We start from the raw sequence: 56394 nt of genomic DNA on the forward strand, positions 1-56394 counted from the left end.
GTGCCAAGGCGAGTAACACAACAAACACCAACAAACAATCACTGTTTGTTCGCGTCCACAACAACCAACCACACGGTGATACACGTGTGAACAACTGGTTGACCACAATAGTTCTTCAAACTGAATACACCCAAAGATTTTGCGGTGGTAAAAGCGTCAGGGAAACGCCCGGTCCCCATTCCGAACCCGGAAGCTAAGCCTGACAGCGCTGATGGTACTGCACACATGTGTGGGAGAGTAAGACACTGCCGCAATCACCTTTAACAGTGAAGGCCCTGACAGGTGGCCCCCGAGGGTTGAGCATTGATTTGCTCCCCGGGGCACCTGCAGGGCCTTCACCCATTTACAGAGACTTTTTCATGAGCGCCGCTGGCGCCTCTTCCTTTTGCACCCCGAGTATCCCAGCGTGCTTGGGGTGTTTTTGTCTGCACGCTCACATGACCCTCACCCGCGTCTTATTCGCCGCAGTAGGCTGGGAGCTGTGAAGTGAGGGGGCAGGAAATGCGCATCACCTTTCTAACCGGAGCCGGCCTGAGCACAGCTGCCGGCATACCCGACTTCCGCGGCCCACAGGGTGTGTGGACGCGTGATCCTCTTGCAGAGTGTATGTCGACCTTGTCGTGGTATCTGAAGAGTCCTGAAGTGCGGGAGCGTGCTTGGCAGATGCGCCTTGAATCGGGCATTTGGGCGGCATCGCCAACAGAAGCTCACCACCGCATTGCACAAGCTGAAGAACAGGCCGACGTCAAAGCCGTCGTCACCCAGAACACCGACGGTCTGCACGTCCTGGCTGGCTCCAGTCCGGACACAGTGCTCGAAGTCCACGGAAGCGCGCGCACCTGGCAATGCGAAGGCTGCGATGCCACCGGCCCCATGGAGGACATGATTCGCCGAGTCAAAGGCGGCGAACCCGACCCCGCCTGTCCGCACTGCGGCGGTATCACCCGTGCGACGACGATCCTGTTCGAAGAAATGCTGAAGGCCGATGTCATAGAAGCAGCATTCGAAGCCGCAGAGAACTGTGATTGGATTATCGCCATCGGGACCTCACTGTCAGTCACTCCCGTGGCGCACATGTTTCCCATGGCAATCGAGGCGGGCGCCCGCGGTTTGATCCTCAACGCTGAGCCGACTCCATTCGACCCATACGCAGAAGAGGTGGTCCGCGGTGACCTGCAGGAGACGGTGCCGCGGGTCTTGGATGAACTTCTCGGCTGACCTGGCACTATAGAGGCATGAAGCCAACGTCGTCATCTAAATCCGCTCTGTCTCACGTGGCGGCCATCGCCGATCCTCTGGGGGAGGGCGCCCCGGTCGCCGCGCCCCGCGAAGCTGTTTCTGCCCGTGTCTCCAAAGTGCAGCGATTCAGGGTTCTGGACATTCTCGGCCGTGTGGCCCAGCTGCGTGCTGAAGGGCGCGATGTCATTTCGCTGTGTGTGGGCGAACCGGGTCAGGGCGCTCCGAGTGCCGTCCGCAAGCGTGCCGCCGACGCTGTCCTCGACGGCACCGACCTGGGGTATTCGCCGGTCGAGGGCATCGCACCCCTGCGCGAAGCGCTGGCCGGCCACTACAAGCGCTGGTACGACATCGACATCGACCCCAGCCGGTTCATTGTCACGGCAGGCTCTTCCGGTGCCTTCCAGCTGTCGTTCCTTACCTGCTTCGACGTGGGCGACAGGGTTGCACTTGCCCGCCCCGGCTACGCCGCCTACAAAAACATTCTCAAGGCACTTGGCATCGACGTGGTCGAACTCGACTGCGGTGAAGAAGTCCGCTTCCAGCCAACTGTCGAAATGCTGGAAGAAGAACACGAAAAAGCGCCCCTGTCCGGCGTCATGGTGGCTTCACCGGCCAACCCGACCGGCACCATGATCGATGCCGAGCACATGTCAGAACTCGCCGACTGGTGCGATCGTGAAGGGGTGCGCCTGATCTCGGATGAGATCTACCACGGCATCACATTCGGCGATTCCGTCGGCACAACAGCGGTCGAATGCTCTGACCAGGCGATTGTCATCAGCTCGTTCTCGAAGTACTGGGGCATGACGGGCTGGCGTCTGGGCTGGATGATCGTTCCGGAAGAACTCGTGGAACCCATCAAGGCACTCGCTGGCAACCTCACCCTGTGTGCCCCCGTGCCGTCCCAGTTCGCTGCTGTCGAAGCGTTTTCAGAGTCAGCCTACGAAGAGGGTGCGAAGGCCGTTGAGGGCTTCGCTGCCGCCCGCCAGGCCGTGCTCGATGCCGTTGACGAACTCGGCTGGACGGGGCTGGCTCCGGCTGACGGGGCGTTCTACATGTACGCGACGATCACCCCGGTGCTCGGTGAATTCGCCAACGCGATCGACTGGTGCGCAGCACTTCTGGAAGAAGAGGGCGTGGCCGTGTCTCCCGGCAGCGACTTCGACAGCGTCCACGGCGACCAGGCCGTGCGCATCTCACTCGCCGCGGGTCACGAGGCCGTCGTCGAAGCCCTCGAGCGCATCAAGCGCTTCCAGGCCCGCCACCGGGCCTGACCGCAGCCCAGACCAGGTGAGAAAAAGGACGAGGTGGAACTCCACCTCGTCCTTTTTCGTGCCGGTTCTGGGGGTCACCAGAACCGGTACAGCGTTCAGTCCTGGCGCAGTGAGGGGCGGATTGCGTCGAGAACGGCAACGTCCTCAATTGTCGAAGGGACAGCCGCGTCCGCCTTGCCCTCGGCGATTTCGCGCATCGTCTTGCGCAGGATCTTGCCGGAGCGGGTCTTCGGCAGAGCTTCGACGACAGTCGCCGACTTCAATGCCGCCACCGGCCCGACTTCAACGCGCACCTGAGCGACAAGCTCCTTTTCCAGTGCTGCGTGATCAACGTCTTCGTGCCCTGCCTTGAGCACCACCAGGGCTCGTGGAATCTGACCCTTCACCGGGTCGGACAGGCCGATGACAGCACATTCGGCAACCGCCGGGTGGGATGCCACAGCTGCTTCCAGAGCGCCCGCGGACAGGCGGTGGCCGGCAACGTTGATGACGTCGTCGGTGCGGCCCATGACGTAGACGTAGCCGTCTTCGTCGACACATCCGCCGTCACCGGTCAGGTAGGCGCCCTCAATCGACGACAGGTACGAATCGACGTAGCGTTCGTCGTCGCCCCACACGGTTGCGAGTGTTCCGGGCGGAAGCGGCAGGCTGACGATGATGAGGCCTTCTTCACCCGGTTCCATTTCGTTTCCGGCGGCGTCGACGACCCGCACGTCGTAGCCGGGAACCGCCATGGCGGGCGAGCCCGCTTTGATGGGGTATTCGTGCAGGCCGATGGGGTTGGCCGCAATCGGCCACCCGGTTTCGGTCTGCCACCAGTTGTCGAACACCGGAATGTCCCGGCCAGTGGCCTCGGCGAGCTTTTCGGTCGTCCACTTGTAGGTTTCGGGGTCGAGGCGCTCTCCGGCTTGGATCCACGCGCGCAGGTGGCGCATGGGGTACTTGGCCATGAGTTCGCCTTCGGGGTCTTCCTTGCGGATGACGCGCATGGCTGTCGGGGCGCCGTAGAACAGGCGCACGTCGTATTCGTCGACCACCCGGAAGAACGTGCCGGCATCCGGCACTCCGACGGGCTTGCCTTCGAACACGATGGTGGTGACACCTGACAGCAGCGGCGCGTAGACGATGTAGGAGTGGCCGACCACCCAGCCGACATCGGATGCACAGAAGATCGTGTGGCCGGGGTGCAGGTCGTAGAGGTTCTTCATCGACCATGTCAGCGCCACTGCGTAGCCGCCGGCGTCGCGCACAATGCCCTTCGGCTTGCCCGTGGTGCCGGACGTGTAGAGCACGTACAGTTCGTCCGTCGCTTTGATGGCCACGGGTGCCGCACCGGTGGGGGTCTGCTCCATGAGCTCGTCAAAGGAGTATTCGCTGTACTGGGCTCCCGAGGCGGTGGTCGCGTTTTCGCCCTTGACCTCGGCTGGGATCAGGTCGCGCTGGTAGACGATGCTGAGTGCCGGAACGTGCTCGACTTCGTCAAGAGCGGCATCGACCATGGGCTTGTATTCGACCTTCCGCGACGGTTCGATGCCGCCGGATGCCGACACGATGGCCTTCGGCTTGAGGTCGTTGATGCGCACTGCGAGTTCGCGGGCGGAGAACCCGCCGAAGACAACCGAGTGGACCGCACCAATGCGCGCACAGGCGAGCATTGCGACAACCGCCTGCGGGATCATCGGCATGTAGATGATGACGCGGTCGCCCTTTTCGACGCCCTTGTCCTGCAGCACTTTGGCGAGCCGGGCCGTGGTGTCCGTCAGTTCGCGGTAGCTGATCTTCTGCTTGGAGTCGGTGACGGGGGAGTCGTAGATGAGTGCGGTGTCCTCACCCCGGCCGGCTTCGACGTGGCGGTCAAGCGCGTTGTAGCAGACGTTGAGTTCGCCGTCGGGGAACCAGCGGTACAGCGGTGCGCGCGAATCGTCGAGTGCGCGGGTGGGCTTGGTGTCCCAGTCGATTCCCTCTGCCGCTTCGAGCCAAAAGGCTTCGCGGTCCTCCACTGCGCGGCGCGCGGCGGTTTCGTAGGCGTTTTCTTTGTGTGCGGTGGTCATGATGCCCCCTGTGTGTGGTGCGCCTCACGTTGAGTGCGGTGATGTAAACCACCATACTCCTGAGGTTTTCGGACCGTGCCTCCGGCTGGGCAGGCCAGTGGAGAGGGGCAGTCAGTCGCAGAGTTCGGCCGAGTGGGCCAGGGCGTCCTGAATGATGTGGGTGACGTGGTGGTCGGTCACTTCGTAGTGGGCTTCGCGGCCGGAGCGCTTGACGCTGACCAGGCGCTGATTGCGCAGCGTGCGCAGGTGCTGTGACACCAGCGGCTGCGACAGGTTGGTCAGCAGCACGAGTTCTGACACCGTCAGCGGAGAGTGGGACAGCGCAAGCAGGATCCGCAGGCGCGACGGGGTGGCGAGGACTTTGAAGATATCGGCCGTGAGCTCAATGGCCTGAGCGTCCGTCAGGTCGTCTGGAATGCGGAGTTCGCCGTCGTCATCGAACTTCAGGTGCGGGTATGCGTCACGTGCCATGCGCACCAGTGTATTCCAGGCCTGCCTGCAGTTTTCATTTCGGCGCGGCCGCGAGGATGTCGGCGGCCAGCGGTTCCCACTTCGCGTAGGCCTCAGGGTGGGCGGAGCGCTGCACCGCCTGGGCGGCGTCGTTTTTGCTCATCTTCTGCCAGCCGGAGATCTGCGTGAGTCCGGCGTTCTTCACCTTCGGGTTGACGCCGTAGAACGCGGTCGTGGCGTGGTGGACGCTGAGCACCTGACTGTCGGTTCCCCAGCCCTGGGAGGGGCGCTGCTGGAAAACCCCGAGCGAGTCTCGGTCCCCGTAGGGTAGGTTGCGCAATGACGATTCCTGCATTGCGGTCATGAGTGCGATCTCGATCCCCGCGTCGGGTATCGAATGTTCGCGCCCGATGTCGATGATGGTCTGCGCGATTTCCATCTGGCCGGAATCCAAGGCCGAGGCCGAGGTGGGGGCCAGTTTCTCTGACACCTTCTCTTTGGCTGCCTGCCGCTGGTCGGGGTCTGAGAGGGCCCCCGTTATTGCGGTGCCCGCGGCGAAGAGCCCGAGGACGCACAGTCCGGCGGCCACGCCCATGACAGTGCTGCGGAGGTGTCGGCGCCCTTCCCCTGTGCGGCGCCGAACCTTGCGGCCAGTTGGCCGTCTGCGTCGTGTCTTTCTGCGTGTCACGTCCTCACTTTAGGCGTTTGGGCACCAGTTGCCGAACTGCTTCCCCAAGCGGCGGCCAGTGCCCAGCGCACGTGTCAGCTGATTGCCGGTGCGTCCTTGTTGGCCTTCAGCAGTGCGGTGGCCAGGCCTTCCCACTGCGCGTAGCGGTGCGGGTAGCCAGAGCGCTGGACAGCCTGGGCGGCGTCGTTCTTGCTCATCTTCTGCCAGCCGGAAATCTGCTTGAGCCCGGGGTTCTTCACCTTCGGGTTGACGCCGTAGAAGGCTTTTGCGGAGTACACGCGGTCCATGATCTGCGACTTCGATCCCCACGCGTACTTGGGGCGCTGCTGGAACAGGCCGATGGAGTCCCTGTCGCCGTAGTTAATGTTGTACAGGTCTGATTCCTGCTTGGCGGTCATGAGCGCGATGATGATCGCGTCGTCACTCATGCCTGCGCCTTTGCCGACGCCGATGATGATGCGTGCGTTCTCGGCCTGGTCGCGGTCGATTCCCTTGGGCTGCGGGCCGGGCTTCGCCGCCTTCTTGGCGGGAGCCTTCTTTTCGGCCGGCTTGGGCGCGGGCTTCGGGGCCTTCTTCTGCTGGGCCTTGCGCGCCTTGTCGGCTTCTTCCGGGGTCACGTGCTGGGTGGCCGGGCCGCCGACCGAGGTGTACTCGCCGCTGTCTTCCGAGCCGCCGCTCTGGGCGCTGCTGCCGGCTTGCGGGGCGTTGTGGTCAATGACATTGCCGCTCAGAGCGCTGGCCGGTCCTGCAAAGAGGAGGGAGCTTGCCGCTGCACAGCCGAGTGCGGTGGCGGTGGTGTAGATGATTCGCATGATCCTCGTTTCGGGAAGTGGAAGATTCGAGCTCCCGAAACTGTAGCGAAAAATCTGTCAAGTTTCACACGCCGGAAAATCAGAAGCGTTACATCTATGTAAGTAAATCTGTGACCTGCGAAAACACACTCATGTAGTTCAGCGTCCAAAATTGCCCTGCGCAAAGTTCCGAAATCCCGGATGTGTCGAGGTTGGTGAGACAGGGCGGTGCCGAGTGCCGCGCAGTCCCGTTCTCCACCTCGTGTCCGGGCATGGAAAAGGGGCCCGGCATAAGTGCCGAGCCCCTCCGCGCAGACAGGATCTACGCGGTTCCGCCGTAGTGGGCGGCGACCCTGCTCAGGCCCTCTTCAATCGATACCGCGGGCGTCCAGTTCAGAACACTGTGCGTGGTCCGCTGATCAAACCAGTGCGCAGTGGACAGCTGTTCGGCGAGGAACTCGGTGATCGGCGGTTCGTCGTCGAAATCACCGGCCGTCCACACCTTCTCAATGACCTTGCCGGCGACCTTCGCAGCACCCACGGGGACCCTCAGGGTCGGTTCGGCCGAACCTCCGGCAACGGCAATCCGGCGCATGAGTTCGCCAATCGGGCGCGGCTGGCCGTTCGTCACCACGAGAGCCATCCCGTGCGTGTGCTCGACTGCAGACAGCGCGGCGACGATTGCATCGACCGCGTTGTCAATGTAGAGGGTGTCGACCATCGCCAAACCCGAGCCCAGCAGCGGCAGCCTGCCCTGGGCAGCGCGTTCGATGATCCGTTCGGTCAGCTGCGGTTCACCTGGGCCCCACATGAGGTGGGGGCGCAGGGCGAGCACCCGGAACTCATCGTGCGATGCGGCAAGGGCCAGGCGTTCGCCGGCGGCCTTTGTGCGGGCGTACTCGCCGCGGGCGGCCTCGGGATCGGCAGGCCCCGCACCGTCGCCGACGAGGGAATCACCCGAGTGGGCAACCGACGGCGATGAAATGTGCACCATGCGGCCGATGCCGGCCTGCTGGGCGCGGGCCACAATGTTCGCGGTGCCTTCGATGTTGACCTTTTCGAATTCTTCGGGAGCCCCAACCATCGACACTTTCGCGGCCATGTGGATGAGAGCATCCTGTCCCGCAACTGCACGGTCAACAGTCTCAATGTCCGTGACGGAGCCCTGAATGTCACGCGCGCCCTCAACTCCGGAGGGGCGGCGCTGCAGCGTGGTGACCTCGTGGCCCTGCGCGATGAGCGCACGCGCCGTGGAACTGCCCAGAAGACCGGATGCACCGGTGATGAGAACCTTCATCAGACGCTCCTTCCCACCGGCGCACCGGAAAGCACGCGGGATGCCCACGCGCCCAACGCAGAGCGGCCGACTTTGGAATTGTGGCGAATATCAGTGGGGAATTCGGGCGCGACGAGAACCGCCGCAACATCGAGGCCCATGCGGTCAAGAACTGCCGCGCGGATGTCATCGATGATCGGCTGCGGGGCAAGACCCGGCTGCAGGTCCTGCGGACCACCCGGTTCAAGCACCACGACGAGAGCCTGTGTGCCCACCGGGCCCACGCCGACTGCCGCGCAGCGGGTCACCCCGTCGGTGCGTTCGGCAATGGACTCCACGGCACCCGGGCCGATGGGGCCGGCGGGACCGGCGATTACGTGCTGGACGCGCCCTTCCAGCCACAGGCGGCCCTTGGCGTCAAAACGGCCGATATCGCCCGTGCGGTGCCATGCCTTCGCACCGCCGTGCTCATCACGACGAGCATCGGCGTCGGTCTTCCACAGACGGTCGTAGCCGTCCTTGAGGTGGGCGGCGGACACGACGAACTCGCTGAGCACGCCGATGCCGTCCTCCAGGGCAATCGTGTGTTCGCTGGGTTTGCCCTCGGCATCGAGCGGGGCGAGCTTGAAGTCGACCGGGCCGATCGGCCTTCCCACACAGACCCCGCCGACAACTGAGGATTCGGGGTCAGCCGCATCCGCCTCGGCCTCGACGGCGCCGGGGAAGTCGATGTTGGTCAGCAGCAGACTCTCCGTCATGCCGTAGGGCGAATTGATCTGCGCGTTCGGGAAGACTTCCGCGATCTGCTCCATGAGCGCAGTCGGTACGGGAGCCCCGGCGGACAGTGCCAGTTCAATTCCGGCACAGGCCTCCCGCTGCTTATCACTCAGCGCCGCGGCGGTCTTCACGACGTTTGTGTAGGCGGCAGGGGAGGCGAACACCATGGTGCAGCCGGCCTCGATGATGGCATCGGCCAGAGCGGAAGCCGTAAGCGTGGCGGGCTTCGTCACCGACATGTTCGGCGTGACGCTCACCGCGCCCAGACCCGGTCCCAGCAGAGCAAACGGTGCGAAACCGGCGACCAGCCCCGTGCCGGGGCGCACATCGAATTCAGCGCCGAGGATGCGCATCAGCTCACCAAGGCCGCGGTGGGTGTAGCGCACGCCCTTCGCCGGGCCGGTGGAGCCGGAGGTGAAGAGAATCGCCGCATCGTCATCGAGTTCCGGCACGGCAATCGCGTCACGGTCGCGCACAACCGTCCGCGACAGCGCCGTGATCGAGGTTTCGACCTTCAGCGCCCGTGCGCGCAGCTTCGGCAGAGGCAACACGGAGATGCGGCGGCCGGGCCACCCTCCGGCCCGTGCCAGGGTCAGCCCCGGAGTTTCGCCGATGATCCACTGCGGGTCGGCAGCCTTGACTGCCCGGGTCATGCCGGCCGGTCCCAGGCCCGCGTCGGCGACGACGACAACCCCGCCCACCTTGAGGACCGCGTAGGCGGCAGCCGTGAGGTTATTGCCCGGCTCAATCAGGAGGCTGACCCGGTCGCCCTTGCGCAGACCCATCGCCTTCAGCCCTGCAGCAATGTTGTCGACAACACCTGCCAGCTGTGCCCAGGACACTGCCTGGGCTGGTTTGGCTGACATGTCGACGCTCGCGATTGAGCGTTCGTGCCGCTTGGCATCGAGTGCTGAGAACACGAAGTCCGGTTCGGGGCCCTCTTCTTGGGCCGGACCGCTTTCTTCTGCCGAGGTGGAGGGAGCTTCAGTCTGTCCGCTCACGTTGGCGTCAAGCCACTGGAAGATGGTTTCCCAGTACGGGACGTCTTCGACGAACAGGTGGGAGGTCTTCTCAAAGCGGTGGATGTCCGCCTGCGGCAGGCGCTCGCGAAGATCGCGCAGATAACGCTCCAAGAAGACGGGGTCTTTCGGACCCCACATGAGAAGCGCGGGATTGGTCATGCGGGCGATGTCAGCGCCGACGCGCTGCAGTTCGGCGTGGGACGGGTGGTTTTCGTCCACCGGAATGTCTGCGACGAAGCCGCCCACACCGCCGCGGCGCTGCGCTGACGCGTAGGGCCTGCGATAGGCGCGGCGAAGAGGATCCGAGATGTCTTTCGACAAGCGCAGGGTGGTGCGGATGAACGCGTCGGTGTACACGGTCGAACCGGCCAGCAGGGGGCCTGCCAGCGCCGCCCGCAGAGGTGCCGGGATGGATGCGTCCTCCGGCTGGTGCACGGCGGTGTTGAGGCTCATGGCCGCGCTGATGCGGTCGGTGTTGCGGGCTGCCCAACCCAGCGAAATGACCCCACCCCAGTCGTGGCCGAGTGTGACCAGCGGGAGGCTGTCGTCGACAAGCTCAGAGATGAGCGCGTCAAGCTGATTGATGCGGTCGGCCAGACGGAAATAGCCGGTGCCGTGCGGTGTGGGAACCGGGTGCGCGACGCGCTCTGAATAGCCCATGTCCAGGTGGTCGGGAGCGATGATCCGCCACGCGGTGCCGCCTGCCTGCGCCAGATCGATGGATGCCTGTGCGAGCCTGCGCCACATGTAGGACCACGTGGGATTGCCGTGTACGGCGACGATCGTGCCGGCGGGTTCTGCACCGATGTCCCTGAGTGCATCGGCGGTGTCGAGAACGTGGAAGGTGTGCTCGCCGACCGTGACCAGGCGGGACCACCGGGGGTCCCATTCGGGAAGATTCGGCGGCAGCTGCGCGGCAGCGGCTGGAAGAGGGCTGTTTTCAGTCGGCAATGAGCTTCTCTCCTCTTAGTGTGCCGGTGGTGTTTACCAGATGATCTCCGTCATGGACGTGTTGAGGCCTGAGCCCACGCCCATTGCCAGAACACGGTCACCGGACTTGAGCGACTCGACTTCGCGGGCAAGTGTGATCGGCAGAGAGGCGGGGCCCACATTGCCCAGCTCGGGGTAGGTCTTCGGAACCCGGTCCATGGGGATCTTCGCGGCCTTCGTGATCGCGTTGACGTGGACATCGGACACCTGGTGCATGATGTAGCGGTCCATGTCGGTCCAGTCCCACCCGTTTTCGTGGGCTTCTTCCCACGCCGAGGTGACCAGCTGCATGCCGTTGGACAGCAGGCCCGCGGTGTCGGTGAACATGCCGTCGTGGTCGCCCACGCACAGTTTGTGATTCCACGTGGCCGCACGCGTCACACTGCCGAGGATCCGGTGGCCCTCAGGGTGCTTGTCTGAACGTCCGAGAACGGCGGCGGAAGCGCCGGAGCCCAGGGTCAGGGAGGCGAATTCCTCGAGGTATTCGGCGCGGGTGATTCCTTCGCGCTGCAGGCGGTTGAGGGTGGCCCGCTGCACTTTCGAGGCATCTTCGGAGGCCACGACGAGCGCGTATTCGATGGCGCCGGATTCGATCATGGTTGCGGCGACTGCCATGGCGTTGACGAAGCCAAGGCACGCATTGGCGATGTCGAAGTTCATGGCCGACGACGGAAGTCCGATGCCGTCGTGAATGGACACCGCCACAGACGGTTCGAGGTTGGCACGCGTGACCGACGCGTTGATCATCAGCCCGATCTGCTGGGCTTCGATGCCGGCTTCAGCGAGGGCCTTCTTGCCGGCCGCAACGCCGCCTTCGACGAACCCGCCGGAGTCCTCTGCCCAGTTGCGACGCGAATTGACACCCGCGACCCGCTGCAGGAGACCTTCGGGCAGCCCTAAGCGGTCAAGTGTGGACTTCAGCTGTTCGTCGTAGAAAGCAGACGTCACTTCGATGGGTGCAGTCACTTCCGAGACACTCAGAAGCGATGTGTTCTCGTGCCGAAGTGTCGTGTTTCCGTTCAACAGCGTCCAGTCCCTGGTTCCCAGAACCGGACGATAAGTGCGCGCGGCTCCGTTGGATGAATGAATAGTGCCCTAACAATCCTAATGGGTGGCTGCTGAGCGTGTATTCAGGGTCCGCTATCCGACAGTGGGCGTCAGCGGATGGCCGCCAGGATGGTGTTCCACATCTTCTGTGCCAGTTCCGGACTGTATTCCGGTGCGGTTGGGTCGCCGAAAAGGTGCGCGCTGCCGGGGTAGACGTGCGCGGAAGCCTGCGCACCGGCGGCCCGGGCGGACTCGATGAGCGTCTCAGCCTGCTGGGCATCAACCCATTCGTCGCCTTCCGTGTAGTGCATCTGCAGCCAGCAGTCGCCGTTCCACGACGTGGGCTTCGGTACGCCGCCGGCGTGGCACAGAAATGCGCCGGCGGCCTGCGGGTGGCGCTTGCCGAAGGACTGCGCCATGGCAGCCCCAAGGGAGAATCCGCCGAAGTAGACGGGGCCTTCAAGCCCCAGTCCGTCAATCGCGCCGGAGGCCCGCTGGGCGAGTGCCGGAAAACCGATCTCGTCGCGGTAGGCGATGCCGTCGGGAACGTTGTCGAAGACATTGCCGTCGTAGAAGTCCGGCATGTGCACCGTGTGGCCGGCTTCGGAGAACACACCGGCAATGCGGTGCATGCCGTCGTTCAGGCCGAGTGCTGAGTGGAAGAGAACGATCTGTGCCATGGTGCCGAGTCTAAACGTGAGCTGTGACATAATCACGCCGGCAGGGCGCCAGCCGCCCAGCCCAGCACACACGAACAGAGGATCATGACCCAGACGATTTCCACCTCGGCCCCGGAGAAGATGACTCCCGGAGCCCGCAGGGCAGTGACAGCATCCGTCCTCGGCACCATCATCGAGTGGTACGACTACGCGCTCTACGGCGCGGTCGCCGGCATGATCATCGGTCCGCTGTTCTTCCCGTCCGATGCCAGCAGCGCAGAAACCTTCGCCGCCCTGGCAACCTTTGGCGTCGGCTTCCTCGCCCGACCCCTGGGCGGAATCGTCATCGGACATTTGGGCGATACGCGCGGCCGCAAGACCGCCATGATCCTCACGATCGTGCTCATGGCCGGCGCGACTGTCGGCATGGGCCTGCTGCCCACCGCCGCGCAGGTTGGGATGCTCGCCCCGATCCTGCTGATCCTCCTGCGCTTTGTGCAGGGCTTCGGCGCCGGTGCCGAACTGTCCGGTGCCGTAACGCTCGTGGCCGAATACGTGCCGGTGCGCCGGCGTGGACTCTTCACCGGCATTGTGCTTGCCGCCCCGCCGGCCGGCATTTCCCTGGCGACTGCCGCGTTCTTCATCGTCAGCGGACTGAGCGAAGAGCAGCTGTTCGGCTGGGGCTGGCGCGTGCCCTTCCTTGTTTCCGCCGTCCTGTTCCTCGTGGCGTTCTACATTCGCCGCCGCCTGGAGGAAACACCGGAATACGTAGCCGCGCAGGAACTGGCAGAACAGAAGAAGCGCGACACCACGATGCCGCTGAAGTACGTTCTGAAGAACTTTCCCAAGCAGATTGTGGTGGGCTTCCTGTCGATCGTCGGCCACAACGCCATGCAGTACACGCTCGCCACGTTCTCGCTCGGCTTCATGCTCAGCATTGAAGGCGGCCTTGACCGGCCCCAGGCGCTGCTGGCGGTTGTCATCGGCTCAGCGGTCGCAGTGGTGACCACCCCGTTCGGCGGGATGCTTGCCGACAGGATCGGCGCATCGAAGGTCATGGCGGCGGCCAGCCTCATGATGGTCGTCCTCAGCTGGCCCATCTTCCTGCTGCTCAAGACCGGCGAATTCGGTCCGTCCGCTCTGGCGATCGCCCTGGGCTACGGACTCATCATCACCGGGACCTCGGGCGGGCAGGGAGCCCTGCTTGCCAACCTGTTCCCCGCGCACGTGCGCCTGTCCGGCATGTCCTTTGTGCGCGAACTCAACGGGGCGTTGATTGCGGGCTTTTCGCCGATGATCGTGGCCATGCTCATCAGTACCGCCGGCGGCGGTCTGTGGCTGGCAGTCGGCTACCTCATGCTGTGCGGACTGATCTCGGCTGTCGCAATCCTGCTGTCCGGGCGGATGGGCGACAACGAAAACTCGACCCTGGTCTGAGTTCGCCGGAGCACACCCGAAGCGCCGGTTGGGCCGTGGGTACTATTCGACTATGGCTGTTACGCGACGTATTCCCCGGTGGTCTGACCTTGCTCCGCTCCTGCAGTTCGACGTTGAATTCAATCGACGTCGGGCCCGCTTGTCCCGCGTGGGCGACATCTACGATCTGCGGAAGATCGCCAAGCGGCGCACACCCACGGCCGCTTTCGACTACGTTGACGGAGCCGCGCAGGCTGAACTGACCTACGACGGCAACCGCAAAGCTTTCGATGACATCGAACTGACGCCGGCAATCCTGGCCGGCTCAGCCGATGTCGACCTCAGCGCGGAGGTTGCAGGACGCACTTTCGACCTGCCCGTCGGAATTGCGCCGACCGGTTTTACCCGCATGATGCACACCGAGGGCGAAGTCGCCGGTGTGCGGGCCGCGGAGCGCTTCGGCGTTCCGTTCACCCTGTCGACCATGGGCACGCGCTCAATCGAAGACGTCGCCGCGGCAGCGCCGGCAGCGGCCAAGTGGTTCCAGCTGTATCTGTTTGCTGACCGCGCAGTGTCCCAGGATCTGCTGAAGCGCGCGGCCGCAAACGGCTTCGACACGCTGCTCGTCACCGTCGACACAACGGTTGCCGGGCAGCGTCTGCGCGATGTCCGCAACGGCATGACCGTCCCGCCGAAGCTCACAGCCGGCACGGTTTTCGACGCGTCCTACCGTCCGGAATGGTGGTTCAACTTCCTCACGTCCGACCCGCTGTCCTTTGCCACCCTGTCGGACAAGACCAGCGACCTGCCCAGCCTCATCAACTCGATGTTCGACCCCACGCTGTCGATGGACGACCTGCGCTGGATCCGCGAACAGTGGCCGGGCAAGCTGTTCGTCAAGGGTGTCCTGACAGAAGACGACGCGCGTCGTTCGCTCGACGCCGGCGCTGACGGCCTCGTCGTGTCCAACCACGGCGGACGGCAGCTGGACAAGGCGCCCATCAGCCTGGATGCGCTCCCGCGGGTGCGCGAAGCCGCCGGTGACGATGTCGACATCATCCTGGACTCCGGTGTCATGCGCGGTTCGGACATTGTGACCGCCCTGGCGCTCGGCGCTGACTTCACGCTCATCGGCAGGGCCTACCTGTACGGCCTCATGGCAGCCGGCGAGGCGGGTGTCAACAAGGTGCTCGACCTGCTGCGCCAGGAGATCATCGTGTCGATGCAGCTCATGGGCGCACAGTCACTGCGCGACCTCAACCCCGACATGGTCAGCAGGATCACCCGCGGCTGATGACAACGGCAGCGATCGTCATCGGCCTCATCGCCGTTTTCTGCGGAGCCGCTCTTCAGCGGATCTCCGGAATCGGCGTCGGCCTGGTCGCTGCCCCTGTCTTCACCTTGCTGGCCGGCCCGCAGCTGGGAGTCTTCGTCACGAATACGGCGACGATCATCTCCGGACTGCTGATCGGCCTGGCGGTTCTCAGCGAAGTCGACTGGAAGCGCTTCGGGTTCCTTGTCGGTTTCGCCGTGCTCGGAGCGTGGCCGGCCGCGCTGCTGGTCCGCGACGCCAACCCGGCGATTCTCACGATCTTCATCGGCGGCATCGTGCTCATTGCTCTCATGACGACCTTCAGCGCACCGCGCTTGCCCCAGGTGTCATCGAGCGCACTGACCGCGGCCACCGGCATCACGGCCAGCTTCCTCAACACGACGGCGGGTGTTTCCGCCCCCGCGATGGTCATCTACGCCCGGGTGTCCCGCTGGCCCCAGCGCAGCTTCGCCGCGACCATGCAGCCAACCTTCATGGTGCTGGCCATCCTGTCGGTCACCACGAAGCTCATCGCGGGAGTCGGCGTTGTCGGCAGCCTCCCGCCCTGGTGGTTTTTCGTCGCACTCATCGTTGCCGTCATCGCGGGCATCACCGTGGGCAGTGCGGCAGCCCGACGAGTGTCAGCCGCGGGAATGCGCCGAGTGGCGGTTGTGCTCGTGACCCTCGGTGCGCTCGCCACCGTGGTCCGCGGCGTCGTGCTGCTGTAGTCGACAGCCTCGCCGCACAGACGGCCGTGGCGCAGAGCCGCGCGAAACTACAGTCCGTACTTCCGGTGGTGTTCATCATCTGCTGTGCTGCTGGCCGGCCGGTCCGGCACAATGTCCCGCCCCGCGCTGATTTCAGATGGATCACCAAGTTCGTGAACTGAGCACAGCAGCGAATACGTGGGCCGCCACAGGCGGATGTCACCGGCGTAGAACTGCTCCAGAAGATCCCCCGTGTAGGCCCACCGGCCAACAGAGGCTTCCGTCGTTGTGTTCACCAAGTGCAGATCAGATGCGTCGAGCGCATAGAAGAACGTGTCAAAACGACGCGGATAACCCGGGGGAGTGGTCCACACGTCCCACGGCACACACGCCTCGGGCGCTGCCACAGCACCCGTTTCCTCTTCGAGCTCTCGCAGTGCGGCCGCCAGCAGAACCGCCGCCGGCACAGCCGCATCCTGCCCGGGCTGGTGGCCCGCCGAACCGGGACCGAAACTCAAATCCACCGCGTCACCCCACAGGCGCGCGTGCTCCCCGGCAACAGGGCAGCGGAAGTCGGCGGCGCCTCGCGAAAAGTCAATCGGATCAACCCTGCCACCCGGATAGGCGACAACCCCGGCAGCGAAGTCCATACTGGTGCGGCGGTGCTGAACAAACACCTCAACCCCACCGGCAGTGCGGCCGCGCAGCGCAAGCACGCTCACAGCGGGCCGAATCGGCACGGGACCACCGGTCCCAGTCACGGGTGTGCCAGCCATAAGACCTCCTTGTCGCTGAAACTTGATCATAATTCGCCGGTGCGCTCAGCCGCCCGCGGTCCTAGGATGGGAACGTGCGCCACACAGGGGTGACGCACAGACAAGAAGGAGGAGCGGTGCTCGAAATCCACGGCCTGAAAGGCCTTCAGGGCAACGTCGGCAAGGTTCTCGGATCAAGCGGCTGGATCACAGTCGACCAACAGCGCATCAACGCCTTCGCCGATGCAACCGGCGACCACCAGTGGATCCACGTTGACGTCGACCGCGCCGCGGCAGGCCCTTTCGGCGCGCCGATCGCCCACGGCTTCCTGACGCTGTCACTCATTCCGCTGCTGTCCTCCGAAGCTGTCAGCGTCACCGGCATGAAGGCGAAAATCAACTACGGGTGCAACAAAGTGCGGTTCCCCAGCCCGGTCCGCGTCGGCGCGCGCCTGCGCGATACCGTGGAACTGACCGAAGTGAACGTCAAAAGCTCCGGCATCCAGGTGGTCATGACCCACACGATCGAAATCGAAGGTGAAGAGCGCCCCGCCTGCATCGCCGAGGCCGTCACCATCATGATCCCGGAGGACTGACCCGCTTCGGCTTGGTGCAGCCGCTGCCGGCGGCCACGCCGGCACCAGCTGTGTCTACACGACGCACCGCACACAGGAAGTGATACTCGGGCCCTATGGACTGGCTGTTCTCGATCGACTCGTCGTGGCCCCTGTGGCGCGTTCTGCTGGTCCTCATTCCCGACCTCATCATCCGCCTGGCGGTGCTCGGCTGGGTGCCGTACAGGCGCAAACCGTCCTCAGCGCTCGGGTGGCTGCTGGCCATCTACCTGATCCCGTACGTCGGCATTGCCGTCTACCTGATGCTGGGGCGGGCCCAACTGCCCAAGCGCAGACGCCGTCGACAGCAGACAGTGTCCGACCTCATCCGGGAGACCACCGACAATCAAGCGGTCATCGGAACGGAAGAGGGCCTGCGCCGAGCGCACCTGACAGCCGCCCGGCTCAACTCTTCGCTGGGCGCACTGCCGCTGGTGTACGGCAACGAAATCGACCTCATGCCGGAAACCCGTGAGGCGATAAAGCAGATGGCCCAGGCGGTTGATGAAGCCGAAGACTACGTCCACTTCGAGTTCTACATCGTCGCCTACGACCAAACCTCCGCACCGCTGTTCGACGCTCTTCTTCGCGCCCACGAACGCGGTGTGACGGTGCGGGTGCTCATCGACCACATCGGCTCGCTCGGCTTCCCCGGCTATTCGAAGCTTGTGAAGATGCTCGATGAAGCCGGAATCGACTGGCACCGCAGCCTGCCCATCCGCCCGTGGCGAGGTGAATACCAGCGGCCCGACCTGCGCAACCACCGCAAACTGCTGGTTGTCGATGGCACGCTCGGCTTCACGGGATCGCTCAACATCATCGATCCTTCCTACAACAAGCGCTCGAATCTGCGGCGCGGTTATCAGTGGAAAGACCAGTTCATTGCCTGCCGCGGCCCCGTGGTGCGGGAACTCGACGCAGTGTTCGGAACCGACTGGTACGCCGAAACCGGTGTCATCCTGTCCGAAGAGCTCACACTCGAACTGCACGCGCCGGAATCCGGCGGGCTTGCCGCCCAGGTTGTGCCCAGCGGCCCGGGCTTTGAACTGGAGAACAACCTCAAGCTGTTCAACCACCTCATCTACAACGCAGCCGAACAGCTGGTCATCTGTTCGCCGTACTTTGTGCCGGACGAGTCCCTCAAACAGGCACTCGTCTCGATTGGGCATTCCGGGGTGGACGTGCGGATCTACGTGTCTGAACAGTCCAACCACTACATTGCGCAGAAAGCGCAGGAATCCTATTACGACGAACTCATTGAGGCCGGTGTGCGGATTTTCCGCTATCCCGCGCCGACGGTTCTGCACTCGAAGTTCATCATCGTTGATGACGACATCACCGTCATCGGATCATCGAACATGGACGAGCGCTCCTTCACCATGAACATGGAGCTCTCAGTGCTCATCGTGTCGGAAGACTTCGCGTCGCGGATGTACGAACTCGAACGGGCCGAATACGCATCGACGTCGGAAGAACTTGAACTTGAGGTGTGGCGTCAGCGTCCCCTGGGTGTTAAGTACATGGAAAACGTGTGCCGGTTGACCTCTTCGCTGCTGTAAACCGCTATCGTCCGAGTATGGAGCTCTTCACCGGCAGCAATCCCGTTCCCACCCGTTCCGGCAGCCACCCGCGCTTTGCCGAGGCAGCTCCCGATGACTTCTTCGACCCGTCGGTGCACGGGGGTCCTTTTGAAAACGGTCCCGGGCTGGATGCCCTGCGCAAGCTCGAAGAGTGGTACGACGCCGGGGGTTCTGACGCGCAGATCCTCGACCTGCTCAATGAGCTTCCCGCCGTGGGTGTGCTCGATCCCGATGTGTGGCTGCGCGAACCTGTCCTGCTCAAGCAGCAGATCGAATCCGGCGAGGTCGACCGCGACGCCTTTCTGGCCGAAGCGCAGACCCGCACAGCGGTGGGTCTGGGCCAGTTCAAAATCCGCGGCGGAATGACCGACGACGCGCTGGCCCTGGCGAAGTCCGGGGTGGGGGCACAGCTGGTGATCGCCATGGTCGATGCCGCTGATCCGGGCACCGGCGAAAACCTCGATCCCGCCCTCATTTCGACTCTCGGCTCGGTGAACACGGTGGTGCAGGCCGCCGAACACCTCGAAGACTGACGAGGCGCCGCTCGCCTGGGCTGAACTGCTCGGCTGCGTGCGGGCACAGAAAAGCGGGCCGGAGGCGGCCGATGGCCGCGCTCCGCGCCCGCTGGGGGAGAAAGTCAGCTGTTGCGGACCTTCTCAACGCCTTCGCGTACGGTTTCCTGAACCTTTTCGGCAACTTCCGGGCCCTGTTCGCGAACCGTTTCCGTGACCTGCTGAACTCCCGCCTGAACGTCGGGGCTGTTCCACACCTTTTCGGCTTCGGACTTGAGTTTGTCGTATGTCTGGCGTCCGCTGCGGGAACCGAGGACGAATCCGACAGCCAGGCCGGCCAGAAGTACGTAGCGCTTCTTCATTTTCACTCCTGTTGTTGTGGGTGATCGCTTTCAGTCTACGGCAGAAACCGGCCGCCGCCGGGGTTAATCTCGGCTTCGCCCAGAGCCGAAGCGCAGACGCAGCTTTTTGAGTCTGCGCAGCGTCGGATCAGCCAGGAACGACGCGTATTCGACTTTGCCCACGGTCCGGCCTTCAGAGCGGCGCAGCTGTGCGCCCAGGTAGGACAGCATGAACTCACGCCGCTCCACCCCGATGATCCTGCCGGTGGCCTTCGGCGGCAGGAGGATGTCAGATTCGGCGGGGATGCCCGACTGCAGGCGGCGGGCTCGCAGCATTTCGCAGTCGAACTGGATGCCGAAGACAAGTGCGAGGTTCGTCAGCCACAGCCACGTGAGCAGAACAAACGGAATCGACAGAGCGCCGTAGGCCGATGCGAAGCCGACCGTGATGACGAAGAAATATACACCCGCGGTCAGCAGAAGCCACGCGACAAGAGCCACACCGGCGCCGACCGTGAGCGGATTGCGCTGCGGCCGCTTCACATTGGACGTCCACGCGCCGAGCACCGCGATCGTGAAGAACATGAACAGGACGATCAGCGGGAACCGGGCGACCTTCCACGCAAGAAGCGCAGAATCGGGCGGGTTGAAGAACTCCAGCCAGTCCGTCCGGCCCGTCAGCAGACCGAAAATCGCGATGATGAGCGGAATCAGCAGCAGGGTCACCAGGAACGACTGGAACCGCAGCACCCACCAGGTGCGGCCCTCGGCCACCTCGAACACCTCGTTGACCATGAGCCCGAAAGTGCGCACATAGCGGCCAGCCGACCACAGGGACAGAATGATGCCGCCGATGAAAACAGGAAGGTTCGCCGACGACCGTGCCATCGACATGAGCGGATCGTACAGACTCTGCAGGCGTGACCAGCCGGTGGCCTGCTCGAACACATTGAGGATCGCCTCGACCGTCTCAGGCCCCTGGCCGAACACCGTCAGCATGGAAATCCCGGCGCCGAGGGCCGGGATGACAGACAGAAGAAAGTAGTAGCTGAGTGTCGCCGCCGAATCCATCCGCCGGTCGTCACTGAAGCGCTGGATCGTGCGCGCCCAGGCGTAGGCCCACGAGGTGCGGGTCAGCTTCGCCTTTTGTCGGTGGGGAAACAGATCACTGCGGTCAGACACACGCCCCACTCTACCCGCGCCCCCGGCGCGGGGGCAGAAACGGCGACGGGCGCCTCGTCAGAGAAGACGAGGCGCCCGTCGGCGAGGATCAGTCACATCACTTGCGTGCGTTCACTGCTTCCGTAGCCTGCGGCAGAACGGTGAAGAGGTCACCGACAACGCCGTAGTCCGACAGTTCGAAGATGGGAGCTTCGTCGTCCTTGTTGATGGCGACGATGTTCTTCGAGGTCTGCATACCTGCGCGGTGCTGAATAGCACCGGAAATGCCGGCTGCCACGTACAGCTGCGGGGAGACGACCTTACCGGTCTGACCCACCTGTGAGGAGTGCGGGTACCAGCCGGCGTCAACAGCAGCGCGCGAAGCACCGACGGCCGCGCCGATGGCGTCAGCGAACTGTTCGACCGGACCGAAGTCACCACCGGTGCCGCGGCCACCCGAAACAACAGCTGCTGCTTCGGTCAGGCTGGGACGGCCGGAGGCTGCCTTTTCTTCGACAGCGGTGATCTTGGCGGTCTTGGCAGCGTCCGAGGCGGCGAAGTCAACAGCTTCGACCTCGCCCGCGCCGGCAGCTTCAGCAGCTTCGACCGAGTTGGGCTTGACCAGGATGTGCGGCACACCCTTGGTGACCTTGCCCTTGACGGTGTAGGCACCGGCGAACACCGACTGGGTGGCCTGGCCTTCAGCGTCGAGGTCCGAAGCGTAGGCCATGACACCGGAGCCGGTCTTCGCAGCCGAACGGGCCAGGACTTCCGTGTTGTCGGTCGAAGCCGAAGCGAGAACGGCAGCCGGCTGACGCGACTCGACGAGCGAAGCGACGAGCTCACCCTGCGGGGCGATGAGGTATTCGGTCAGCGAAGCGTCAGATGCGACGAGGACCTTCGCTGCGCCGTACTTGCCGAGGTCAGCGGCAGCGGTCTGGGCGTCAGCGTCCGAGCCGACGAAAACGGCGACGGGCTCGCCCAGCTGAGCTGCTGCGGTGAGGAGTTCGAACGTGGACTTCTGAACGGTTCCGCCCACGTGGTCAACGAGTACGAGTACTTCAGACATAAATCTTCCTTAGAGATTCGGTATGGGCAGGGATCAGACGAGCTTCTTCGAGGCGAGCCACTCGACGAGCTGGTTTCCGCCTTCGCCTTCGTCGGTGACGATTTCGCCGGCCTGGCGCGGCGGAGCGGCAGCGATCTCAACAACTTCGGTGTAGGAGCCGGCAGCGCCGACTTCGCCTTCGTCGAGGCCGAGTTCGGAGAGATCGTACTCTTCCAGCGGCTTCTTCTTGGCGGCCATGATGCCCTTGAAGGACGGGTAGCGCGGGTCGTTGGTCTGGTCGGTGACCGAAACCAGAGCCGGCAGCTGCACTTCGATGGTGCGCGATGAGGAGTCGCCGTCACGGCGGGCCTTGATGGTCTGGCCGTCGAGCTCAGCGGCCGAAACGACCGTGGCGGCGGGCAAGCCGAGCAGTTCGGCAACCTGGGTCGGAACAACCGAGGTGTTGCCGTCGGTCGATGCGAAGCCGGTGAGGATCAGGTCGACCGGACCCTCTTCTTCTTCGACCTTCTTGACTGCGGCGGCGAGAACCTTCGCGGTGGCCAGAGCGTCCGAGCCTGCGATGGCGTCGTCGACAATGTGAACACCGGAGTCTGCACCCATCTGGAGGGCCTTGCGGACAGCGTCGACAGCGTCGTCCGGACCGACGGTCAGGGCGATGACTTCGGCATCGTCTGCTTCTTCGGCGAGGGTCAGTGCGAGTTCGACGGGGTATTCGTCGAGCTCCGACAGCAGGCCGTCGCTTTCGCGGTCGACGGTGTTGTCATCGAGGAATTCGGGATCGCCGGCGGCGTCCGGAACGTACTTCACAAAAGTAACAATCCGCATGGGGTTGTCATCCTTCCTGAGGATTCGCGGTTTCCCGCGATCTTCGGTTGTTCGAAGGTGCTGTTCTTCGATCGTATCAATCAAAAAACAAGGTTTTTCTTACCGTTTTCTCTGGTTTGGCTGCGCCGAGATCCTGTGGCGTGTTCCACATGGTCCCCGGCTGCCGCCTCAGATCCGCTCAAACACAGCGGCCAGTCCCTGTCCGCCGCCGATGCACATGGTTTCGAGCCCGTACCTGGCGTCGCGACGGTGCATTTCGTGCGCCAGGGTTGCTAGAATCCGCCCTCCTGTCGCACCGACCGGGTGGCCGAGCGAAATCCCGGATCCGTTGACGTTCATGCGTGAGAAGTCGCTGGATTCGGGTATTTCGCCGTCTGCGGGGAACTCTCCGAAGCCCCACTCGCGGGTGACCGCGAGTGCCTGGGCGGCGAAGGCCTCGTTGAGTTCTATGAGGTCGATATCGGCAAGTCTGAGGTCGGCCCGGGCGAGGGCCGAGGCTGTTGCGGGGACGGGGCCGATGCCCATCCGGGTGGGATCAACCCCGGCCTGTGCCCACGACACCAGGCGCACCATGGGGGTCAGGCCGAGTTCGTGTGCCCTGTCCAGGGTGGTGACGATGCACGCTGCCGCACCGTCGTTCTGGCCGGACGCGTTGCCGGCGGTCACGGTCGCGTTCGGGTCCTGCCTGCCCATGATGGGACGCAGTTTTCCGAGTTTTTCTGCCGAGGTGCCGGGCCGGATGTGTTCGTCGGCCGTCACCTGATGTTCGGGGGTCTTGCGGTCCGCTGGAATTGTGATCGGCACGATTTCGTCGGCAAAGCGCCCGCCCTCAACGGCGGCTGCCGCCCGGCGGTGGGATTCGACGGCCAGGGCGTCCTGTTCTTCCCGGCCGATGCCGTAGTCGGCGCGGAGGTTTTCGGCGGTTTCGATCATGCCGCCGGGAACGGGGTGGTTTTTGCCGCCGGCGGTGGTGCGGCCGCGCGTGAGTCCGTCCTTGAGGTTGATTCCGGGGGTCTTCACGCCGAAGCGGATCTCTTCCGTGTAGAACGGTGCGCGGCTCATGGATTCAGCGCCGCCGGCGATGACGACCGTGGCTGCTCCCGTGGCGATTTCGCCGGCCGCCAGGAGAACCGAGTAGAGCCCGGAGCCGCAGCGGCGGTCAACCTGCGAACCGCCGGCGTTCAGCGGCAGTCCCGCGTTGAGTGCTGCCACGCGGCCGAGCGCGGGGGCTTCCGTCGTGGGATAGCAATGGCCGAGGATGACGTCGTCGACGGCGTCACCGGGCAGACCGGAAGTCTTCATGAGTCCCGCGATGACCTCAGAGGCGAGGTCTTCGACGGGCACGTCCCTGAACTGCCCGCCGAAAGCACCGACCGCGGAGCGGACGGGTGAGCAGATCACGATGTCGGTCAATGTATCCCCTTGGGTTCTGTTCTGTGTCGCTCCCCACAATAGAGGGCTGGGGCACTCTGCGCGACACTGGGTAGAACGATCGTTTGAAATTCTGCGGCAACGTTATAAGCGCACCCCGCCTGATCTGCGGATTTGCTGTTGTCTCCGTTGTGTATCGAGTGCCAAGAATCTTTCGCAGAGCTGTTCCGCTCGGCCAGGTTGTCTGAGAGGATGACTCAAGTTTCCGTTGACCGCAATGAAGGGGTCTGCGCATGCAACAGCTGTCAAAGCTGCTCGGCAGAGTGCTGAGTGTCATCACTGCGCTCGTCATCATCGTCATGATGCTGCACGTCGTCATCAACGCGCTTTCGCGCTTTTTCTTCTCCACACCCATCTACGGCACAAACGAGATCGCGGGATTCTGGTATCTGCCGATCATTGCCCTTCTGGGCATACCGGTCGCTCAACTGCAGCGCGAGCACATTGTCGTGGCACTTCTGCTGGACCGCATGAGTGCTCGTGCCGCCGGCTGGTGCATGCTCTTGGCGAGTCTGGCCACAGCGGCAGTGTGTGCGGGCTTTGCGTGGTTCGGCCTGCACCGCGCGGTCGAGCAGATGGAGCTCGGGGCGACAGCCGGGGTGACCACGATCATTACGTGGCCGGTGTTCTTCCTCCTGCCCGTTGTGTTCGGACTGATGACGCTCATCTGCGTCCTTGAGGCCATTACCTATTTCCGCGCCGTGCTGTCAGACGAACCTGAACAGGTCTACGTTTCTGAAGTCGAAAAGGAAATCGCGGAAGTCGAAGAGAACACCGCGCCCGGCGGCGGCGAAGCCGAGCAGCGAAGCGGGGAGGTCCGGTCATGACCATGACAACACCCCTGCCCGAAAAAGCCGGCCGACCGCGCATCAGCGCCGGTCCCGGCACCTCGTTCCTTCCGCGCAACACGCGTTTCAGGCCGCGCAGCATGGGAGTCATGCTCGTCGGCACGGCGCTGCTGATAGGCACGATCGTCGGGTTCTTCCTTTCGCCGACCGCGCCGATTGCCGGCGCGTGGTGCATCGGAATGATGCTGGTGCTCATGTTCCTCGGGGTTCCCGTGGCAGCAGCGCTTGCCATCCCGTCGATCATCGGTGTCTACGGTCTTTCCGGGATTCCCGCGACCGTCAACATCCTCGCCACGACGCCGTATACGGCCACCGCAAAGTGGACCTACTCGGTGCTTCCGCTGTTCATCTTCATGGGCATGCTCCTGTCCCAATCGGGGCTGACGCAGAAGATCTACCGGGCTACCGACCGCTGGTTCTCATGGCTGCCCGGCGGTCTGGCAATCGGCACAACCGCGGCCGGTGCTGGACTGTCGTCAGTGTCAGGTTCGACAATCGGCATGACCTACGCCCTGGGACGGGCCGCGATTCCGGAAATGCTGCGCGCCGGCTACGACAAGCGGGTAGCGCTCGGTTCGGTCATCGTTGCGGGTCTGCCCGGCAACCTCATTCCGCCGTCCATCCTTCTGGTGGTCTACGCCGGCATCGCCTCGGTGCCGGTGGGCCCACAGCTGGTGGCCGGTGCGGTGCCCGGCCTGCTGGTCGCGGTGTTCGTCGCCCTGTTCATCCTTCTGCTCGGCATCGTGTCGCCAAAGCTCGTGGGCAGGGGTGGCGATCGTGGTCCCTCCGCCACATGGGCGCAGCGGCTCAGTTCACTCGGCGAAGTGTGGGGCTTCCCCGTCATCCTCGTGGTGCTGTTCGGCGGAATGTTCTCCGGTGCTTTCACCCCGACGGAAGCCGGCGCCGCAGCGGCACTCACGGCTCTCATCATCACCCTCATCGAGCAGCGTGGGAGCAAGCCCTTTGCCTGTGTGGCCCGCGCGGCACTTGCCACGGTCAGCGCGTCCGCCGCGATCTTCTTCATCATGATCGGGGCGGAAATGCTCACCCGCCTGCTGGCGATTACGGGCCTGGCGGAGATCCTCACCGGCTTCGTCACCGGTCTGGGTCTGTCACGAGTGGGCTTCCTCGTGGTTCTCATCGGGGTCTACCTGGTGATGGGCATGTTCTTCGACACCCTGGCGATGATGCTGCTGACCGTGCCGATCCTGCTTCCGGCTGTTGAGGCGATGGGTGTGAACGCGCTGTGGTTCGGGGTGTTCGTGGTGCTGCTCGGTGAAATCGGCATGCTCACCCCGCCGGTGGGCATTCTGTCCTACATCGTGCACACGATTGCGAAGAAACCGGACGTCAACCTCGGCACTGAGATCACCCTGGGCGATGTTTTCCGTTCGCTCGTGTGGTTCCTGCCGATCCCGCTGCTGTTCTTGGTTTTCATGATCGCGTTTCCGCAGGTCGCCGAATGGCTGCCCGGCCTGCTTGAGTCCGCAGGAGGACGATGATGACACGCTCCCTCACGATGAGGATGCTCGCCGCGGTCTGCACCGCCGGGGCTGTGGTCCTGACCGGGTGCGCCGGTTCGGTAGCCGGAGGCGCGCTGTCAGGGGAGGGGTCGGGCACCGGCTATGCCTACGGGGCTTCCCAGGACGAGGTGCTCGAGGCGATTGCAGACCTCCCTCCCGTCACACTGACCTACCAGCCGTCGGAAGCCTCCCCGAAGCTCAAAGAGATTGAGTCAGCCCCGCAGTGGGCGCAGGAGATCAGCGAACGCTCCGGCGGCAAGATCACAATCAAAATCGTCTACGGCCAGGCGATTGCCGGCTACGGCGAAGTGTTCGACGCACTGGCGGACGGCCGCCTCGATTTGGCGTACACGCTGCCGGCCTATCTGCCGCAGGAATTCCCGGCTGCCGGAGCGGTCGGCGATCTGCTGTCGGAAGCCGACCCGTCGCCGTTCGTCGGCGAAATGGTCGCCAATGCCGCCTCCACCGAGATCGGCTGGGGCTCGCAGAAAGTCCTGGAGCAGTACGAAAAGAAAGGCGTCTACCCGCTCAACCCGGTTTCCGCCTCGGGAAGCTACTCCAGCCAGTGCAACACGGACGGCTTCGGTGCGGACGACTATGGCGGACGGCAGATCCGCGTGGGTTCGCGCTCGCAGGTCGGCTATGTGAAAGCTCTCGGGGGCACACCGCTGTCCCTGGACTACACGGAGACCTACGAAGCTCTGCAGCGCAAGACAATCGACTGCACCTTAGGCCAGATGGTGCCGTCGGCAGAGGCCGGGCTATTCGAAGTGGCGCCCTACACGGGATACCTGACAGACACCTCGGCGCCCCGAGCAGTTGGTGCGGTCATCGCCGGACAGCGGTTCGGCACCCTGCCGCTGGCGTACAAGCAGATCATCTTCGACAGCTACAGCGGGTCCTTCCAGGGGCAGATGGACCGTTCGATCGGCGGTAATCACTTGGCCGTCAAGACGATTCACGCCCAGGGCGGGAAGATCGAACCGCTGGAAAAGCCGCTGCAGGCGAAGCTCAAAGCATTCAACCGGGAGCTTGCCGGGGGCGTGGAAGAACAGGGTCTGCTCGAAGAGGGAACCGAAAAGCGCTTCGCGGAAGTGCTCGAAAAGTGGCAGAAGAAAGCCGAAGAGCTCGGCTACTCCGACGGGGGAGACTTCGGCACGATGGATGAGTGGTACGACCGGGACACGGACTATGTGCCCTTCGGTGAAGCCGTGTACGAAGAGGTCATCCTGCCGCACCGACCCGGCGGCATCAGCGGAAAAGAAGGCGCGAAGTCATAGAGCGCGGACTGTAAGGGGCGGCGTGCTGAGTGCACGCCGCCCCTTATCGTCGCGTTGGGCCATTCTGCTGCGGGCTGCTTGGTTCAGAGGGTGGGGACGTCTTCCAAGAGCGCCTTCGTGTAGGCGTGCGAAGGTGAGCGGAGCACCTCGTCGACGGGACCGAAGTCGACGATTTCGCCCTTGTTGAGCACCGCAATGTCGTCGGCAATGTGCCGGGCGAGTGTGATGTTGTGGGTGACGAACAGCATTGCCAGACCGCGTTCCACCTTGAGCCGGCGCAACAGGCCGATGATCGAAGCCTGAACCGACACGTCGAGGGCGCTCGTGACCTCGTCGCACACCAGCACATTCGGCGCGTTGACGAGCGCCCGGGCAATGGCTGCGCGCTGACGCTCACCACCGGAAAGGTCGCCGGGCCGGCGGTCGTAGAACGTCCGGCCCAGCCGCACCGCGTCAAGTGCCTCCTCGACAAAGCCGCGACGCTGCGCCGGTGTCAGGTCGCGGTTCATCTCAAGCGGAACCGTCAGCGATTCGCCGATTGTGCGGCGCGGGTTGAGCGACGAATACGGCGACTGGAACACGTACTGCAGGCCCTGGAGCTGTTTGACGGAGCGTTTGCGGGTGCTGTTCGGCAGGACGTCACCATCCAGACTCACCGAACCCGTGTAGTGGTCGATAAGACCGGCAATCGAACGCGACAGCGTGGTCTTGCCCGACCCGGATTCGCCCAGGAGCATGGTGCATCGACCGGGCTGAAGCTCCATGTTGATGCCGCGCAGAACGGTGTTTGCGCCATAGGCGAGTTTCAGATCGCGAACCTCGAGGGCTGGAACCTCGGCAGCGTCGGCTTCCGCCGCGGTGGGGATGCCGCCGCTTGCGGTGCTCGCATCTGTCCCGCCGATTGTCTTGCGGCCGGCAAGGTCTGGAACCGATGCCAGCAGTCGCTGCGTGTAGGGGTGCTGGGGGTCGTGCAGAACCTGCTCGACCGGGCCCTCCTCGACGATGTCGCCGCGCAGCATGACGGCCACGCGGTCGGTGACATCGGCGACGACGGCGAGGTCGTGGGTGATGTAGATGCCGGCAACCCCGTGTCGCTTGGTCATCTGCTGAATCGTGTCGAGCACGTGAGCCTGCGTGGATACGTCCAAGCCGGTGGTCGGCTCATCGAGGATGAGGACGTCGGGGAACATGGCGAACGCCATCGCAATGCCGATGCGCTGCTGCTGACCGCCGGACAGCTGGTGCGGCCATCGTTTCTGGTATTCCCGGTCCGAGGGTAGGCCGACGTCTTCGAGCACTTCGGCAACACGGGCAGCGCGCTCCCGTTCGGAATCCCCGTAGCCGTGGATGTCGAGCACTTCTCGGATCTGGTCGCCCACGCGGATCGCGGGGTTGAGCGAAAGCGCGGGGTCCTGGGGAATGTAGGCGATGCGCTCGCCGCGCAGGAACCGGGTTTCGTCATCGTTCAGCTCTTCGACCACGATCTTCTCGCGGCCTTCGCTGGGCGTGTTCGGGTAGATCGTGGACGTTCCGCCGGTCTGCAGCAGACCTGCCCGGAAATGCCCCATGGCAGCAAGACCCGCTGTGGTTTTGCCCGAACCGGACTCGCCGACGAGTCCGAGCATTTCACCTCGGCGAACCGTCAGGTCGATGCCGTGGAGGATCTCCTTGCCGCCGACGGCTTCGACGCGCAGGCCGCGCATTTCGAGAACATTGGGATGTTTCGTCATCACTGCTCCACATTCGTCGAGGCCGTGGCGCGGGCAATCGCGTCCGCCAGCAGGTTGGTGCCGATCGTCAGAACCGCAATGGCGATGACGGAGAGCAGAACTCCCCACGGCTGGACGGTCAGGGCGATCCGGTTTTCGTTGATCATCAGGCCCCAGTCGGCCTGCGGCGGCTGCATGCCCAGCCCCAGGAAGGACAGCGAGGCGATTGCGCCGATCGAATAGGTCAGGCGCAGGCCTGCTTCGACGGACATGGGACCGGTGATGTTCGGCAGGATTTCGCGCCCGATGATCTTCCAGCGCGGAACCGCGTACATTTCCGCCGCCCGAATGTAGTCCTCGCTGATGACGCTCAGAGTGGCTGAACGGGCTACGCGGGCAATGCGGGGAGCGTGGGTCAGGCCGATGACGAGCACGAGCACCCAGCCCTTCGGCCCGGCGATCGTCACGGCCAGCAGGGCGAAGACCAGCTGCGGTACGGCGAGGAACACGTCGTTGATGCGCATGATGAGCGAATCGACGGCCCCGCCGGCGTAGGCGGCGAGCATGCCGAACACGGCGCCGACGACCATGCCGAGCGCCGTTGCCAGAACGGAGTAGACGAGCAGCAGCAGGCCGCCCGCAAGGAAGCGCGATCCGACCGAGCGGCCGAGGTTGTCAGTGCCGAACAGGCCGTGGTTCGAGAAGGGCTTGCCGACGAACTCGTACGGGGTCACGCCCGTGATGGGCGCTGCCAGCAGCGGTCCGAGGAGTGCCAGCGCCACGACGGTGACGGTGATGATCACGCCGATCTTGCCCTCGCGCTGCGCCCAGATGCGCTTGAGGACGTGCGGGGGACGGCTGAGGGATTCTTTGATGCCTTCGTCTGCCGGCGTGAGGCTCTGCTGATCTGACATGATCACTTCCTCAGCTTCGGGTTGGTGACGATGCCGACGATGTCAGCCAACAGGTTGACCACGATGTACACGATTGCCACGAGCAGGGTGATGGCCTGAACCACTTGGACGTCGCGGTAGGTGACCGCGTCGATGAGCGCCTGTCCGATGCCGGGGTAGCGGAAGAGGAACTCCACGACCACAACGCCGCCGGCCAGCCAGGCCAGCTGGATGGCGATGACCTGCGCGACCGGGCCGATGGCGTGGGGTACCGCGTGGCGCAGGATGACGGTGCGTTCGGGAACGCCCTTGAGCCTGGCCATTTCGACGTAGCCGGAGTCAAGCACCTCCGCCATCGTCGTTCGCATCATGCGGGCGATATACGGTGCGACGACTAGGGCCAGGGTGAGTGTGGGCAGGATCAGCTGCGGCGGCAGCTTCCAGACCGGTGTTCCCGGCGGAGACATCGTCACTGCCGGCAGAATGGGGAAGACTGTCGTTGCAAAAATGGTGATGAGGCCGACACCGACAACGAACTCCGGCATGGCCGCGAGGATGAGCGTGACCCACGTGATGGCCGAATCGCGGCGCTTGCCGCGGTGAATGGCCGACACAATGCCGAAGAACAGGCCGACCGGGACGGACACGACGGCTGCCAGCAGCATGAGGATGATCGAATTGCCGATGCGCGGAGCCAGCAGCTGTGAAACCGGACCGCCGGTGGCCGCTGACGTGCCGAAGTCTCCGGTGAAGAGGCCTCCCAGCCACAGGAAGTACCGGACGACGGCCGGCTTGTCGAGGTCCATCTGCTCGCGCAGCGCGGCGAGCCTTTCCGGTGTGGCCTGCTGGCCGAGGATGGCCCGGGCGGGGTCACCCGGCAGGAGCAGGGTGGCTGCGAAGATGATGACGGAGATCGCCAGCAGCACGAAAATGCTGATGAGCAGTCGTTTGAAGATGAGCTGTGCCATGGTGTCGCCTATGCCTGCGCAATCCACACGTCGCGGAACCGGAAGCCGGAAAGCGGGATGCCGGTGGCGTCTTCCTTCAGGCCGCCGACGTATTTCTGGTAGGCGTCGACCTGGTTGGCGAAGCCCCAGATGATGTATCCGCCTTCGTCGTACTGCTGCTTCTGGCCCTCCTGGATGATCTTCTTGCGCTTTTCGGGATTGGTTTCGGCTTGGATTCGCTTGACGATGTCGTTTGTCTTTTCGCTGGCCCAGTTGGTTTCGTTGAACGGCGAATTGTCCATGAGGCACTGATCCGCCTGCGGGGCGAAGTTGCGGGTGTACCAGAACGACTGCGCGAAATCCCACTTCAGGTAGTTGTCGCCGAAGAATGTGGTGGTGTCCACCCGGCGGATTTTGATGTCGATGCCGGCGTCGCGGGCCTGCTGAGCGAAGACCTGGGCGGCTTCGACAGTGCCGGACTGGATGGGCGCGGTGACCAGCTCAACCGTGAGACCGTCGGGATGCCCGGCCTCAGCAAGCAGCTTCTTGGCCTTCTCGACGTCGCGGCGCCGCTGAGGGAACTGCTTGGGGTAGTCGGGGTCGTAGACGCCGAACATGTCGTTGCCCACCTGGCCGTAGCCGGAGAGCACCTGGTTGACCATCTGCTCGCGGTCAATAGCCAAGCGGAAGGCTTGGCGAACGCGCTTGTCGTCAAACGGCGCCTTGTCCACCCGCATGGTGAAGGGAAGCCACATGCCGGTCTCGGAGTTGAGGATCTTCATGCGCTCGTCAGCTTCGATGACCTCGACCAGCGACACGGGAATCTGCGCGACGCAGTCCACCTGGTTGGACAGCAGGGCGTTGATAACGGCGTCAGTGTCGTTGAAGTTCAGCAGTTCGATTTCGTCCAGGTGGGGTGTTCCGTCCCAGTAGTGCGGATTCCGCTCCAGCACGGTCGACAGTGCCGGTTCGAAGGACTTGAGCATGAACGGACCCGTGCCCACGGGGTTCTTCGGGTCGTAGTCGGCTGGGACGATCGATGTGGCGTAGTGCGACATGGGGTCGTCGAAGACGCTGTTGGGTGCGCTGAAGCGGAACTCGACTTCGTATTTGCCCTTGGCGTGCATCGTGTCGAGCGTTGAGAGCACGGCCGCGTTCGTCTTCGGGTCGTCGGGGTCGCGAATGCGGTCATAGGAGGCGATGACGTCTTCGGCAGTCATTTCGCGACCGTCGGAGAACTTCACGCCCTCGCGCAGCTTGGCCGTCCACACGGTTGCGTCTTCGTTGGGCTCTACCGATGTGGCCAGGCGGTATTCGACTTCGTAGTCGTGGCCGCGGGCGATGAGGCCCTCGTACATATTCTGCTGGCGGCAGATGTCGGTGGTGTTGACAGAGATGTGCGCATCGACGGTGTCGGCTGATGTTCCGCCGGTCAGGCCCACTCGCAGCTTTCCGCCCTTGACGGGTTTGGTCAGGTCGAACTCAGGAGTCGTATTCACGCCGCAGGCACTGAGCATGCCGGCCGCACCGACGGCTGTTGCTGTTCCGAGTAGGCGGCGACGGCTGATACGACGGCCAAAGAGCTCTGTGCCGTTTTTGGTCGCCATCATTCGCCTGCTTTCACATTATCTGAGTTACCTTGGCGAAAATCACGGTAACACGATAGGCGGCTTCGCGGGTGAGGCTTCCGGCCATTCGGAAGTCACTGCACGAAAAGCGCCCGCCGGCCGTTTCCGTCCGACGGGCGCTGCTTTCAGGCGCGATGTGCGTATCAAAGATCAGCGCTGGAGGCTCACATCGAGATTGAACGGCCCAGCCAGGCGGGCGATTCTTCGATCAGCGGCTGCAGGCGCTTCAGCACCTCGTCGGGGAAGTCGGCAGCGCGTCCGGCCTTCTGGTCGACGTGCAGGCACATGACTTCCTCTGTGAACAGGAGGTCATCGCCGTGGAACATTTCGTAGGCGATGTGCAGCTTCTTGCCGGCGGCGCCGACCACGCGCGGACGTACCTCGACTTCAGCACCCAGGCCGATTTCCCGCAGATACCGCAGGTGGGTCTCAACCGTGTAGAGCGAACATCCCGTGCTCTTGCGGTACTCCTCATCCAACCCGATGTCGATCATGAGCTGATCCGTGGCAAAACCGCAGATGAGCACGTAGTAGGCCTCTGACAGGTGCCCGTTGTAGTCGATCCATTCCTGCTTGATCTCAGTGCGGTACGGGGTGATCGCGGTCATGCGTCCTCCTGGGTGCAGGTCGGGTGGGTCTGCTGGAAATCACGAGGTGCCAGCTGCCCGGGTCTGCTCAGGCTACTTCACGGAAGGTCAGGCAGGGTTCGTCGGCGACCTTCGGCAGGAGGGTTTCCATCATGTCGGTCACGGACTGCGGGGTTTCCGTACCGTGCTCCCACACCTGGAAGCCTGCGCGGTGGAAGAAGGTGGCTCGCTCCTGGGGGGTCTGCGTGATCAGACGGCAGCGGGTGGGCAGGCCCGCCTGTTTGAGGATCTGCGGGGCCATGCCCAGAAGAACGGTGCCCAGGCCTTTGCCCCGGAAGTCCGGATCGGTTGCCAGGCCGCGGATGAAAAGCGCTGTGGGGGTCTGCTCCTGCTGGTTGCCAGAGCTGAAGTCAACGGCTGTGACAACAAGAGCGGCGACGATCTCACCGGCGTCGTTGAGGGCTACGAGACCTGCGTCCTGCTCTCCTACGTGGAACGGCACGAGCGTCTTCGAGTCCGGGTCGGGCGTTGGCGCAAGACCCGTGATGAGTGCTTCGACGTCGTCGCTGAGTTCGGGTGTGAGCAGCTCGAAGGTGAAGCTGGCCGCCATGAGCGCCTCCGCGTAGCGGCGGTGTCGCGCGGCGGCCTTATCTGCCTGCAGTCCGGGGTACAGCATGCTTCGAGATTACGGCGTGAGCCGCGTGCACTGAGGCGGGGCCTGCCCCTCAGGTTCTGAGCGCCCAGTGGTATAAGCAGCGCCAGTGCACACGTAGACTGTGCGGCATGGGAAAGAAGTCCAGGAAGTCATCAAAAGACGTCATTGCCAAGCGCCTCGCAAAAGCCCAGGCCGCAGCCTTTGTTCCTCGCCCCTATGAGGGTCTGCCGTTTGAGGTCGACATCGTCAGCCTCAAGGAGCTCGTGCCGGCGGCAACCGCCACGGCCAAGCTGAAAGACGAATTCGGCGGCGACGAAGTCGTCATCGCCTCACTCCTTCCTTCCGCCTGGCAGGCGCACAAGCGCCACGACGGTGTCATCTTCGGCGGCCTCCAGGTGGCAGTGTCCAGCCCCGACCCCTCGCGTGACCTTGCAGCGGCACTGCTGGAAGTCAAAGACATGGAACCCGGCAGCTTCGTCGCCGCGACCAGCAGCCCCGGCGAGGGCCCGCGCCTGCAGGACATTCTCGACCTTGACGCTCCGTTCAAGGTTCGCGTCCACGAAACCTTCGACTATTGGCTTCCGCAGGACGGTTCGCTTGACGGTGACGAAGACACCCAGGCGGCCATCGAACAGGCCAACAACCTCATCAGCCCCACCGACAAGCTCGTCGAAGCCGAGGGCGCCTACTGGACCGAAATGGGTGACGGCCGCTACGTCCGCTGGGCAATCGGCGAAAACGAAGACACCGTCATGGACGCCCTGGCTCGCCTGCACGCCGACGGTAAGAACACCCTCGGCGGCATCGGCCGCTACCTGGGCACCTTCCGCACACAGGGCATCGTCATCCCGGTGTGGGAAGTCGGCGCCGATGTCACGGCTGACGACGTCGACGCTGTCCTCGGCGAATTCGCCGAAATCCTGGCCCAGGCGCTGAAGAACACGGAACCGCTCAGCGCTGATGAGCGCCGTGCGCGTGCCGGAGTCGTGTCGCGTCAGCTGACCATCCGATGACAGACACCCTGCGCTTCGGGTTCCTGGGCCCAGCGGCAACCTTCACGGAAGCCGCGCTCCTGCGCCTGATCGCCGATCGCGGTTTTGCCGACGCGCAGCGCATCCCCGCACACAGTGTGGACGAAGCGCTCGCGGCGGTGGCCGCCGGCGATCTTTCGGGGGCAGTTGTGCCCATGGAGAACTCGGTCGAAGGCGGGGTGCCCGCAACGCTCGATGCGCTCACCCGGCACGGCGAGCTGCAGATTGTTGCGGAAACCCTCATCGACGTCCGCTTTGTTCTCGCGGCACGCCCCGGAACGCAGCTGAGCGACATCACCGCCTTCGGCACGCACCCCCACGCGGAAGCACAGACACGCGGCTGGGTGGCTGGGCACCTGCCCGGTGCAACCTACGTGCCGGCTTCAAGCACCGCTGCCGCCGCACAGACCGCCGCCGAAGACGGCAGTGACTATCAAGCGGCCGTATGCCCGGCTCTTGCCGCCCAGCGGTACGGGCTCGAAGTCCTCGCCGATGACATCGGCGACCGTCACGACACCGTCACCCGCTTCGTTCTGGTGCGCAAGCCCGCCGCTATGCCTCCGGCAACGGGAGCAGACAAGACCACGATCGTCGCAGCACTGGCATCAGACCGTGCGGGATCGCTGCTCGAACTGCTCGAACAGTTCTCCACTCGCGGAGTCAACCTCGCCCGCATTGAATCGCGGCCGACCGGCGACGGACTGGGCCTCTACCAGTTCTCCCTCGACCTTGTCGGCCACGTGGCTGAACCGCGGATCTCCGAGGCGCTCGCCGGTGTGCACAGGCTTGCCCGGCGTGTGCAGTTCCTTGGGTCCTATCCAGCGGCGGAGTCCTCGGTCGAGCCGGTGGATCCGCGAATGACCGCAGACTGCTTCGAGGCGGCCGACGCGTGGGTTGAAGGAATCCGCTCCTACCTCAGCTGAGCAGGCCAAACACGCGCGTGTAATATCCGCCACAGCGCTGTCTTAAACCGTCACATGATTTCATGAGGCCTCATCCGGTGGCCCACAATCGTCGCCGGAGGTTTCATGATCACAATCGACGGTGTCAGTCGCACCTATGGCAGCGGGGAATCCGCGGTCCACGCGCTGCGCGATGTTTCCCTGCACGTTGAGCAGGGCAGCATTTTCGGTGTTGTCGGCCAGTCCGGCGCAGGCAAGTCCACTCTTCTGCGCTGCGTCAATGCGCTTGAACGTCCCGACAGCGGGACCGTGACAGTGGGGGATCACCCCATCAGCTCCCTGCGCGGGCGCAGGCTTTCGGAAGCGCGCCACGACATCGGAATGGTCTTCCAGCACTTCAACCTCGTGGGCAACCGCACCGTGGCCGACAACGTCGACTTCGCGCTCGAAGCTGTCGGCCAGCCGCGCGCCAAGCGCCGCCAGCGAGTCGGGGAGGTCCTCGAGCTCGTGGGCCTGTCTCACCGCGCAGACCACCACCCACGCCAGCTGTCCGGCGGACAGCGCCAGCGCGTCGGCATCGCCCGGGCGCTGGCAGCTCAGCCCAAAGTTCTGCTCAGCGACGAGGCCACCAGCGCGCTCGACCCGGAAACCACCCGGTCGATCCTCGACCTCATCAAAAAGCTCAGCGTCGAACTCGACCTGACCGTCCTCCTCATCACCCATCAGATGGACGTCGTCAAGCGCATCTGCGATTCCGCAGCACTCATGGAAGACGGTGCTGTACAGGAAACCGGAACTCTGCCGGAGCTCATCAGCTCGCCCGGCAGCCGGATCGCAGACGAGCTGTTCCCCGTTGGTGCCTACGCGCCGGTCCCGGGACACGAAATCGTCGACGTAACCTACTTCGGCAGCGAAGCCACCGACGGCGCGGTCGTCAAACTCGCCCGCGAACTCGACATCGACGTATCGATCCTCGGGGCGGCTCTGGAAACCGTTGACGGCAAGCAAGTGGGCCGCACCCGCCTGGCGGTGCCCGGTGATGTTCGGCAGGCCCAGGCGGTCGTCGAGAACTTCCGTTCGCGCGGAGTCGTGGCCTGGCGTGCGCAGGAACAGGGAGGAGCAGTATGACCGACATCAACAACCCCGACTTCTGGCCTCAGCTGTTCAGCGTCCTGTGGAAGGGCACCCAGGAAACCCTGTTCATGGGGTCGGTGGCAATGTTCTTCACCCTCCTGGTGGGGCTGCCGTTGGGCATTGTGCTCGTCGCAACCGAAAAGGACGGCTTCCTCGCTGCACCGTTCGGCCAGCGCTGGCTGGGCGCAATCATCAACTGGGTGCTCGGATTCGTCGTCAACGTCGGCCGCTCCGTGCCGTTCATCGTGCTCATGATCGCGCTCATTCCCACAACGCGCTTCGTCATGCAGGTGTTGACCGGCCGGGCGACGTTCATCGGCACGGAAGCTGCAACGGTTCCGCTGACGCTGGTGGCCATCCCGTTCTTCGCCCGCATGGTCGAAATCGCGGTGCGCGAAGTCGATCCCGGCCTGTTGGAAGCCGCTGAATCCCTCGGCGCGTCCCGGTGGCTGACGATTCGCCGCGTCATCATGCCCGAAGCGACACCGTCGATCATTCTGGGCACAGCGACGACCCTGACCTCGATCATCAACTTCTCGGCGATGGTCGGCACTGTCGGCGGCGGAGGTTTGGGCCAGGTCGCGATCACATACGGACACCAGATGTACTCGCCGATTCACATGGTCGCCGTCATCATCATCCTGTTCGTGCTCGTGCAGATCATCCAGACGGCCCTGAGCTTCATTGCCAAGCGGTACGGACGCGCGAAGCCCCGCCACCGCGGCTTCTTCAGCCGTCAGATCTGACGGCGCGCAGACAAACACACAGAAAAACCCACCTAAGGAGAAACATGAAGGTATCGGCTCGCCGCGGCATCATCGCCGCAGTCGCTGCTCTCAGCCTCACACTGTCCGCCTGCGGCGGCGGTGCACAGAATGCGGAAGAAGCGTCGCTGGACACCCCGCTGAAGGTCGGCGCTCTGGCCGTCCCGGCCGGTGAAATGCTCACCCACGTGGCCGACGAGCTCGCCGAAAAGGAAGGCATCAACGTCGAGTTCGTTGAGTTCAACGACTACAACACTCCCAACCCGGCGCTGTCGGACGGTTCGATTGATGCGAACCTGTTCCAGCACCAGGACTTCCTCGACACCTACAACGAGGAAGCCGGTGGTGACCTCGAATCGGTTGGTGAAATCTACCTGCCGGCGGCTGCCTTCCACTCGAAGAAGTACAAGTCGCTCGACGAACTCCCCGATGGTGCTGTCGTGTCGATCCCGAACGACCCCACCAACGAAGGCCGCGCCCTTGAACTGCTGCAGGAAGCCGGCGCGATCAAGATTGAGGACGGTGCGACCAAGCCCGACGGCATCACCGAGAACAAGAAGAACTTCAAGTTCCAAGAAGTCGACAACGCGAGCCTTCCGCGCACACTTGAAGACGATGACGCCGCCTTTGTCACCTCGTCCTACGCCATCCCGGCCAAGCTGACGAAGGACACCATCATCGCGACTGAAGAAGAGGGTTCGAAGTACTACAACGTGCTTGCCACCCGCCCCGAGCTTAAGGACGACGAGCGCATTCAGAAGCTCCACAAGATCCTGACCTCGCAGGACATGGCTGACTTCATCAACGAGAAGTGGGACGGCCTCATCCTGCCGAACGTTCAGTAAGACACTCGCTGTCAGAAGCGACGGAAAGGGGGCCGCGGGAGTTTTCCCGCGGCCCTTTTCTGTGTGCTCCCTACGGGCTTAAGGAAGAAAGTAGGAGCAAAGTCAAAACAGCAAGTATTCGCCCTATAAGGGAGGTGGTGCAAAGCAAGCCGTCTACAAGTATAAATATAAAGGGAAGAGGCATACTGTTGTGGTCGCCTACGCATTGAAAGGAGGGGAGGTCAGCAATGGATGGGTTAGATAGTAAGAGTCAGCTGGCTCGTGAGATCTCGGCAGCGCCGTATGATAATTTTTCTAATGCGCTCAAACTTTCGGAGGGTATGTCAATTGCTCACGTGCGAGAGGCTCTTGAGGAGAAAATCGCGCCCAACGACTCAGCTCTCTGCCATCGTTTCATTGAGCAGTGGCTTGATCGCTTGGAGCCTATACAAAAACTAGCGGCATCTATTGAGATATCCCACCTTTATTTGTTGGATCTCGTGGATGTGCCACACGCTGAGGACATTATCTTATTGCGCACATTACATAATGGTGCTTGCGCAATTGAGGCCCTCAGATCCGAACTTCTTTCTAATCGAGATCTGGGACGAAATCCTGACGCCAGTTTCGGATTGAAGTTTGTTAAAGCCATCGAAGCTGAAACCTGCGAACCACTGAAAGCCGTCGTCGAGAAACTGCACTCCAATTCTGATCGACTTGAAGTGCTGATTCAACGTGCAGACGCTGAGGTGAAAGCCCAGGAATAGCCGGATCATCTTCAGGACTCAACACCCGGCTCTGAGCTCACGCCGGTCTGTCAGTGCAGCTTGATGCTCAGCCCCTGGATCTGCTCGTAGGGGTTGAGCGTCATCGTCACGGTGCGGCTGCCGAGCGTTCCGGTCACGGTCCACTGAGCTGACGAGGCGCCTGTGAAGTGAGGCTCGATGAGCGACTTTTCGGTGTCTCCCGTGTGCTCGCGGGCTGCCGCCCACGCCGCTAGGCGCTCCTGGCGCGGCTGGTCGAGGTCGACATTCATGGAGAAAACCCCGTCAGCCGCACTGTCGTCGCCGGTGCGGATCATGTTCTCAGCAATGCGGACCAGCTCCAGAGCGCGATCGCTGGGTCCGAATGCGCTGACAGAGCGAACGGGGAAAACCATCCCTGCTCCCGGCCCCGTGGGGGTCGCGGTTGGTGCCTCTGCGCGCGGCCACACGGGGCTGGAGGGGCCCTCGTGGCGCTGAACTGCGAGCCCGGCTTCGAGAGCCTTGGCTGTGACGGCTTCCGTGGGGTAGCCGGTCAGCGCGGTGAACAGGATGACTCCCGTGCGGGTTGCCGCATGCCACCGCATGTGCAGACCAAAGCCGGGGTAGCCGCCGGAGTGTCCAGCGAAGCTGCCGAAGCGGGTGTCGAAATAGCACCGCAGGCCCAGGCCGTAGCCGCCGCTGACGGCAAACAGCTCAGGGCCACCGTGGGCGGCGTCAGATGTCCCGTGCGTGATTTCCATGGCTCGCACCGGCTGCTGTTGGTCGGCCAGCACTCGCCGCCACAGGCGCACCCGCCGGGGAGTGTCCTCGCCCGTGGCTGCGGCTATTGCACGGAAAGCTGAATCGTCGCCACCGGGGCTGACAGCGTCGATCTGCGCCTGTACCCACAAGGCGAGGTCGCCCACGGTCGATGCGAGCCCGCCGATGGCCGAAAACGCGCCGGGCAGCGAAATGTCCTGCGGTTCGAGGTCACCGTCGCGGTTGCGCCGGTATCCCGTGACCAGCCGATCCGCATCGAGTTTGCGAACATCGAAACCTGAGGACGTCATGCCCAGGGGAGTGAGGAAGACCTCGTCGATGAGCTGTGCGAACGGTTTCTGCGCGGCGCGCTCGATGATGAGTCCGGCGACCGCATAGCCCAGGTTGGCATACCGGTAGGCCGTGCCCGCGGGGAAGTCGCGAATGACTGGTTCCCCGAGCAGCTGCAGGAAATCCTCGTGCGACATCGACTCCTGGCGGTCTGCCCAGGGATCGTCCGTCGGCAGGCCCGACGACATGCGCAGCAGATCGTCGATGACGACGTCCTCAGCCCACCCCGCCTCGGCGAGTTCAGGCACCCAGTCGAGAACAGCATCGTCCATCCTCACCGGCTTTCCCGGAATGAGACCCCTGACCAAACCGGTCAGGGCAGCCGCCGTGAACGACTTCGTGATCGAGGCGACCCGGAAGATCCGGTCCCGGCCCTCCACCTCGTGAAGCTGACCGTCTGAAATGATCCCGAACGCCGTTTCCGGCACCCGGGTGGTCTCCTGGCGGATGGTGTGAACAATGGCTTCGCGTGCAGTCTGCGAAAGCATTCTCACAGCTCCTTCTTCGAAGTTTCGGCCCCGGCGTCGTCAATGTGGAGGTTGGCATAGGAATCACCGAGGATTTCATGCAGACCTGCGTCGTAGCCGATCGTGCGGCGGCTGGCCGCGAAGACGTACATGACAACGCCCAGAAGCATCCACGCGCCCAGAATGATGTACTCCGCCGGCCACACCAGCGACGACGATGTTCCGGGAACCAGCGCCCACACGATGACGCCGATAGCGCCCAGACCACCGAGCGCGGGCAGGAACGACAGCTTGGAACGGCGAACCGCATTCGGGTACTTGCGCGGCAGCAGGTACTTGGCGATCACCACCATGAACCACACAACACCCAGGTACACGCCGCCGGTATCGAGGAACCACACGACGGCACCCGGGCCGAGCCAGCCCAGAGCCAGAGTGACAACGGTCGTCACGATGAGAGCGCGGCCTGGAGTCTGCCGCTTGGGGTTGATGACGGCGAGGCTCGGCGGGAGCAGCTGGCCGCGGGCCATGGCCACGATGATGCGCGAACTGGCGACAAACAGGCCGAGGAAGCTGGTGAGCAGGCCCAGGAACGCGATTGCGTAGGCGCCGGTGCCCAGAACGGGGAAGCCGGCCTCAGTGAACGCCGACACGGTGCCCAGGTCCATCTTCGCGACGTCCTGCCACGGCATAACCCACGCGGTTGCGGCAAGAACCGCGGTGTAGAACAGGCCGGCGGTGATGACGGTGAGGACCACCGCACGGCCCACCCGCTTGGGCGAGATCTTCGCGTCTTCGGCAAGGACGGCAACAAGGCCGAAGCCCGCCAGGAAGGTCATGCCCGGAATGATGAAGCGCAGAGTGTCAGACACCGGGGCAGTGCCTTCGGCGTAGGCTGGGAAGAAGTTTGACGGCGAGCCGCTGGCGAAGCCCACAACGATCAGTGCTGCGCCTATCAGCACAATCGCTGCGAACATGAACATCTGCACGCGCCCGCCGATCTCAACGCCGAACCAGTTGAGTGCGAACATGAGCAGGGTCAGGAGGACGCCGACCGCCAGAACCGGCAGGTACACGGTTTCGCCGTTGATGGTGTAAAGCGGCATCGTCTTCATTGCCGGCACGAAGTTGCTCAGCAGGAAACCGAAGGCGGTGACGTAGAACGCCAGGGACGACACGTAGGCACCCAACAGCATCCAGCCGGTGAAGAAGGCCGGCCCGCGGCCCATCGTGGTGTAGGAGAAGACGACCTCACCGCCGGCGCGGGGGAATGCGGATGTCAGCTCTGAATATGCCAGAGCAACAAAGGAGGCCAGCAGAACGCCGAGCAGCAGGCCGAAGACCATACCGCCGGCGCCGTAAGCGTCCATGAGCTTCGAGTTGGTGTAGATCCAGCTTGTTCCGATGACGCCGGCCACGCCGAACGCCAGAAGCTGGAAAAGACCGAGCGACTTTTTGAGTTCAGCCACGATGTCCTTCCGGGGAAGAGCGCCGGGTTCTCAGTGCCGCAGCGCCAGACGATTGGTTCGCCTCATGATACGACGTGCGGTGTGACCTGCATCAATGTGCCCCGGGTGGGGGTTTGAAGCACCGGGTACGAGGTGGCAGGGCACGAGGTGCCTGCCCGGGTTTGTTCTGAGGGCTGGGCTGGTGCGGTGGGTGGGCTGTGGCTGGGTGCGATTCAGCTGTCCCTGCGGGCAAGTCCCTGAACCGGCTCAACTCCCAGGAGTCTGCGCAGCCTCCCCAGGTTGAGGGAACGGGACTGGGAGATCTTGCGCACGGCGTAGCGGTCGAGTCCGTCCTTTGGTTTGCGGCCGGTCTTTTCGCGCATCCACGCTGTTGTCAGGGCGAGGTCGGCGGCGCGTTCGTCGAAGCGGAACGGTACGAGCCCCGCGCGTGCCATGAACGTGTTGATGGCGTCGCGCAGAACATACGGTTCAGGGTCGGCCACATTGATCGGGCCGTAGGCCTCGGGGTGCTTGAGACCTGCGAGCACGGCGGCGGCCACATTGTCTGAACTGGCCAGCGCGGTTTTCTGGCGGCCGCCTCCAGGCAGTTCAACGAGGCCCTTCTTGGTTGCAAGCGACTGAATGAAGGGGAAGTTGCGCCTGTCGCCGGGTCCGTAGACGGGGGCGGGGCGCAGAATGAGGGCGTCCGGGCGCAGGCGGGTGACGACGTTCTCGGCTTCGACCTTGGAGCGTTCGTACTCGGTGGTGAAGCATTCGAGTTCCGCGGGGCCGCGCTCTTCGTACAGGTCCTTGTAGCCGCGGCGGGGATCGTAGACATCGGCGCACGACAGGTAGATGAAACGCGCCTTGGGGAAGGCATCGAGAACATTGCGGGTCCCCGTGACATTGACGCTGTGGGCGTCGTCCCTCGACAGGTGAGCGCCGCTAACTCCGGCAGCGTGGATGACAGCTGTAATGTCATACCCGACGAAGCGGTTGTCAGCGGGCGTGCGGATGTCCCATTCGACGTGCTCGACGGAATCATCGAGTGGGGCAGACGTTCCAGCGCTGACCGGAGTGTGGCCGGCTGCGCGCAGTGCGGAGATGACGGCGCGCCCAATGCATCCGGAAGCGCCGGTGACAAGAACGGTCATACGCGTAGGTTAACGCGCTTAGACCGCTTTGGCCGGGAAGCCGCGAGTGTCGCCTAGTTGCGGTCGATGTTCTTGCTGACGAGCCCCTCGGCCTCGGAATGGTCGTGGCTCCATTCGGGGGACCGCTTTTCGAGAAAAGCGGTGATGCCCTCCTGGGCGTCATTGAGGACGGCGTTGTCCGCCATAACCCGGCCCATGCGCGAATAGGCCTCGGTTGCGCTCAGCGAGATCTGCTCGTAGAAGGCGCGCTTGCCGATCGAGACCGTGGTCGATGAGGACTGGGCGACCGTGCGGGCCACCTCGAGTGTGCGTTCGCGCAGGGCGTAGGCCGGTGCGGTGTGCGAAACAAGGCCGCGCTGGAATGCCTCTTCGGCTTTCATCGGCTCGCCGGTCAGCAGCATCCGCATGGCAGCCTTGCGGTTGATCGCACGTGACAGCGCCACCATCGGGGTCGAACAGAACAGGCCGATGGTCACACCGGGTGTGGCGAAGGAAGCACTTTCGGAAGCTACCGCGAGATCGCACGTGGCCACCAGCTGACAGCCCGCAGCGGTGGCCAGGCCCTGCACTTCGGCGATCACCGGCTGCGGAATCGACTGGATGATGCGCATGAGCAGGGTGCAGGTGTCGAAGATGTTCTGCTGTGTTGCGTGGTCGCTGCCCTGGACTTCGCGCAGATCGTGGCCGGCGGAGAACACCTTGCCAGTGGACGCCAGCACAACGGCGCGTACGTCGGTGTCCTTGCCGACCGTGCGGAAGGCGTCGATCAGTTCGTGCATCATCTTCCGCGACATGGAGTTGCGGTTTCCGGGGCTGTTGAGGGTTACGAAGGCAACGGGGCCGTCGTATTCGAGCGTGACCAGTTCTTCAGACATGTGTTCAGTCTGCCAAAGTCCGTGCCGGTGCGGAAAGAATATGTCAGAAATTATGAGTTGAGTGGAATAGACTCAACCTTATTGAAGTTACTTGTATGAACGTAGTTTTGCACGAAGGGAGGTGTCCCCATGGACACCAAATTCACGTCACGGTCGCAGGTGGCTCTTTCCACCGCGATCAAGGACGCCGCGGAGCGCGGAAACTCGCAGGTTGAGCCTGCACACCTCCTCGCTGCTCTGCTCGAGGGTGACGACAGCATCGCCGGCGCTCTCATCACTCACCTGGGTGGACGCCCCCAGGAGATTCGCAGCCGTGCCCAGGCCATCGTTGCCGGACTGCCGTCCGCCAGCGGATCCTCCGTCAGCCAGCCGCAGCTTTCACGCGCCGGACTGTCGGTCATCAGCAGTGCTGAAAAGGAAATGCAGGCACTCGGTGACCAGTACGTGTCGACCGAACACCTCCTTCTGGGTATCGCCGCTGATTCCGGTGAAGCCGGTCGGCTGCTCAGTGCCGAAGGCATTTCCCGCGATGCACTGCTGGCCGCTCTTCCGGAGGTTCGCGGTGGTCGCAAGGTCACCAGCGAAAACCCGGAAGACACCTTCCAGGCTCTCGAAAAGTATGGCCTCGACCTGACCCAGCAGGCCCGCGACGGCAAACTCGACCCCGTCATCGGCCGTGACTCTGAGATCCGCCGGGTCATCCAGGTTCTGTCGCGCCGCACCAAGAACAACCCGGTGCTCATCGGTGAAGCCGGTGTGGGTAAGACCGCTGTCGTCGAAGGTCTCGCGCAGCGCATGGTCGCAGGCGACGTCCCTGAAAGTCTGCGCGGCAAGCAGCTGGTCAGCCTCGACCTGTCGGCCATGGTCGCCGGTGCCAAGTACCGCGGCGAGTTCGAAGAGCGCATGAAGGCCGTTCTTGAGGAGATCAAGAACTCCGAAGGCCAGATTGTGACCTTCATCGACGAAATCCACACGCTCGTCGGCGCAGGTGCCACGGGGGACTCCGCAATGGATGCGGGCAATATGCTCAAGCCCATGCTGGCCCGCGGCGAACTGCGGCTGGTAGGTGCGACGACGCTCGATGAGTACCGCGAGAACATCGAAAAGGACCCTGCCTTGGAGCGCAGGTTCCAGCAGGTGTTCGTCGGTGAGCCCAGCGTTGAGGACTCGATTGCGATTCTGCGCGGTCTGAAGGAGCGCTACGAAGCTCACCACAAGGTGACGATCGCAGACTCGGCTCTCGTGGCCGCCGCCTCGCTGTCGAACCGCTACATCACCGACAGGCAGCTGCCGGACAAGGCGATTGACCTCGTTGACGAGGCCGCCAGCCGCCTGCGCATGGAAATCGATTCGGCACCCGTCGAGATCGACCAGCTGCAGCGCGATGTCGACCGCCTCAAAATGGAGGAAATGGCCCTGTCGGCCGAAACCGACGAAGCTTCGAAGGAGCGCCTGGCCGCTCTGCGTGAAGACCTCGCAGAGAAGCAGGAAACCCTGTCCGGTCTGACCGCTGCATGGGAATCACAGCGTGCGGGTTTGAACCGCCTGGGCGAACTGCGGCAGAAACTCGACGATCTGCGCAGCCAGGCTGAGATCGCGCGCCGCGACACGGACCTCGAAACGGCTTCGCGCCTGCTGTACGGCGAAATCCCGCAGGTCGAAAAGGAGATCGCCGCGGCAGAAGAAGCCGAATCGGCCGCCGGCCAGACCAAGCAGATGGTGGGCGAGCAGGTTACGGCCGACGACATCGCCGAAGTCGTGTCGTCGTGGACGGGCATTCCCGCCGGCCGTCTGCTGGAGGGTGAACGCGAGAAGCTGCTGCACGCCGAAGAGCACATCGGCAAGCGGCTCATCGGCCAGAAGAAGGCCGTTGAGACCGTGTCGGACGCTATCCGCCGTGCACGCGCCGGGGTTTCCGACCCCAACCGCCCCACGGGTTCGTTCCTGTTCCTGGGTCCGACCGGTGTCGGCAAGACGGAGCTGGCCAAGTCCTTGGCTGACTTCCTGTTCGATGACGAGCGCGCCATGATTCGGATTGACATGTCCGAATACGGGGAAAAGCACTCGGTGGCTCGTCTGGTCGGTGCCCCTCCGGGCTATGTCGGCTACGAAACGGGTGGTCAGCTGACCGAGGCGGTCCGCCGCCGGCCATATTCGGTGGTCCTGCTGGACGAGGTGGAGAAGGCTCACCCGGACGTCTTCGACATTCTGCTGCAGGTGCTGGATGACGGCCGCCTGACCGACGGTCAGGGCCGCACGGTTGACTTCCGCAACACGGTGCTCATCCTGACGTCGAACCTGGGCAGCCAGTTCATGGTGGACCAGACTCTCGATGCCAAGACGAAGGAAGAGTCGGTCATGGACGTGGTGCGCACCGCGTTCAAACCGGAGTTCCTCAACCGTCTGGATGACGTCGTCATGTTCGACGCTCTCAGCCGCGAGGACCTCGCTCGGATCGTCGACCTGCAGATCGACGCGATGCAGCAGCGTCTGAGCGATCGCCGCATTGTTCTGGACATCACGCCGGCTGCCTCGGATTACCTGGCGCAGGAAGGCTACGATCCGGCGTTCGGCGCTCGCCCGCTGCGCCGTCTGGTGCAGCGCACGATCGGCGATGGCCTGGCCAAGGAGATCCTGGCCGGCGAAGTGCGCGATGGCGACACCGTGCGTGTCGATACCGCCGTATCCGGTGGTCTGTCGATCGTTCCGGTTGAGCACGCCGACTGACGCGGGCTGTTCACACGCGAGGGGCGCGGAGAAATTCTCCGCGCCCCTCTTTTCCTGTGTTTCAGAAGCTGCTTATGTTTCAGAAGCTGCTTAGGCGGTCTTGCTGTAGTCCTCGGACATCTTTGAGCCGTCCTTGCGCTGGACCGCACAGACGATGTGCCTGTTGTCGGGGTCCTTCCAGCCCGTTGCATTGGGGGTGAAGAAGACCATTTTGAGATCGTCGGCGACAGCGCGATCGGTGTCGAGTTCGAAGCGTGCGGACTTGCAGTAGCTTTCGCCGTCCTTGCTCAGTGCGCTGTAGCCGGGATAGGTATCCGACTGGTCGGAGGTTCGGCCGACCGAGAAGATCTGGTGAACGTGGGGTTCACTGCAGGGCACGGTTGCCGGTGGGCCGGCAGTGGAAAGGTTGATTACGCAGTCACCGGCTTTGAGCTTTCCCAGGCTGGTTGCGATATCGCTGCCCGGGGGAGGCGCGTCACCATCGTCCTGCGATCCCGGGTCGTTGGGGTCTCCTGTGTTCTCCGGCAGAGGTGCAGGTTTGCTGTCAGGTGACGAGGCGCCGGGTGCGGGTTCTGCTACCGGGTCCTTCTTGAAGGCGAAGAAGCCGAAGAGGCCGAGCCCCAGCGCGCCGACGATGATGAGCACCAGGACCAATCCACCACCGACGAGCCCGATGATCAGCCCCGTGTTCTTCTTTTTAGGCGGAGGTGGAGGTGCCCCGAAGGGCGAAGGCTGTGGTCCGCCGGGGTAGGGAGGCTGCTGGCCGCCGCCGTACTGCGGGGGTTGCCCGTCACCGTAGGGTGACGCCTGCGGGGCGCCGCTCTGGTGCTGCGGCTGCCCACTGCCGCTCTGGTATGGGGACTGCTGGCCGCCGCCGTACTGCGGGGGCTGCCCGCTGCCACCGTGTTGTGGAGGCTGCGGCCTATGTCCGTAGGGTCCTGGGGGCGGGTTGGTCGGCGGCTGTGCGGGCATGAGAACTCCCTGTCAGATGCGGTAGTCCACCCAAACGGGCGCGTGGTCAGATGCTCCTTTGCCCTTGCGTTCTTCGCGGTCGATGTGGGCATCGACAGCGGTTGCGGCAAGAGCCGGTGAGGCCAGTTGGAAGTCGATGCGCATGCCCTCCCTCTTAGGGAAGCGCAGGCGCTGGTAGTCCCAGTAGGTGTAGACGCCGGGGCCTGGGGTGAACTGCCGGGTGGTTTCCTGCAGGCCGGCGTCGGCGAGGTTGCGGAACGCTTCGCGTTCGGGTTCGGACACGTGCGTCAGACCGTCAAATGCCTCCATGTCCCAGACGTCTTCGTCGAGCGGGGCGACGTTGAAGTCGCCGACCATGACGAAGCGGTCGTCGGGGTCTGCGGCAAGCCGGTTCGCTGCGACATCGCGCAGGTGGCCCAGCCAATCGAGCTTGTAGTGGTAGTGCGGGTGGTCGAGTTCCCTCCCGTTGGGCACGTAGAGCGAATAGACGCGCACCCCGCCGGTGTCGGCCGACAGTGCGCGGGCTTCGAGAGCGTCGTTGAATTCCGGCATGCCCGCAAAGCCGATTTCGACATTGTCGAGACCAACGCGGCTGGCGATGGCAACGCCGTTCCACTGGTTGAGGCCGTGGTAGGCGACGTCGTAGCCGCGGGAGGAGAAGATGTCTTCCGGGAACTGGTCGTCACGGCACTTGAGTTCTTGAATGGCCAAGACGTCGACGTCTGAGCGGTCAAGAAAAGCCCCGATGCGCTCGGCTCGGGCTCGGATCGAGTTGACATTCCAATTCACAATTCGCACGAGTCCACCCTAACGGCTTGCACTGATACGGTCACGGGTCTTGTCTTCAGAAAACGTGCGTGGGTCTGTGGAAAGCATGAGAGGGCCTGAAGAACAGCCGTCTGGCCTGCGAAAAAGGCGAATTTCCAAAAATAATGTCCGTATCGTGAAAATATGCATGCGAAGGAATTATTATTTATGTAAGCTTGATCACGTCGGCTCGGTGGGGATCGAGCAGACATCACGGACGTATGGGGATGCGTCCAGGTACTCGAGGGGAGTGCTCCGAAGGCCCGGCCACTGACGGCCGGGCCTTCGATCGTTTGGTGGGTGTCGCCGAGGTGAGGTTCGGTGCCAGGGGTGCGGCACCTCGTGGTTTTCCTGAGGTTCGTGGCGTTCAACCCGGCAGATTTTGGCCTAGCCTGGCGCTCGTTGCCCGGGAAAAACTCCCGTTAGCCGGTATCTGCGCCTTAGCCTTAGGGAGACTCCCTTTAGCCGGAATCTGCGCCTTAGCCGCCACTGCTAAGGGGAGTTTTTGTTGCTAAAGCGTGGGCGGGGGTCTGGGGGAGGCTGCCGAGGTGAGGTTCGGTACCAGGGGTGCGGCACCTCGTGGTTTTCCTGAGATTCGTGGCGCTCAGCCCGGCAGTTTTTGGCCTAGCCTGGCGCTCTTTGCTCAGCAAAAACTCCCGTTAGCCGGTTTCTGCGGCTTAGCCGTTGGGAGACTCCCTTTAGCCGGAATCTGCGCTTTAGCCGCCACTGCTAAGGGGAGTTTTTGTTGCTAAAGCGTGGGCTGGGGTCTGGGGGGAGACTCCCGAGGTGCAGGGGTGGGTGCGTGAGGTGGGGGTTTGGTTGGCGGGTGTGCGGCACCCCGGGCTGCCGAGGTGGAGGTCGGCTCCCAGCCGCGCGGCACCCCGGGCTCCCGAGGTGCCAGGTGAGAGGGTTCCTCCCTACTCCATGTGAAGTGGCGCTCATGCCCGCGAATACAATGGCGGCCATGACCGACACACGTTCGTACGATCCTGCGCAGACACGCGAAGAGCTGCTCAAACTCATCGACTCCCTGGCCGTTAAGCGCGGCAGCTTCACCCTGTCTTCGGGGAAGCAGGCCGACTACTACCTGGACCTGCGCCTGGTGACGCTCGACCACCGGTCGGCGCCTCTCGTGGGCGACATCGTCCTCGACGTCCTCGAAGCCGAAGGCCTGCTGGACTCGGTTGATGCCGTCGGCGGGCTCACCATGGGTGCTGACCCCGTGGGAACCGCCACCATGCACGCCTCCGTGCGTCGCGGCACCCCGCTGGACACCTTCGTTGTGCGCAAGCAGGCAAAAGAACACGGCATGGGCAAGCGCGTCGAAGGACCGGACGTCCGGGGCCGTCGCGTCGTCGCTGTAGAAGACACGTCGACAACCGGCGGATCGGTTCTCACCGCCGTGGAAGCCCTGCGTGAAGCCGGTGCGGAAGTCGTCGCCGTCGTCGTGGTCATGGACCGCAACACCGGTGCGCGCGAACGCGTCGAAGCAGAAGGTCTGCGCTATCTGACAGCATTGACCACCGCTGACCTCGGCCTGGACTGAAGTCACGCGGCGAAAGTCCGCAAAGGAAAGGACACCCTGTGCTCGAACTGTCGTCCATCACTGTGAAGTCGCAGCGCAGACTGTGGCTTGACGACGTTTCCGTCAAAGCGACCCCGGGGCGCATCCTCGGTGTTGTGGGCCCCAAGGGCGCCGGCAAAACCGAACTCGCCCGCGCCATCATGGGCATCATAGAACCCGAAAGCGGCACCGTGAAGCTCGAAGACAACGAGCTCGTCGGCGGTGACCGTCAGAACTTCGGCTACTTGCCTGCCGAACGCGGCGGTTTCCCCTCCATGAAGGTCATGGAGCAGATCGTCTACATGGCGCGCCTGCACGGCATGACGCTCGGTGCGGCAGAGCGCAACGCGGTCACCCTGCTGGCCCGTCTCGAACTGTCCGACCGCGCCTACGTCCCACTTTCTCAGCTGTCGGGAACCGAACAGGCCCGCGTGCACATCGCCGCGGTTCTGGCCGCTGACCCGGATGTCGTCGTCATCGACGAAATCGGCGAGGGCCTCGACATGGCCTCCGCCAAGCTCGTGTTCGGCCTGCTGAAGGACCACGCGGACGCCGGCGTGCCCATCATCGTCACGTCTGACGACTGGGAGCTCATCGAACAGTACGCCGACGACATCCTGGTGCTGGGCCACGGCAGCGTCATCGCCCACGGAACAGCCAAGGAGCTGCGGAAGGAACACTCGGCCAAGACCGACGCCAAGGCCGACGCTCAGCCCGCCAGCCTGCGGGAAATCTTCAAGGAGGACGTCTGATGGCAAACAAAGATCACAGCGAGGATCACGACAACATCAGCACCACCTCGTACACGGACCTCGGCGGGGGAGGGAAGGCCCTCGACCCGCACAACCTCGGTGACGAACCGGTGGGAGAACTCGCCGAGGTTCCCGATGAGCTGCGCGAGGACACCGGCGATGAAACCAAGACGGGGCTCGTCTCCGAGTTCCGCGACCTCACGGGTGGGCAGGCGTCCTATCTGGTAGCCAACCGCGAAACCTCGCAGGCGCTGCGCAGCCCGCTGTTTGCGGCGACCGCGCTCGCACTCATCATCGGTGTGCTTGCTGCGCTCATCATCGGCTTTTCGCGCACCGGCGTGTCCGCCGGCAGCGGGGACAGCGTTGCCATGATGGTGCCGGAAGAGCAGAAGGACCAGGTCGCACAGCAGCTTCCGCAGGTCGAACAGCAGCTGGGCATGTCCGTCACGATCGTCACGAGTGTCGAAGAGGGCCAGGACGCCGTCAAGAGCGGCAAGGTTGATGCGTTCCTCTTGCAGGACCCCACGGGTCAGGGCAACGACCAGCTGATCGCCAAGAACCGCATGCCGCAGGCAATCATCGACAAGCTCGTCAACACGCCTGACGTCACCTACATCGACGGTGGGCCCATCGACCCCGCAACCGGTGAGGTCGTGGCCTGGACCATGGTCGCGCTGACCTTGGCCGCAGGACTGAGCCTGGGTGCTTTGGCCTACCGGGGTGTGCGCGAAGAGCGCCGCACCCGCACCAGCGAAATCATCATCGCCGCCATCCCGCCGCGCTCGGCACTGTGGGGCCGCATCTGGGGCCTCACGCAGCTGGCACTGCTCCTGTTGGTCATCACGGCGGTTGTCGGCCTGCTGGGCATGTCTGTCATCGGTCTGGCCGGCGAGGTGTACGCGGCTCTGCCTGCGCTCGGCTGGTTTGTTCTGAGCTATGCCTTCTACTCGGCTGCGGTCATCGCACTCTTCGCGCTCATTGCAATGGGTGCCAAGCAGCGGGGCCGCCGGATCGGCGCGGCTGTGGCGGGAGTTGTCATCGTCGTCATGGCGTTCCTGCCGATGCTGCCGTTCATGGCTGACAGTCTGCCGCAGGTTGCCGCGTGGTTGCCGTTTGCCGAACCGACCGGTGTTGGCGCGCTGTACCTGCTGACCGCAGCCCCGTGGTGGCACGGCCTGGTGGCCGCCGCTTCGGCCGCTGTCGTCGCGGTTGTGCTCGTCATGCTGGCGATCTCGCGCTACACGAAGACAGTGCTGTCGGGCGCCGGCATTGCCGGCCGTCCGGCTGTGGCGAAGGCAAAGCTGAAGAACGAACCGAAGGGCAAGGCTGACAAGGTCGACAAGGCTGACGAGGCGGAGGAAGCCGAGGACGCTGAAGACGCCGATGAGGTTGAGGAAGCGGACAGGGCGAAGGCCAAGGAGGCTGACGGCAAGTCCTCCAAGGCTGACTCTGCCAAAACTGGCTCCGCCAAGGCCAAGAAGCCCAAGAAGAAGGCCGGCGAGTCCGTGAACGAGGATGACTGAGCCGTCACCTCGCGCTGCGGAGCCGACAGCCGCAGAGCCGGCTGAATCCGCAGCACCCTCCCACGGGGTTGGCCCGTGGGAGGGTGAATGGCCCGACGACGAGCGCTATGATCCCGAGCTGCTGCGCGACGGCGACCGCCGCAATGTGGTCGACGGGTACCGCTACTGGACGATGGAGGCGATCATCGCCGACCTCGACCAGCGTCGCCACGGCTTTCACGTGGCGATTGAGAATTGGCAGCATGACCTCAACATCGGTTCGGTTGTGCGCACAGCCAACGCCTTCAATGCGGCTGCCGTGCACATTGTCGGCAAGAAGCGCTGGAACCGCCGAGGCGCCATGGTCACCGACCGTTACCAGCACGTTCTGCACCACCCGAGTGCCGACGACCTCGCGGCTTGGTGTGCTGAGCGGAATCTGCCGCTGATCGGCATTGACAACTTCCCTGACTCAACACCGCTGGAAACCTATGATCTCCCGCGGGACTGCGTGTTCCTGTTCGGCCAAGAGTCCATCGGGCTGACAGACAGTGCACACGAAGCGTGCGAGGCCGTTCTGTCAATCGAGCAGTACGGTTCAACCCGCTCCATGAATGCGGCCGCCGCAGCGGCAATCGCGATGCACGCCTGGATCCGCAGGTGGGAGTTCGGGCAGACCGTCAGCTGAAAGACCCTCAGCTGACGGCAGCACCCAGCCGACGGCAGAAAAACCCAGCACAAAGCACGAGGTGCCGCTCACCAGAAAGGTGAGCGGCACCTCGTGCTTTTCGTGCCTGAGCCGAATCCGGCTCAGCCGCACGGATCAGAGATCAGCTGCGTAGGGTTCGAGCAGACCGCCGACTTCGCCGAGTTCGGCCAGAGCCTGGTCGGGAGCGGCGAAGGTGCGGGGGATGACGGTCAGCCGCTTGGCGTAGTGGCCGATGGGGTATTCCATCGTCATGCCGATGCCGCCGTGCATCTGAATGGACTCCGAGAAGATGTGACGCGCCGACTGGTCGATGATGACCTTGGCGGCGAGCACGTCCGCGTGGCGGGTCTTGGAGGTTCCGTCGGTGTCAGCCTCGATGGCGAGCTTCGAGTACAGCGCCATCGACTTGGCCTCTTCGAGCTTCGCGTAGGCGTCTGCCGCGCGGTGCTGCAGGGTCTGGAAGACGCCGATCGGCACACCGAACTGTTCGCGGGTCTTGAGGTAGTCGGCCGTCATGAACAGTGCGGCTTCCATAGCGCCGACTGCTTCAGCAGCGAGGGCTGCCTGAGCGGTGTCGAGGACGCGCTCAATCGCTGCCGCCGCATAGCCGGCTTCCAGACGCTGGGCTGTCGCACCGTCGAAGAGGACGGATGCGCTGCGCAGGCCGTCAGCCTGGGTGCGCGGGTCGACGGTCACACCGTCGGCATCGGCCTTGACGAGGAACAGGCCGAGCTCACCGTCGACCTTCGCCGTGACAACGAAGGTGTCGGCTGCGTCGCCGCCGATGACCTGCGCCTTTTCACCCGAAACGGTGTAGCCGTCACCGGAGGCCTGCGCCGTGGTGGTCGGGTTGAGGAAGTCGTAGCGGCCGGCGGGTTCCTGCGCGGCGAACGCCAGCTTGAGTTCGCCGGCTGCAACCGCGGGCAGCAGTTCAGCCTTCTGGTCTTCACTGCCTGCGGCCTGGATGAGACCAGCACCCAGGATGACTGTCGGCAGGTAGGGTTCGAGCACGAGTGCGCGGCCGAACGCCTCCATGACGACTGCGACTTCGCCAAAGCCCATGCCGGCGCCGCCGTATTCTTCTTCAATTGGCAGCGACATGAGGCCCAGCTGTGCGAACTGGTCCCACATCTGCTGGCTCCAGCCGGCTTCCGAGCGCAGAATCTCTTCGCGCGCTTCAGCGCTGTACTTGTCTTTCAGCAGGCGGCCGACGGTCGATTTGAGTTCCTGCTGGATGTCATTGAGTTCAAGATCCATTTTCTATACCTCTCGTTCTTCAGCAGGTCACAGACCCAGGATGGCCTTGGAGATGATGGAGCGCTGGACTTCGGAGGAGCCTCCGTAGATCGTCACCTTGCGCATGTTGAAGTAACGTGCCGTGGCAGAGACAGCAGCCTGGGACAGGTTGGTGAAGCCGTCGCGGGTCTGTGCGGAGTCGACGAAGTCCATGCCCTGCGGGGCGACGATGTCCATGAGCAGTTCGGTGATGTCCTGCTGGAGTTCCGAACCGCGCAGCTTGAGGATTGACGACCGCGGGTCGGGTGCGTCGGAGCCTGCAACCTGGGTGGACAGAACGCGCAGCTGCATCATTTCGAGTGCCTTGAGTTCGGCTTCGATCTTGGCGATGCGGGTGGAGTACTGCGGGTCGTCCAGCAGGGAGCCGCGCTGGGTCTTGGTTGCGGCGGCGTAGGCCTTGGCGCGTGCCAGGTTGACCTTGGATTCGCCGACGCGGGCGATTCCGGTGCGTTCGTTGCCCAGGAGGAACTTGGCGTAGGTCCAGCCCTTGTTCTCTTCGCCGACGAGGTTCTCAACGGGAACTTCGACGTTTTCGAAGAACACTTCGTTGACTTCGACGCCTCCGTCGATCGTCTGGATGGGGCGGACGGTCAGGCCGGGGGAGGTCATGTCGATCAGCAGGAATGAAATACCGGCCTGCTTCTTGACGTTGGGGTCGGTGCGGACCAGGCAGAAGATCCAGTCGCCGTACTGGCCGAGCGTGGTCCAGGTCTTCTGGCCGTTGACGATGTACTTGTCGCCGTCGCGCACGGCCGAGGTCTTCAGCGATGCGAGGTCGGAACCGGCGTTGGGTTCGGAAAAGCCCTGCGACCACCAGATGTCGAGGTTGGCGGTGGCCGGCAGGAAGCGGTCCTTGATTTCCTTCGAACCGAAGGTGTCGATCACGGGGCCGACCATGGATGCGTTGAACGGCAGCGGGTGCGGAACGCACGCGGTCTGCATTTCGTCCAGGTAGATGTGGCGCTGGACGGGCGTCCAGTCGCGGCCGCCGTATTCCAGTGACCAGTTGGGGACGGCCAGGCCGTGCTTGTTGAGGATGCGCTGGCTGGTGACCATGTCGTCCTTGGAGACTTCCTGGCCGATTGCCACGCGGTAGCGGATTTCTTCGGGAATCTCAGTGCGGTAGAAGTTCCGCATCTCTTCTGCGAATTCCAACTCTTCTTTGCTGAAAAGGCTGTCCATCGGTCCTCTTCCCCGATCGAATTTGATCGTTCGTTTGGTTGGTTTGAGCCCATACTATGACCCGCGCCGCATTTTGGGAAAATCTGTGTCTGCCAGTACCGGGTAACGAGGTGCCGGGCTGGCTGGCGCTTGGGCTGCCGAGGTGCCGGTTGGGGCCGGGTGGGTCAGCTCTGGGCGGCTTGTTCGGCTCGCTTCTGGCCGGGACCGGTGCGCGGCACGGCGAGCATGAGTACGAGTCCCAGCAGCAGGACGACGATGATGCCGGCGGCACCCGCGCGTTCGAAGCCGAAGATGGTGATCGACAGGCTGAACAGCCACGGGCCCAGGAAGCTGATGGCCCGCCCGGTGGTGGCGTAGAGGCCGAAGTTCTCGCC

At 63.7% G+C, this 56394-nt stretch carries 51 protein-coding genes and 1 rRNA gene (1 of these 52 only partly in view); 23 read left to right on the top strand and 29 right to left on the bottom strand.

Annotated elements, in window-relative coordinates; genetic code table 11:
* The first annotated feature begins 140 nt into the window (after positions 1–140).
* From rrf to HMPREF3092_RS01370, 3 genes are all read left to right on the top strand, one after another.
* Positions 141–254 (top strand): 5S ribosomal RNA (gene rrf, locus HMPREF3092_RS01360).
* Between the two features lie 247 nt (positions 255–501).
* Positions 502–1218 carry an SIR2 family NAD-dependent protein deacylase gene (locus HMPREF3092_RS01365; protein WP_070423579.1) on the top strand — a complete coding sequence of 239 codons (717 nt, stop codon included), beginning with the start codon at positions 502–504 and terminating at the stop codon, positions 1216–1218.
* A 17-nt stretch (positions 1219–1235) separates the two neighbouring features.
* Positions 1236–2513 carry a pyridoxal phosphate-dependent aminotransferase gene (locus HMPREF3092_RS01370; RefSeq protein WP_141737925.1) on the top strand — a complete coding sequence of 426 codons (1278 nt, stop codon included), beginning with the start codon at positions 1236–1238 and terminating at the stop codon, positions 2511–2513.
* 95 nt (positions 2514–2608) lie between these two features.
* Here HMPREF3092_RS01370 and HMPREF3092_RS01375 read toward each other — a convergent pair whose 3' ends face one another.
* From HMPREF3092_RS01375 to HMPREF3092_RS01410, 8 genes are all read right to left on the bottom strand, one after another.
* On the bottom strand, positions 2609–4564 hold the full coding sequence (locus tag HMPREF3092_RS01375) for an acetate--CoA ligase (protein ID WP_070423580.1): 1956 nt from the start codon (positions 4562–4564) through the stop codon (positions 2609–2611).
* Positions 4565–4675: 111 nt separating this feature from the next.
* Positions 4676–5035: an ArsR/SmtB family transcription factor gene (locus HMPREF3092_RS01380; RefSeq protein ID WP_308313783.1), complete on the bottom strand. Its 360-nt coding sequence runs from the start codon at positions 5033–5035 to the stop codon at positions 4676–4678.
* A gap of 34 nt (positions 5036–5069) precedes the next feature.
* Positions 5070–5609: a peptidoglycan-binding protein gene (locus tag HMPREF3092_RS01385; protein ID WP_070423581.1), complete on the bottom strand. Its 540-nt coding sequence runs from the start codon at positions 5607–5609 to the stop codon at positions 5070–5072.
* 167 nt (positions 5610–5776) lie between these two features.
* Positions 5777–6514, bottom strand: a complete 738-nt coding sequence (locus HMPREF3092_RS01390) for a hypothetical protein (protein WP_061941460.1) — start codon at positions 6512–6514, stop codon at positions 5777–5779.
* A 301-nt stretch (positions 6515–6815) separates the two neighbouring features.
* Positions 6816–7790, bottom strand: coding sequence for an NAD-dependent epimerase/dehydratase family protein (locus HMPREF3092_RS01395; protein WP_176745676.1), 975 nt, complete (start codon positions 7788–7790; stop codon positions 6816–6818).
* Positions 7790–10519, bottom strand: a complete 2730-nt coding sequence (locus tag HMPREF3092_RS01400; RefSeq protein ID WP_070423583.1) for an alpha/beta fold hydrolase — start codon at positions 10517–10519, stop codon at positions 7790–7792. Before HMPREF3092_RS01400 ends, HMPREF3092_RS01395 begins: the two co-directional genes overlap by 1 nt.
* A 33-nt stretch (positions 10520–10552) precedes the next feature.
* On the bottom strand, positions 10553–11581 hold the full coding sequence (locus HMPREF3092_RS01405) for a 3-oxoacyl-ACP synthase III (protein ID WP_019175952.1): 1029 nt from the start codon (positions 11579–11581) through the stop codon (positions 10553–10555).
* A gap of 134 nt (positions 11582–11715) precedes the next feature.
* A complete protein-coding gene (locus HMPREF3092_RS01410; protein ID WP_070423584.1) occupies positions 11716–12285 on the bottom strand; it encodes a dienelactone hydrolase family protein in 570 nt (189 codons plus the stop codon).
* Positions 12286–12369: 84 nt separating this feature from the next.
* On the opposite strand from HMPREF3092_RS01410, the gene HMPREF3092_RS01415 reads away from it, so the two are divergent.
* From HMPREF3092_RS01415 to HMPREF3092_RS01425, 3 genes are read left to right on the top strand one after another with little or no spacing between them, the layout of a single operon-like run.
* Positions 12370–13701: an MFS transporter gene (locus tag HMPREF3092_RS01415; protein ID WP_070423585.1), complete on the top strand. Its 1332-nt coding sequence runs from the start codon at positions 12370–12372 to the stop codon at positions 13699–13701.
* 52 nt (positions 13702–13753) lie between these two features.
* Positions 13754–14974 carry an alpha-hydroxy acid oxidase gene (locus HMPREF3092_RS01420; RefSeq protein ID WP_070423586.1) on the top strand — a complete coding sequence of 407 codons (1221 nt, stop codon included), beginning with the start codon at positions 13754–13756 and terminating at the stop codon, positions 14972–14974.
* Positions 14974–15720: a sulfite exporter TauE/SafE family protein gene (locus HMPREF3092_RS01425; RefSeq protein WP_070423587.1), complete on the top strand. Its 747-nt coding sequence runs from the start codon at positions 14974–14976 to the stop codon at positions 15718–15720. The genes HMPREF3092_RS01420 and HMPREF3092_RS01425 overlap by 1 nt, the downstream gene beginning before the upstream one ends.
* Positions 15721–15767: 47 nt before the next feature.
* On the opposite strand, the gene HMPREF3092_RS01430 is transcribed toward HMPREF3092_RS01425, so the two are convergent.
* Positions 15768–16475 (bottom strand): NUDIX hydrolase, encoded by a 708-nt coding sequence (locus HMPREF3092_RS01430; RefSeq protein WP_070423588.1) that lies wholly within the window; start codon positions 16473–16475, stop codon positions 15768–15770.
* A 116-nt stretch (positions 16476–16591) separates the two neighbouring features.
* Here HMPREF3092_RS01430 and HMPREF3092_RS01435 point away from each other — a divergent pair, with 116 nt between their 5' ends.
* From HMPREF3092_RS01435 to HMPREF3092_RS01445, 3 genes are all read left to right on the top strand, one after another.
* Positions 16592–17050, top strand: coding sequence for a MaoC family dehydratase (locus HMPREF3092_RS01435; protein ID WP_070423589.1), 459 nt, complete (start codon positions 16592–16594; stop codon positions 17048–17050).
* A gap of 95 nt (positions 17051–17145) precedes the next feature.
* The gene (cls, locus tag HMPREF3092_RS01440; protein ID WP_070423590.1) at positions 17146–18627 is read left to right on the top strand and encodes a cardiolipin synthase; all 1482 of its coding nucleotides are present in this window, start codon (positions 17146–17148) and stop codon (positions 18625–18627) included.
* 17 nt (positions 18628–18644) lie between these two features.
* Positions 18645–19181 carry a hypothetical protein gene (locus HMPREF3092_RS01445; RefSeq protein WP_141737926.1) on the top strand — a complete coding sequence of 179 codons (537 nt, stop codon included), beginning with the start codon at positions 18645–18647 and terminating at the stop codon, positions 19179–19181.
* A gap of 104 nt (positions 19182–19285) precedes the next feature.
* Here HMPREF3092_RS01445 and HMPREF3092_RS01450 read toward each other — a convergent pair whose 3' ends face one another.
* From HMPREF3092_RS01450 to HMPREF3092_RS01470, 5 genes are all read right to left on the bottom strand, one after another.
* Complete coding sequence (locus HMPREF3092_RS01450) at positions 19286–19522, bottom strand: YtxH domain-containing protein (RefSeq protein WP_061941477.1); 237 nt, start codon at positions 19520–19522, stop codon at positions 19286–19288.
* A gap of 63 nt (positions 19523–19585) precedes the next feature.
* Positions 19586–20683, bottom strand: a complete 1098-nt coding sequence (locus HMPREF3092_RS01455; RefSeq protein WP_070423592.1) for a YihY/virulence factor BrkB family protein — start codon at positions 20681–20683, stop codon at positions 19586–19588.
* A gap of 97 nt (positions 20684–20780) precedes the next feature.
* Entirely contained in the window at positions 20781–21731 is a 951-nt protein-coding gene (locus tag HMPREF3092_RS01460; protein WP_070423593.1) for an electron transfer flavoprotein subunit alpha/FixB family protein, read from the bottom strand.
* A 33-nt stretch (positions 21732–21764) separates the two neighbouring features.
* Complete coding sequence (locus tag HMPREF3092_RS01465; RefSeq protein WP_026022851.1) at positions 21765–22556, bottom strand: electron transfer flavoprotein subunit beta/FixA family protein; 792 nt, start codon at positions 22554–22556, stop codon at positions 21765–21767.
* A 168-nt stretch (positions 22557–22724) separates the two neighbouring features.
* A complete protein-coding gene (locus HMPREF3092_RS01470; protein ID WP_019175939.1) occupies positions 22725–23969 on the bottom strand; it encodes an acetyl-CoA C-acetyltransferase in 1245 nt (414 codons plus the stop codon).
* Positions 23970–24220: 251 nt separating this feature from the next.
* Between HMPREF3092_RS01470 and HMPREF3092_RS01475 the strand changes: the two genes are divergently transcribed.
* The 3 genes from HMPREF3092_RS01475 to dctP are packed head-to-tail and all read left to right on the top strand — an operon-like array spanning position 24221 to position 27638.
* Positions 24221–24814, top strand: coding sequence for a TRAP transporter small permease (locus HMPREF3092_RS01475; protein WP_061941483.1), 594 nt, complete (start codon positions 24221–24223; stop codon positions 24812–24814).
* Positions 24811–26337: a TRAP transporter large permease gene (locus HMPREF3092_RS01480; RefSeq protein ID WP_070423594.1), complete on the top strand. Its 1527-nt coding sequence runs from the start codon at positions 24811–24813 to the stop codon at positions 26335–26337. The genes HMPREF3092_RS01475 and HMPREF3092_RS01480 overlap by 4 nt, the downstream gene beginning before the upstream one ends.
* Complete coding sequence (gene dctP, locus HMPREF3092_RS01485) at positions 26334–27638, top strand: TRAP transporter substrate-binding protein DctP (protein ID WP_256174353.1); 1305 nt, start codon at positions 26334–26336, stop codon at positions 27636–27638. Before HMPREF3092_RS01480 ends, dctP begins: the two co-directional genes overlap by 4 nt.
* 83 nt (positions 27639–27721) lie before the next feature.
* On the opposite strand, the gene HMPREF3092_RS01490 is transcribed toward dctP, so the two are convergent.
* The 6 genes from HMPREF3092_RS01490 to HMPREF3092_RS01515 all read right to left on the bottom strand — a co-directional run bounded on the left by HMPREF3092_RS01490 (position 27722) and on the right by HMPREF3092_RS01515 (position 34078).
* Positions 27722–29368, bottom strand: coding sequence for an ABC transporter ATP-binding protein (locus HMPREF3092_RS01490; protein ID WP_070423596.1), 1647 nt, complete (start codon positions 29366–29368; stop codon positions 27722–27724).
* Positions 29368–30261 (bottom strand): ABC transporter permease, encoded by an 894-nt coding sequence (locus HMPREF3092_RS01495; protein ID WP_370919355.1) that lies wholly within the window; start codon positions 30259–30261, stop codon positions 29368–29370. Before HMPREF3092_RS01495 ends, HMPREF3092_RS01490 begins: the two co-directional genes overlap by 1 nt.
* Before the next feature lie 2 nt (positions 30262–30263).
* Positions 30264–31208, bottom strand: coding sequence for an ABC transporter permease (locus HMPREF3092_RS01500; RefSeq protein ID WP_070423597.1), 945 nt, complete (start codon positions 31206–31208; stop codon positions 30264–30266).
* Positions 31209–31216: 8 nt separating this feature from the next.
* Complete coding sequence (locus tag HMPREF3092_RS01505) at positions 31217–32797, bottom strand: ABC transporter substrate-binding protein (protein ID WP_070423598.1); 1581 nt, start codon at positions 32795–32797, stop codon at positions 31217–31219.
* 182 nt (positions 32798–32979) lie between these two features.
* Entirely contained in the window at positions 32980–33423 is a 444-nt protein-coding gene (locus tag HMPREF3092_RS01510; protein WP_062022591.1) for a thioesterase family protein, read from the bottom strand.
* A 67-nt stretch (positions 33424–33490) separates the two neighbouring features.
* A complete protein-coding gene (locus tag HMPREF3092_RS01515) occupies positions 33491–34078 on the bottom strand; it encodes a GNAT family N-acetyltransferase (RefSeq protein WP_070423599.1) in 588 nt (195 codons plus the stop codon).
* Positions 34079–34185: 107 nt separating this feature from the next.
* On the opposite strand from HMPREF3092_RS01515, the gene HMPREF3092_RS01520 reads away from it, so the two are divergent.
* The 6 genes from HMPREF3092_RS01520 (at position 34186) to HMPREF3092_RS10920 (ending at position 39479) form a co-directional block, all read left to right on the top strand.
* On the top strand, positions 34186–35070 hold the full coding sequence (locus HMPREF3092_RS01520) for a DUF5926 family protein (protein ID WP_070423600.1): 885 nt from the start codon (positions 34186–34188) through the stop codon (positions 35068–35070).
* Complete coding sequence (gene pheA / locus HMPREF3092_RS01525; protein ID WP_062022599.1) at positions 35067–36011, top strand: prephenate dehydratase; 945 nt, start codon at positions 35067–35069, stop codon at positions 36009–36011. Before HMPREF3092_RS01520 ends, pheA begins: the two co-directional genes overlap by 4 nt.
* A gap of 105 nt (positions 36012–36116) precedes the next feature.
* Complete coding sequence (locus HMPREF3092_RS01530; protein ID WP_070423601.1) at positions 36117–37118, top strand: methionine ABC transporter ATP-binding protein; 1002 nt, start codon at positions 36117–36119, stop codon at positions 37116–37118.
* Positions 37115–37870: a methionine ABC transporter permease gene (locus HMPREF3092_RS01535; protein WP_061941505.1), complete on the top strand. Its 756-nt coding sequence runs from the start codon at positions 37115–37117 to the stop codon at positions 37868–37870. Before HMPREF3092_RS01530 ends, HMPREF3092_RS01535 begins: the two co-directional genes overlap by 4 nt.
* Before the next feature lie 44 nt (positions 37871–37914).
* Positions 37915–38733, top strand: a complete 819-nt coding sequence (locus HMPREF3092_RS01540; protein ID WP_070423602.1) for a MetQ/NlpA family ABC transporter substrate-binding protein — start codon at positions 37915–37917, stop codon at positions 38731–38733.
* A gap of 227 nt (positions 38734–38960) precedes the next feature.
* A complete protein-coding gene (locus HMPREF3092_RS10920; protein WP_083274191.1) occupies positions 38961–39479 on the top strand; it encodes a hypothetical protein in 519 nt (172 codons plus the stop codon).
* 50 nt (positions 39480–39529) lie between these two features.
* Here HMPREF3092_RS10920 and HMPREF3092_RS01550 read toward each other — a convergent pair whose 3' ends face one another.
* The 4 genes from HMPREF3092_RS01550 to HMPREF3092_RS01565 all read right to left on the bottom strand — a co-directional run bounded on the left by HMPREF3092_RS01550 (position 39530) and on the right by HMPREF3092_RS01565 (position 44509).
* Entirely contained in the window at positions 39530–41053 is a 1524-nt protein-coding gene (locus HMPREF3092_RS01550; protein ID WP_070423604.1) for a serine hydrolase domain-containing protein, read from the bottom strand.
* A 2-nt stretch (positions 41054–41055) separates the two neighbouring features.
* Complete coding sequence (locus HMPREF3092_RS01555) at positions 41056–42501, bottom strand: APC family permease (protein WP_070423605.1); 1446 nt, start codon at positions 42499–42501, stop codon at positions 41056–41058.
* 212 nt (positions 42502–42713) lie between these two features.
* Entirely contained in the window at positions 42714–43634 is a 921-nt protein-coding gene (locus HMPREF3092_RS01560; RefSeq protein WP_070423606.1) for an NAD-dependent epimerase/dehydratase family protein, read from the bottom strand.
* Between the two features lie 53 nt (positions 43635–43687).
* Complete coding sequence (locus HMPREF3092_RS01565; RefSeq protein WP_070423607.1) at positions 43688–44509, bottom strand: enoyl-CoA hydratase; 822 nt, start codon at positions 44507–44509, stop codon at positions 43688–43690.
* Between the two features lie 129 nt (positions 44510–44638).
* On the opposite strand from HMPREF3092_RS01565, the gene clpB reads away from it, so the two are divergent.
* Positions 44639–47236, top strand: a complete 2598-nt coding sequence (gene clpB / locus HMPREF3092_RS01570) for an ATP-dependent chaperone ClpB (protein WP_070423608.1) — start codon at positions 44639–44641, stop codon at positions 47234–47236.
* Positions 47237–47326: 90 nt separating this feature from the next.
* On the opposite strand, the gene HMPREF3092_RS01575 is transcribed toward clpB, so the two are convergent.
* Both HMPREF3092_RS01575 and HMPREF3092_RS01580 read right to left on the bottom strand, forming a co-directional pair.
* Positions 47327–47881 carry a hypothetical protein gene (locus HMPREF3092_RS01575; RefSeq protein ID WP_070423609.1) on the bottom strand — a complete coding sequence of 185 codons (555 nt, stop codon included), beginning with the start codon at positions 47879–47881 and terminating at the stop codon, positions 47327–47329.
* A 339-nt stretch (positions 47882–48220) separates the two neighbouring features.
* On the bottom strand, positions 48221–49006 hold the full coding sequence (locus tag HMPREF3092_RS01580; protein WP_070423610.1) for an exodeoxyribonuclease III: 786 nt from the start codon (positions 49004–49006) through the stop codon (positions 48221–48223).
* A 964-nt stretch (positions 49007–49970) separates the two neighbouring features.
* On the opposite strand from HMPREF3092_RS01580, the gene pyrE reads away from it, so the two are divergent.
* The 4 genes from pyrE to HMPREF3092_RS01600 are packed head-to-tail and all read left to right on the top strand — an operon-like array spanning position 49971 to position 53521.
* Positions 49971–50561 (top strand): orotate phosphoribosyltransferase, encoded by a 591-nt coding sequence (gene pyrE / locus HMPREF3092_RS01585; protein WP_019175916.1) that lies wholly within the window; start codon positions 49971–49973, stop codon positions 50559–50561.
* Positions 50562–50599: 38 nt separating this feature from the next.
* Positions 50600–51331: an ABC transporter ATP-binding protein gene (locus HMPREF3092_RS01590; protein ID WP_070423611.1), complete on the top strand. Its 732-nt coding sequence runs from the start codon at positions 50600–50602 to the stop codon at positions 51329–51331.
* The gene (locus tag HMPREF3092_RS01595; RefSeq protein WP_070423612.1) at positions 51331–52854 is read left to right on the top strand and encodes an ABC transporter permease family protein; all 1524 of its coding nucleotides are present in this window, start codon (positions 51331–51333) and stop codon (positions 52852–52854) included. Before HMPREF3092_RS01590 ends, HMPREF3092_RS01595 begins: the two co-directional genes overlap by 1 nt.
* Positions 52847–53521, top strand: coding sequence for a TrmH family RNA methyltransferase (locus HMPREF3092_RS01600; protein WP_070423613.1), 675 nt, complete (start codon positions 52847–52849; stop codon positions 53519–53521). The genes HMPREF3092_RS01595 and HMPREF3092_RS01600 overlap by 8 nt, the downstream gene beginning before the upstream one ends.
* 135 nt (positions 53522–53656) lie before the next feature.
* Here the strand turns inward: HMPREF3092_RS01600 and HMPREF3092_RS01605 are convergent, their stop codons facing one another.
* The 3 genes from HMPREF3092_RS01605 to HMPREF3092_RS01615 all read right to left on the bottom strand — a co-directional run.
* Complete coding sequence (locus HMPREF3092_RS01605) at positions 53657–54799, bottom strand: acyl-CoA dehydrogenase family protein (RefSeq protein ID WP_070423614.1); 1143 nt, start codon at positions 54797–54799, stop codon at positions 53657–53659.
* Positions 54800–54826: 27 nt separating this feature from the next.
* Positions 54827–56020: an acyl-CoA dehydrogenase family protein gene (locus HMPREF3092_RS01610; protein ID WP_070423615.1), complete on the bottom strand. Its 1194-nt coding sequence runs from the start codon at positions 56018–56020 to the stop codon at positions 54827–54829.
* A 164-nt stretch (positions 56021–56184) separates the two neighbouring features.
* Positions 56185–56394, bottom strand: partial view of an MFS transporter gene (locus HMPREF3092_RS01615; protein ID WP_256174354.1) — the 3' portion only. It continues 1242 nt past the right edge of the window; the window shows 210 of its 1452 coding nt (coding positions 1243–1452); the start codon falls outside the window, past its right edge; its stop codon occupies positions 56185–56187.

It is taken from the genome of Brevibacterium sp. HMSC24B04, assembly GCF_001806835.1.
GTDB classification, from domain to species: domain Bacteria; phylum Actinomycetota; class Actinomycetes; order Actinomycetales; family Brevibacteriaceae; genus Brevibacterium; species Brevibacterium ravenspurgense.

What these genes read in the sequence shown, in the direction of transcription:
- HMPREF3092_RS01475 (WP_061941483.1), top strand. Translation starts at nt 24,221, where the DNA reads ATGCAACAGCTGTCAAAGCTGCTCGGCAGAGTGCTGAGTGTCATCACT.
- HMPREF3092_RS01375 (WP_070423580.1), bottom strand. Translation starts at nt 4,564, where the DNA reads ATGACCACCGCACACAAAGAAAACGCCTACGAAACCGCCGCGCGCCGC.
- HMPREF3092_RS01520 (WP_070423600.1), top strand. Translation starts at nt 34,186, where the DNA reads ATGGGAAAGAAGTCCAGGAAGTCATCAAAAGACGTCATTGCCAAGCGC.
- HMPREF3092_RS01600 (WP_070423613.1), top strand. Translation starts at nt 52,847, where the DNA reads ATGACTGAGCCGTCACCTCGCGCTGCGGAGCCGACAGCCGCAGAGCCG.
- HMPREF3092_RS01395 (WP_176745676.1), bottom strand. Translation starts at nt 7,790, where the DNA reads ATGAAGGTTCTCATCACCGGTGCATCCGGTCTTCTGGGCAGTTCCACG.
- dctP (WP_256174353.1), top strand. Translation starts at nt 26,334, where the DNA reads ATGATGACACGCTCCCTCACGATGAGGATGCTCGCCGCGGTCTGCACC.
- HMPREF3092_RS01450 (WP_061941477.1), bottom strand. Translation starts at nt 19,522, where the DNA reads ATGAAGAAGCGCTACGTACTTCTGGCCGGCCTGGCTGTCGGATTCGTC.
- HMPREF3092_RS01425 (WP_070423587.1), top strand. Translation starts at nt 14,974, where the DNA reads ATGACAACGGCAGCGATCGTCATCGGCCTCATCGCCGTTTTCTGCGGA.
- HMPREF3092_RS01550 (WP_070423604.1), bottom strand. Translation starts at nt 41,053, where the DNA reads ATGCTTTCGCAGACTGCACGCGAAGCCATTGTTCACACCATCCGCCAG.
- HMPREF3092_RS01445 (WP_141737926.1), top strand. Translation starts at nt 18,645, where the DNA reads ATGGAGCTCTTCACCGGCAGCAATCCCGTTCCCACCCGTTCCGGCAGC.
- HMPREF3092_RS01515 (WP_070423599.1), bottom strand. Translation starts at nt 34,078, where the DNA reads ATGCTGTACCCCGGACTGCAGGCAGATAAGGCCGCCGCGCGACACCGC.
- HMPREF3092_RS01460 (WP_070423593.1), bottom strand. Translation starts at nt 21,731, where the DNA reads ATGTCTGAAGTACTCGTACTCGTTGACCACGTGGGCGGAACCGTTCAG.
- HMPREF3092_RS01510 (WP_062022591.1), bottom strand. Translation starts at nt 33,423, where the DNA reads ATGACCGCGATCACCCCGTACCGCACTGAGATCAAGCAGGAATGGATC.
- HMPREF3092_RS01560 (WP_070423606.1), bottom strand. Translation starts at nt 43,634, where the DNA reads ATGACCGTTCTTGTCACCGGCGCTTCCGGATGCATTGGGCGCGCCGTC.
- HMPREF3092_RS01605 (WP_070423614.1), bottom strand. Translation starts at nt 54,799, where the DNA reads ATGGATCTTGAACTCAATGACATCCAGCAGGAACTCAAATCGACCGTC.
- pheA (WP_062022599.1), top strand. Translation starts at nt 35,067, where the DNA reads ATGACAGACACCCTGCGCTTCGGGTTCCTGGGCCCAGCGGCAACCTTC.
- HMPREF3092_RS01385 (WP_070423581.1), bottom strand. Translation starts at nt 5,609, where the DNA reads ATGGGCGTGGCCGCCGGACTGTGCGTCCTCGGGCTCTTCGCCGCGGGC.
- HMPREF3092_RS01410 (WP_070423584.1), bottom strand. Translation starts at nt 12,285, where the DNA reads ATGGCACAGATCGTTCTCTTCCACTCAGCACTCGGCCTGAACGACGGC.
- HMPREF3092_RS01495 (WP_370919355.1), bottom strand. Translation starts at nt 30,261, where the DNA reads ATGTCAGATCAGCAGAGCCTCACGCCGGCAGACGAAGGCATCAAAGAA.
- HMPREF3092_RS01420 (WP_070423586.1), top strand. Translation starts at nt 13,754, where the DNA reads ATGGCTGTTACGCGACGTATTCCCCGGTGGTCTGACCTTGCTCCGCTC.
- HMPREF3092_RS01380 (WP_308313783.1), bottom strand. Translation starts at nt 5,035, where the DNA reads ATGGCACGTGACGCATACCCGCACCTGAAGTTCGATGACGACGGCGAA.
- HMPREF3092_RS01535 (WP_061941505.1), top strand. Translation starts at nt 37,115, where the DNA reads ATGACCGACATCAACAACCCCGACTTCTGGCCTCAGCTGTTCAGCGTC.
- HMPREF3092_RS01595 (WP_070423612.1), top strand. Translation starts at nt 51,331, where the DNA reads ATGGCAAACAAAGATCACAGCGAGGATCACGACAACATCAGCACCACC.
- HMPREF3092_RS01490 (WP_070423596.1), bottom strand. Translation starts at nt 29,368, where the DNA reads ATGACGAAACATCCCAATGTTCTCGAAATGCGCGGCCTGCGCGTCGAA.
- HMPREF3092_RS01365 (WP_070423579.1), top strand. Translation starts at nt 502, where the DNA reads ATGCGCATCACCTTTCTAACCGGAGCCGGCCTGAGCACAGCTGCCGGC.
- HMPREF3092_RS01480 (WP_070423594.1), top strand. Translation starts at nt 24,811, where the DNA reads ATGACCATGACAACACCCCTGCCCGAAAAAGCCGGCCGACCGCGCATC.
- HMPREF3092_RS01415 (WP_070423585.1), top strand. Translation starts at nt 12,370, where the DNA reads ATGACCCAGACGATTTCCACCTCGGCCCCGGAGAAGATGACTCCCGGA.
- HMPREF3092_RS01370 (WP_141737925.1), top strand. Translation starts at nt 1,236, where the DNA reads ATGAAGCCAACGTCGTCATCTAAATCCGCTCTGTCTCACGTGGCGGCC.
- HMPREF3092_RS01505 (WP_070423598.1), bottom strand. Translation starts at nt 32,797, where the DNA reads ATGATGGCGACCAAAAACGGCACAGAGCTCTTTGGCCGTCGTATCAGC.
- HMPREF3092_RS01465 (WP_026022851.1), bottom strand. Translation starts at nt 22,556, where the DNA reads ATGCGGATTGTTACTTTTGTGAAGTACGTTCCGGACGCCGCCGGCGAT.
- HMPREF3092_RS01540 (WP_070423602.1), top strand. Translation starts at nt 37,915, where the DNA reads ATGAAGGTATCGGCTCGCCGCGGCATCATCGCCGCAGTCGCTGCTCTC.
- HMPREF3092_RS01565 (WP_070423607.1), bottom strand. Translation starts at nt 44,509, where the DNA reads ATGTCTGAAGAACTGGTCACGCTCGAATACGACGGCCCCGTTGCCTTC.
- HMPREF3092_RS01610 (WP_070423615.1), bottom strand. Translation starts at nt 56,020, where the DNA reads ATGGACAGCCTTTTCAGCAAAGAAGAGTTGGAATTCGCAGAAGAGATG.
- HMPREF3092_RS01430 (WP_070423588.1), bottom strand. Translation starts at nt 16,475, where the DNA reads ATGGCTGGCACACCCGTGACTGGGACCGGTGGTCCCGTGCCGATTCGG.
- cls (WP_070423590.1), top strand. Translation starts at nt 17,146, where the DNA reads ATGGACTGGCTGTTCTCGATCGACTCGTCGTGGCCCCTGTGGCGCGTT.
- pyrE (WP_019175916.1), top strand. Translation starts at nt 49,971, where the DNA reads ATGGCGGCCATGACCGACACACGTTCGTACGATCCTGCGCAGACACGC.
- clpB (WP_070423608.1), top strand. Translation starts at nt 44,639, where the DNA reads ATGGACACCAAATTCACGTCACGGTCGCAGGTGGCTCTTTCCACCGCG.
- HMPREF3092_RS01390 (WP_061941460.1), bottom strand. Translation starts at nt 6,514, where the DNA reads ATGCGAATCATCTACACCACCGCCACCGCACTCGGCTGTGCAGCGGCA.
- HMPREF3092_RS10920 (WP_083274191.1), top strand. Translation starts at nt 38,961, where the DNA reads ATGGATGGGTTAGATAGTAAGAGTCAGCTGGCTCGTGAGATCTCGGCA.
- HMPREF3092_RS01500 (WP_070423597.1), bottom strand. Translation starts at nt 31,208, where the DNA reads ATGGCACAGCTCATCTTCAAACGACTGCTCATCAGCATTTTCGTGCTG.
- HMPREF3092_RS01530 (WP_070423601.1), top strand. Translation starts at nt 36,117, where the DNA reads ATGATCACAATCGACGGTGTCAGTCGCACCTATGGCAGCGGGGAATCC.